Raw genomic sequence first — 57,671 nt, 5'->3', positions numbered from 1 at the left:
CGCGACTACGCGACGACCAACATCGAGTTCACCCGACACGGCAAGCACGGCCGCCAGAGCCAGGCGTGGGTGCGCATGCCCGAAGGGTGGCGTATCGTCGCGGCACACGTGAGCCACATGGACGCGTGATCCTGTTCCTTACGGTACGATTCCCGCACGTCATGAGCGTCGCCGGAAAACCCTGACATGCAGATAGACCTCCGAATCTTCGAAAACCTGCCGCAGCACGTCTACGTGTTCGCGGTCATCCTCGCGGTGCTGACCGCCGCGTTCCTGCTGTTCTTCCTCGTGCCGTCGTTCGTCGTGTCGTGGCGGCTGTCGCGCGCGACCAGGCGGGTGCGCGGCATGGACGGCAAGCCGCCGTCGGAGATCGGCCGGGCGTTCGGCGAGAAGGGCGTGCTCTCGCACCTGTGGCGTGAGTATTCGCACACGCTCCACGAGCAGGAGTCCACGCCGGGCCCGGACCCGATCATCCGCTGGCGCTCGACGGTGCCGGCCGAGGCGCTCTTCCGTCCCGAGATCGTCGTCGACACGCCGCTGCGCACCGAGTTCTTCCGCCACCTGCCGGGCATCTTCACCGGTATCGGGATCATCGGGACGTTCTTCGGCCTGCTCATCGGGCTGCGGGCGTTCCAGGTCTCCGAGAACCCGGTCATCGTCCGCGACAGCCTCAACAGCCTGCTGCACGGCGTCTACGAGGCGTTCCTCGTCTCGGCCGTGGCGATCGCGCTGGCGATGGTCGTCACGCTGATCGAGCGCCTCGTCATCGCGCGCCTGTACGCCAAGGTCGAGAAGCTGGTGCAGGCGCTCGACGCGCTGTTCGAGGCGGGCGCGGGCGAGGAATATCTCGCGCGCCTGGTGAAAGCGTCCGAGACCTCGATCGACCGCAACGCCGAGCTCTCCGCCGAGCTCAGGACGGCGCTGCGTGACATCGGCGATCGCCAGATCGCCGCGACCAATGCGATGGCCGAGCGACTCGCCGCCGGGATCGAGACCGGAATGAAGCAGCCGCTGCTCGACGTCGCCGAAGGCCTGCGCGGATTGCGTACCGAGCAGTGGGGCGCGGTGCAGGGCATGCTCGACCAGGTGATGAGCGGCCACACGCAGAAGCTCCAGGGATTGTTCGGCGAGCAGGTCACCGGCATCCACGCGCTCGAGGCGAAGACGATCGACACGCTCAATACCGCGGTCGCCAAGCTCGAGCAGATGGCGAGGAACGTCGAGTCGGCCGGCACGCGCGGCGCGTCGGCGATGTCCGACCGCCTCGAGCAATCGCTCGCCGCGGCCGAGCAGCGCCAGCGCACGATGAACGACACGATGGCGGAGTTCGTGCAGCAGATCCGCAACGTGGTCGCGCAGTCCCAGGGCGAGACGCTGGCGCGGCTCAACGGCACGCTCGACGATCTTTCCAACCGCATGCGCGAAGTCATCGAGCGCCTCGCGAACCAGGTGCAGGCGACGACCGAGACGAGCCGCCAGCACCACGAAGCGCTCGCCAACCAGACCTCGCGCATGGTCGGCGAAGTCGGGGGGCAGGTGTCGGCGATCGTCGAAGGCGTCGATCGCGCGGTCGCGGAGATGAAATCGTCGGTCGAGCAGATGGCGTCGAACCTCGAAGCCGCGGGCGCGCGCGGCGCCTCGGCGATGTCCGAGCAGCTCGGTCACGCGCTGACCGGGGCGGAATCGCGGCAGCAGGCGATGAACGATGCGACCGCCGAGTTCGTGCAGCAGATCAGGACGGCGGTCGCGGAATCGCAGGGCGAGACGCAGAAGAGGCTGCAAGCCACGCTCGAGGAGCTCGGGACGCGCATGGGCGAAGTGACCGAGAGCCTGAGCCGGCAGGTGCGCGAGACGACCGATGCCACGCGCCAGCAGAACGAGGCGCTCGCGAGCCAGACCTCGCGCATGGTCGGCGAGGTCGGCGGCCAGGTGTCCGGCATCGTCGACGGCGTCAATCGCGCGGTGAACGAGATGAAAGGCGCGGTCGACGCCATGCAGCGCTCGACCAACGACGCGCTGGTCTCGCTCAACATGGGCGCGAACACGGTGTCGAGCGCCGTCGCCGATTTTGCGAAAGCGGGCGAAGCGGTCTCCGGCGCGATCGAGAAGTCGGACGTCGTGGCCGAGCGCCTCGCGCAAGCCGCGCAATCGGTGGCCGGCGTATCGCGCGGTCTCACGTCGGTCGTGTCCGACTACGAAGGCGCACGTGCGGCGATCGCGCAGCTCGTCACATCGTTGCAGACCGTCGTCGACCAGGCGAAGCGCGAGACCGCGCTCACGCAGGAGACGGTCGCGCGCATCGAGCGCGCGGCGTCGGCGCTGGCCGATGCGCAGCGCGAAGCGGGCGGGTATCTCGAGCGCGTGTCGGAAGTGCTCGGTGAAGCGCACGGTGCGTTCAGCCAGGGCGTGCGCCAGACGCTCGAGGACGTCAACAAGGATTTCCACCGCCAGCTCTCGGAGTCGGTGAAGCTCCTGCGCTTCGGCATCCAGGAGCTGCAGGCCGCGGTGGAATCGGTGAGCCGCTGAGATGTTCGGCTCGCGCTACGTCGTCGCCCGTAAGGCCAGGGACGAAGCCGAGAAGCCGTTCTGGATCTCGTATGCCGACCTCATGTCCACGCTCACGGTGCTGTTCCTGCTCGTGATGAGCGTGGCCTTGCTGGCCGTGACCAAGAACGTCACCGAGGCCGAGCGCGCGACGGCCGAGCGCGAGAAGCAGATCGACCTCGTCGTCGACCGCCTGGTGCACGCCGCCGAGAAATATCCCGGCATCACCATCGACAAGGCGCGCAACGTGATCGATTTCGGCGACCGGGCGCGCTTCGACACCGGCAGCTCCAGGCTTTCGAAAGAGCAGGCCGAGTACCTGCGCACCTTCGTGCCGGAGGTGCTCGCGATCGCGCGCGACGACGTCGGCCGCAAGTGGTTGAAGCGCATCGTCGTAGAAGGTTTCGCCGATCAGCGCGGCGACTACCTGCTCAACCTCGATCTCTCGCTGCAGCGCAGCCAGCGCGTGCTGTGCACGCTGCTCGCGCCGTCAGGCCCCACCGAGCATTCGCTGACGCCGGAACAGAAAGAGCAGGTGCGCGATCTCTTCCTGGTCGGCGGCTATTCGTCCAACTCGGCGCGCAAATCGCTCGAGGCGAGCCGCCGCATCGAGCTCAGGCTCGAGTTCCTCGGCCTGGGCGAAGCGCGGCCGGCGGTCGATCCGTCGAGCCGCGGCGAGTTCGGGACGTGCAGGATCTAGCGATGGTCATCGCGAGGAGCGCCAGCGACGACGCGATCCCGGAGCGTCCGATCGTCCGCCACGAGATGGCTTCGTCACTTCGTCCCTCGCAATGACTTCACTGGACCGACTCCATCACGCCCTGCGCGAAGCGAACGCGGCCGCGCTGGCCGATCTCGACGTGCGCGACACGTCGATACTCGAAGCCGAGCTGCCGCAGCTTCAGCGCTGGACCGCCGGCGGCACCGGCATCGAGGAGGTTAGCGACGACGAGGTCGCGGCCGCGGTGAAGGCGTACCGCCGCGACGGCGCGCTCGACGGCGTGGGCCAGGCGCGGCTCGTGTGCTACGGCTGCACGCGCGAGATCGACGGCGCGCGCCTCATCGAAGAGCCCGAGCGTATGAAGGCGCTGCTCGAATACGTCGAGCGCTATCGCTATTTCGTGCGGCCTTTCCGGCGCTGCTATCGCGCGCTGCTGCACGCCTACTTCAGCTACGATCCCGAAGCCGAGCTGTCGGAGAAAGGCAGGCGCGGCTGGCAGGAGCTCTGGGTGTTCCTCGAGCGCCGCAAGAACCTCCTCGAGACGCCGGGCTCGGACCCGCACTGGGTCACCGCGCTGCTCGAGCACCGCAACCTGCTCACGCGCGATCCGACGTCGCGTTACGGCATGCAGGCGCTGCGCGGCAACTTCGGCGTCTTCGACACCGTGCGCGAGCGCCTCGCGATTCCGGAGGATTCGTGGCTCCAGCGGCGGCTGGCGTTCTCGATCATCGAGGCCGCGATCCAGCTTCCCGACCAGCATTTCAAGCAGGCGGTGGTGCGGCTGCTCGTGCTGCTCGCCAGGCAGCCGCTGATGCTCGATTACGGCCTTGCACGCGTGCTCGACCGCTATGCCGCGTCGAAGACGAAGGAAGTGCACGCACGCCTGCGCGAGGTCGCGGTGCTCAACTGGGGCGACCCGCGCGCCGAGTCGAACCTGCCGCACTGGAAGGGCGTGAAGCCCGAGGCGCGGGAGATGGTCGCGGGCTGGCTCGATGCCGGCGGGGGTTAAAAGCTAAAAGCAAAGCGTTAACACGAAGGGCACGGAGGAGAACCAACCGTCATTGCGAGGAGCGGCAGCGACGAAGCAATCTCGGCGCGGCCGATACGTGCGCCACGGGATCGCGTCGTCGCTTCGCTCCTCGCGATGACCTGTTCGACTTTCCTCCGTGCCCTTCGTGGACCTCCGTGTCCTCCGTGTTCAAGCTTTGCTTTTGACGTTTTCAGTCGACGCTGATCTTCGCCGCGCGGATCACCTTCGCGAACTTGTCGACTTCCTTCCTGAAGTACGCGTTCATCTCGTCGGGCGTAGTGCCCACGGGCTCGCCGCCTTCCCTCGCCATGAACTCGCGCACGTCAGGCGCCTTGAGCGCCTTCAGGATCTCGGCGTTGAGCCGCTGCTTCACTTCCGCGGGCGTGCGCGCGGGCACGAACATGCCGTACCAGTTGTCGGTGTCGAAGCCGGGATAGAACGACGCCATCGTCGGCAGCTCGGGGAGCGAGCCCCATTTCTTCGGGGTGGTGACGGCGAGACCGCGCAGCTTGCCCGATTTCATGTGAGGCATTGCGGCGAGCACGGTCGGGAAGCTGAACTCGTTCTCGCCGGAGACGAGCGCCACCGTCGCCGGACCGGCGCCCTTGTAGGGGATGTGGGTGGCGTTGGCGCCGGACATCTGCTTGAACATCTCGAGCGAAAGATGGCTCGTCGTGCCGTTGCCGTTCGAGCCGGCGTTCATGCCGCTCCTGTTCTTCTTCGACAGCGCCGCGAGCTCCCTGGGGTTCTTCACCGGGAGGCTCGGATGCACCACAAGGATCAGCGGCACCGACGACACGAGGCTCACGCCTTCGAGGTCCTTCAGCGGATCGAGCGGCAGCTTCTTGATGAGCGTGGTGTTGACCGCGAGCGCCGCGCTCATGAAAAGAATGGTGTAGCCGTCGGGCGGCGATTTCGCCGCGAGCTCCGCGCCGAGCATGCCGTTGGCGGTCGGGCGGTTGTCGACGATGAAGTTCTGGCCGGTGCTCTCCTGGAATTTCCTGGAGAGCAGCCGTGCCTGGATGTCGGTGCCGCCGCCCGGGGCGAAAGGCACGATCATGCGCACCGATTTCGACGGGTAGCTTTGCGCGTGCACGGGCGCGGCGGCCAGCGCCGCAGCGAGCGCGGCGGCGGCGAGGAACGGTCGGGTGGGGCTGCTCATGATTCTCCTGAGGCGGGTTTGTCCAGGCGGCAATTTTAAGCAGGCGGGCGCGCGGCAGGGCCGTCCAGTTCGCCGGGCAGACCGGGTCCCGGCGTACTGGTAATCTCCCGCGGCCAAAATTCACTCCCCTCCTCGAGGATCCCAGTCAATGCCGTACGTAGCCGAAACCATCGATTATCTGAAGCGCACCAGCCCCGCCCAGGACGAGTTCTACCAGGCGGCCGAGGAGGTGCTCGTGTCGCTCAAGCCGCTGCTGGACACCCGGCCGATCTACCGCAGGCACAACGTGATCGCCCGCATCATCGAGCCCGAGCGCCAGTTGATGTTCCGCGTGACGTGGGTCGACGACAAGGGCGAGGTGCAGGTCAACAAGGGCTACCGCATCCAGTTCAACTCCGCGCTCGGCCCGTACAAAGGCGGGCTGCGCTTCCACCCGAGCGTGTACGCCGGGATCATCAAGTTCCTCGGCTTCGAGCAGATCTTCAAGAACGCTCTGACGGGCCTGGGCATCGGCGGCGCGAAAGGCGGCGCCAATTTCGATCCGAAAGGCAAGTCGGACAACGAGGTGATGCGCTTCTGCCAGGCTTTCATGAACGAGCTGTACCGCCACATCGGGCCGACCGTCGACGTCCCCGCCGGCGACATCGGCGTCGGCGCGCGCGAAGTGGGGTACCTGTTCGGGCAATACAAGAAGCTCACCGGCGCGTACGAAGGCATACTCACCGGCAAGGGCCTGAAATGGGGCGGCTCGCTGGTGCGCAAGGAAGCGACCGGCTACGGCGCGGTCTACTTCGCGCAGTCGATGCTCGAAAGCCGCAAGCAGGGCCTTCAGGGCATGCGCTGCGCCGTGTCGGGCGCGGGCAACGTCGCGATCTACACCGTCGAGAAGCTCATCCAGGAAGGCGCGAAGGCGGTCACGGTCAGCGATTCGCAGGGCATGATCCATCACGAGCGCGGCATCGACCTCGACACGCTCAAAGACCTGAAGGAAGTCCGCCGCGCGCCGCTCGCCGAATACGTGAAGGCGCACAAGGACGCGAAGTACATCCCGGTCGGCGACTATCCGCAAGGCCGTAACGCGGTGTGGTCGGTCCCCTGCGATCTCGCTTTCCCGAGCGCGACCCAGAACGAGCTCAATGCCGAGGACGCCAAAGCGCTCGTGAAGAACGGCTGCATCGCCGTATCCGAAGGCGCCAACATGCCTTCCACACAAGGGGCGGTCGACGTCTTCCTCGATGCGGGGATCGCCTACGGTCCCGGCAAGGCCGCGAACGCGGGGGGCGTCGCCACGAGCCAGCTCGAGATGGCGCAGAACGCGGGCATGACGCAGTGGAGCTTCGAGGAAGTCGACCTGAAGCTGCGGCGCGTGATGAAAGGCATCTACCGCACCGTCAGCGAGACCGCCACCGAGTTCGGGCAGCCGAACAATTTCGTGCTCGGCGCCAACATCGCGGGCTTCAGGCGGGTGGCCGACGCGATGATCGAGCAGGGCGTGGTCTAGGGAGCGCCGGGCGTCGTCGCCCGGTAACGCTGTGCTATCGTCGCGGGCATGTCGACCACGCCCGCGTCTCCGCCCGCATCGCTCGAAGCGCCGCTCGAAGTCTCTCCGGGAGACTGGGCGCAGCGCGATTTCTATCACCTGATGACCTCGCTCGTGATCCCGCGGCCGATCGGCTGGATGTCGACGGTCTCGGAATCCGGCGTGCGCAACCTCGCGCCGTACTCGTATTTCAACCTGATGGGCAGCGACCCGTTCTATGTCTGCTTCGGGTCGAGCGGCGTGAAGGACACGCTCTCCAACCTGCGCGAAGTGCCGCAGTTCGTCGCGAACATCGTGACCATGCACCTGCTGGAACGGATGAACATGACGTCGGGGAACTTCCCGCGCGACGAGGACGAGTACGGCTGGGCGCGCCTGACGCCGGCGCCGTCGAAGAAGGTGAAGCCGCCGCGCGTCGCGGAGGCGAAAGCGCATCTCGAGTGCGAAGTGGTGCAGGTCGTGAGCGACCGCAACACCCACATCGTCATCGGCCGCATCGTGCACGCGCACGTCGACGCGTCGGTGTGGAAGAACGGGCGCATCGACCCGCGGCTGCTCGATCCGGTGTGCCGCCTCGGCGGCTCGGGTTACGCGTCGCTCGGCGAGCTTTTCAGCGTCGAGCGGCCGGACTGGAAGAACGTCGAAGGGAAAGAACCCGAGGCGTCGATGCCGAGGGCGGTGAAGCGCTGACGCCAAGCGTAAGGTTCGTCATTCCCGCGAAGGCGGGAATCCATTGTCGTTAAGTCACAATGGATCCGGGATCACTTCTGTTCCACCATCTGCGCGATGAGCTTCCTCGCCTGCGGCGAGTACCACTCCGCCGGTCCCCACAGCCGCGCCTGCACCACGCCCTTGCGGTCGATGAGGTAGGTGGCGGGCATGCCCCACGCGCCGTAGAGGAGACCGGCTTCGCCTTCGGGGTCGAGCAGGATGGGGTAGGTGAGCTTCATGCTCGACACGAACTTCAGGGCGTCGTCCTTCTTGTCCTTCACGTTCACCGCGACGATCTCCAGTCCTTTCGCCTTGTACTCGCGGTAGAGCTTGTCCATGTCGGGCATCTCGGTGCGGCACGAAGGACACCACGTCGCCCAGAAATTGAGGAAAACGACTTTGCCGCGGTAGTCCTTCAGCGAGACTTTCCTGCCGTCCGGCGTCGACAGCGTGAAGTCCGGCGCGGCGGGCTTGTCCTTCATCGGCTCCATCTTGGGGATGGACGTGAAGTCCGGCGCCGCGCCGCCTTTCGATTGTGCAAAGGCCGGCGCGGCGGCGAGCAACGCGATGAATGCGACGGTGAGAAGTTTTTGCATGGAGGCTTTCGGGGCGATCCCGTCATGCCGGCGTACGCCAGCATCCATTCAAAATGGATTCCCGCCTGCGCGGGAATGACGGGCCTCGATCAGGTCTTGCTGTTGATCTTCTTCAGCTCTTCGAGCAGCACTTCGTTCGGCACGAGCGGCTCTTTGGGCTGGAGCACTTTCTTGTAGCGAACGATGCCGTTCTTGTCGACGATGAAGTACGAGCGCGTCGCGAGCTTGCGCTCGGCGTTGTACACGCCCCACGCCTGCGCCGCAGCGCCGTTGGGCGCGTCGGAGAGGAGCGGGAAGTTGAGCTTGAACGCATCCGCGAATGCTTTCTGCGAGAACGTGACGTTGGTGCTGATGCCGACGATCTCGGCGTCCGCCGCGGCGAACTTGGGGTAGTCGTCCCTACTGGCCGACAGTTCCTGTATTCAGGTCGGCGTGAAATCGAGGACGTAGAACTGGACGACGACGTTCTTCTTGCCCGCCTGGTCGGAAAGCTTGAACTTGCCTTCCTTCGTGCTGGGGAGCATGAAGTCGGGGGCTTTCTCGCCGACCTCGACCGCGTGTGATATCGCCGGCAGCGCCGACAGCGACAGCGCGAGCGCCAGAGCCGGGATGAAGCGCCTTCTGTTCATAGGGACCTCTTCGTGTAGCGCAGGCGCCCTCGCCTGCAGGTTTTTGGGTGGCGGGCCGCATGTAGTTTAAAGCCCGTGCGCGCTGTGTAAACAATTCATCGCCTCCGTTATTCCGGCGTCCCGCCCGCTACAATGCGCGACCGTGGACCGCACCGAACGCTTCTACAAGATCGACCGACTCCTCCGCCAGCACAGGCACGTGCCGGTGGGACGCTTCCTCGAAGAGCTCGACGTCTCGCTCGCGACGTTCAAGCGCGACATCGAATACATGAGGAGCCGCCTGCACGCGCCCATCGTGTGGGACCGCGAGGAGAACGGCTACGCCTTCACGTCGCCATCGAAGGACGCGCCGCGCTACGAGCTCCCGGGCCTGTGGTTCAACGCGAGCGAGATCTACGCGCTGCTCATGATGGAGCAGCTCCTCGAGAACATCGATCCCGGCGTGCTCGCGCGGCGGCTCGAGCCGCTGAAAGCCCGTCTCGCGACCTTGCTCGGCAGCGCCGATCACTCGGCCGACGAAGTGCGCCGGCGCATCAAGGTGCTCACCATCGCGAACCGTGCGCTGCCTTCGGGCGCGTTCGAGACCGCGGCGAACGCGCTGCTCGGCCGCAAGCGTCTCTTCATCCGCTACCGCGGGCGCGTCAGCGACGAGGATACTGAACGCGAAGTATCGCCGCAGCGTCTCGTCCATTACCGCGACAACTGGTACCTCGACGCGTGGTGCCACATGCGCAAAGGGTTACGGAGCTTCTCGATGGACTGCGTGCGCGACGCCGAAGTTCGCGAAGGCGCGGCGATCGACGTCCCCGCGGCCGACCTCGACGCGGCGCTCGGCAGCAGCTACGGCATCTTCTCGGGCGCGGCGAAAGCCTGGGCGAAGCTCAGGTTCTCGCCCGTCGCCGCGCGCTGGGTCGCCTCGGAAGCGTGGCACGCGGACCAGAAGGCGAGCCGCGAAGCCGACGGCTCCTACGTCCTCGAAGTGCCCTACAGCGACGACCGCGAGCTCTTGCGCGACATCCTGCGCTTCGGGCCCGACGTCGAGGTCCTCGGCCCGGACGCGCTGCGCGCGCGCGTGCGCGAGGCCCTGGCCGAGGCGGCGGCCCACTACCAAACCAGGGTCTGACCCCGAAAAGGCCGGGGTCAGACCCAACCTCCGGCATTTCCGGGGTCTGATCCCGGTTTTCCGGACGGTGGTTCACCGCAGGCTCACGCCCTGAGCTACCCCCCTCCCCATACTGCCTCCCATAAGCGATTTCGCGGATGCGCAAGGAGAGCAGCGATGCAGGCAGTCGAGCAGGCGGTGAAAGCGGGGCTGGGGCGCGGTTTCACGGCGGCGAATGCGGTCCGCCCCGGTCTCGAGGACATGATCGCGGGCGTCGCGGGCGCCGACCGGCTGGTGGAGGAGGCGCGGTGGCGTCTGCTGCGCGCCGGCAAGGGCAGCGCGCGCGCCGCGGCCGATCTGCGTGCGCTCAAGGCGCCGCTGGTGTACGCCGCGGGCAAGGGCAACGCCTACGCCTGCGAGATCCTCGCGGCGATGTGCGCCAGCGCGCTGGGCACGCCGCGCGCGCCCGAGCAGGCGAAGGAATGGCTCATCCGCGCCGTCGAGCTCCTCGAAGACCACGTGCGCCGTCCGATGCCGGGCGACCACGGCTTCATGCTGCTGCCGAGCGAGGACCCCAAGCTCGCGTATCGCCCGCTCTACACCTCGTCGGGCGTGCTCATCACCGACGAGATCGGCACCGCGCGCATGGACGGCGGCGCGATGCTCTTCGATCGCTGGGGCCGGCCCGAGCTCGCCGAGAGCGTCGAGCTCTGCAGCGGCCCGACGCGCGCGACGCCCAAATCGGTGGCGGCGCGGATCGCGCGGGAGGCGACGCTGGAGGATTTCGCGTGGGCGTGCCGGCGCACGACGCCTGCCTTTCGCGAAGCGCTGCTCGACGCGCGGGTGATCGCGCACGGGCGGATGGGTTTCCAGCGCTGCCGGGTGCGGCCGGCGGCTCGTCTGGCTGAGGCGGCTTAGAAGCGAAAAGCTTTTACCGCAGAGGACGCAGAGGACGCAGAGAAAAAGGCATGTCGGTCTTGTACTCCGCCGGTCCGCTCGTCAAAATCACGTATCTGAATTTCGGACGCCAGCCATGAACGACTTCGCAAACGGCGCCATCGTCGCCCGCGCCCACAAGATCGTCCTCTCCGCGGATCAGGAAGTCGCGTGCCCGCGCTGCGAGCGCACCTTCCCGCTGCGCGAGGGCATCACGCAGAAGACGATCGAGCAATACGAATCGGACTACGAAGCTAAAGTAGAAGCCGAGCGCGCGCAGCTGCAGGAGCGGCTGGCGAAGGACGCCGCGAAGAAAGTGGCGGACGCCAGGGCCAAAGCCGAGGCCGAGCTCGACCTGCAGCGCAAGGCGCTCGAGCAGGAAGTCGCCGACAAGGACCGCCGGATCCGCGAGTTCCAGGCGCAGGAGCTCGCGCTGCGCCGGGAAAAGAAAGCGCTCGAAGAAGCCCGGCAGCAGCAGGAGCTCGATCTTCAGCGCAAGCTCGAGCACGAGCGCCGCACGATACACGAGCAGGTGCTGTCGGCCGAGGCCGAGAAGTTCAGGCTGAAGGAAGCCGAGTACCGCAAGAAGATCGAGGACGCGCAGAAAGCCAACGAGGAGCTGACGCGCAAGCTCGAGCAGGGCTCGCAGCAGCTCCAGGGCGAAGTGCTGGAGCTCGACGTCGAGCACACCCTCAGGCTCGGCTTCCCGCACGACCGCATCGACGAGGTGAAGAAAGGCGTGCGAGGCGCCGACGTGATCCAGACCGTGTGCACGCCGACCGCGCAGGTCTGCGGCAGGATCGTCTGGGAAGCGAAGCGCGCGGAGAACTGGTCCGACAAATGGCTGCAGAAGTTGAAGGACGACCAGCGCGACGCCAAGGCCGACATCGCCGTGCTGGTGACGACCGCCATGCCGCGCGGCGCCGACGAATCGTTCTGCGAGTACGGCGGAGTCTGGGTGGTCGCGCCGCACGCGGTGCGCCTCGTCGCGGAAACCCTTCGCTTCGGCCTGGTCGAGTGCCACAAGCTGCGCCTGGCGAGCTCGGGCAAGAACGAAAAGATGGAGCTGCTCTACAACTACTTATGCAGCTCGCAGTTCGCGCAGCGCGTGAGGGCCATGGTGGAGACGCACGAGTGCATGCGCCGGGACCTCGAAGCCGAGAAGGCCGCCATGAAGCGGCTCTGGGCGAAGCGCGAAACGCAGATCGACCGCGCCTCGTCCAGCATGCTCGCGGTCTGCGGCGAGCTTCAGGGCATCGCCCATGACAGCCTGCCGCAGCTCAATGAGATCGGCGTGCTGGAGCTCGGCGCGCCCGACGACGATCGCGGCGTCAGCCGCCCGCCTGCAGCCTGATGTTCGCGTCGCGGATCACCTTCGCCCACTTCGCGGTCTCTTCGCGCAGCTCGCGGGCGAAGTCCTGCGGGGTGTGCAGGACCGGGTAAGAGCCGTCCGCGGCCAGCAGCGCGACGAGATCGGGCTGCGCGAGCACCGCCGAGACCTGCTTGTGCAGGAAGGTGACGATCGCGGGTGACGTTTTCGCAGGGGCGGCGAGCCCGTACCACGAGCCCGATTCGAAGCCCGGAAACCCCGACTCGATGACTGTCGGCGTGTCGGGCAGCGCGCTGATGCGCCTGGTCGATGCGACCGCGACCGACCGCAGGCGGCCGTTGCGGATGTGCGGCAGGAACACGCTGGGGTTGGCGAACAGCACGTCCGATTCGTTCGTGAGCAGCGCCAGCATCGCCGGTCCCGCGCCCTTGTACACGACGCGCACCACTTCGATCTTCGCGTTCTGCGCGAAGAGCTCCATCGCCAGATGGCCCGCGGAGCCGATGCCCGACACCGCCCACGTGAGCTTCTTCGGGTTCGCCTTGGCGTAATCGATCAGCGCCTGCACGGTCTTCGCGGGCAGCCCCGGCCGCGCCGCGAGCATGTTGGGCGACGCCGCGAACTTGGTGATCGGCACGAAGTCGCGCAGCGGATCGAACGGCATCTTCATCAGCGTGCTGTTCACGGTCATCACCGCCACCGCCGCGACGAGCAGGGTGTAGCCGTCGGGCGCCGCGCGCGCGACGATCTCGCCCGCGATGACGCCGCCACCGCCGCCGCGGTTGTCGTAGGTGACCGGCTGGCCGACGCGCTCCGAGAAGCGCTGCGCGATCGGCCGCGCGACCATGTCGGTGCCTCCGCCGGGCGCGAACGGCACGACCCAGCGCATCGGTTTCACGGGATACGATTGCGCGTGCGCGGAAACGCACGCGAGCAGCAGTGCCACGGCCAGCGTTCTCTTCATCTCGCGCTCCTCCGGACGACCGCACTACAATGCCACAATCCCGACAAACGCAGGGTGCGTGCGAACGCACCGCAAAGGAGTCCGCATGGCTGACGGCGCCGCACCGCAATCACCGATCGAATCCGCCTATCGCGCGAAGACCCCTCGCGCGCGCGAGCTCGCCGAAAAGGCGAAAGGCATCCTGCCGAGCGGCATCGTCCACGACTCGCGCCGCACCTGGCCGTATTCGATCTACGGCGATCGTGCGGTCGGCTCGCACAAGTGGGACGTCGACGGCAACGAGTACGTCGACTACTACGGCGGCCACGGCGCGCTGCTGCTCGGTCACCAGCATCCCGATGTGGTCGCGGCGATCCAGAAGCAGCTCGGCAAGGGCATGCACCTCGCGGCGGCGAACGAGCTCGAGATCGAGTGGGCGACGATCATCAGCCAGATGATCCCGTCGGCGGAGCGCGTGCGCTTCACCTCGTCCGGCACCGAAGCGACCCAGCTCGCGATGCGGCTCGCACGCGCCGCGAGCGGCCGTTCGCGCATCGTGCGCTTCCAGAGCCATTTCCACGGCTGGCACGACCAGGTCTCGTTCGGCGTGAACGATCACCTCGACGGGACGCCGAGCGTGGGTGTGCTGCAGGACGTCGCGAACGCGACGACCCTGGTGCCGCCGAACGAAGTCAAAGCGGTGGAGCGCGTCATCGCCGAAAAAGGCGACGTCGCGGCGGTGATGCTCGAGCCCGCGGGCAGCAGCTCGGGCGCGATTCCGATGCCGCCCGAAGTGCTCGGGGCGTTACGCGAGATCACCAGGAAGCACGACGTCGTGCTCATCTTCGACGAAGTGGTGACCGGCTTTCGCGTGTCGCCGGGCGGGGCGCAGTCGCTGTACGGCGTGACGCCCGATCTCACCACGCTGGCGAAAGTGGTCGCCGGCGGCATGCCCGGCGGCGCGGTCGGCGGCCGGCGCGACATCCTCGAATGGCTCGACTTCGAAGTCGCCGCCGCGCAGAAACGCGAGCGCATCAGCCACCAGGGCACGCACAACGGTCATCCGCTGTCGGCGGCGGCGGGGATCGCGACGCTCAAGCTCATCCGCGACAGCGATGCGTGCACCCGGGCGACCGCGACCGCGACGGCCTTGCGCCGGCGCATGAACGAAGTGCTCGAGGAAGAGCGCGTGCCGTGGGCGATCTACGGCGAGCACTCGTTCTTCCACATCTATCCGAACCCGCGCGGCGACACGTTCCGTCCGACGCAGTTCGACGCCGCGACGCTGACCATCGACTCGTTCAAGGGCCGCAACGAGCGCACGCTCGACAAGATGCGGCTCGCGATGCTGGTGAACGGCGTCGATTTGAAAGGCTGGCGCGGCGGCCTGGTCTCGGCCGTGCACAGCGACGCCGACGTCGGCTTCACCGTCGATGCGTGGCGGCGGTCGCTGCGCATGCTCAAGGAGGAAGGGGACCTTCGTTAAAGCGGATGAACCGCAAAGGACGCAAAGGACGCGAAGGAAAGACAACCAAGAGCGAACGGCGCGTGACGTTAAGGGTCGTCATTCCCGCGAAGGCGGGAATCCATCTTGGCGTTGAACCTTTTGAAAATGGATTCCCGATAGCTCCCGCTGTCGCGGTTCGGGAATGACGTTTTTGCTTTTCCTTGGCGTCCTTTGCGTCCCTGGCGGTTAATCGCTTTTGAAGTCACTCAGGCTCAATGCCGGCGGCCTTGATCTTCTTCCCCCACGCCCCGAGCTGCTGCCTGACGAACCGATCGAGCTCCGCGGGGCCGGCCTGCACCGGCTGCAGGCCGTTGTCGATCAGCTTCTGGTTGATCGCTCGCTTCCCGATGGTCTTCACGATCTCGCTGCCGAGCTTCGCCACGATCGGCCCTGGCGTCTTCGCGGGTGCGAACATGCCCGCCCACGCGTTGATGTCGAAGCCGGGCACGGTCGCGCCGAGCGGCGGGAGCTCCGGCATGGTGTCCACCGGCTTGTCCGACATCACCGCCAGCGCGCGCAGGCGGCCCGCCTTGATGTGTCCCTGGCTCGCGGCGGCGTCGACGAGCATCCAGTGGATGCGCCCGCCGATGAGATCGGTCATCGCCGGCGGCGTGCTCTTGTAGGGCACCGGGATCGAATCGAGCTTCGCCGCGCTCGCCAGGAACGCGCCGTTGACCTGTCCCGTGCTGTTGCCGAAGCCGTACGACGTCTTCCCCGGATTCGCCTTCACGTACGCGATGAGCTCCGCCGGCGTCTTCACGTTGCTCGCGGGGCTCACCGCCAGCACGAACACGTAGTAGATCATCCGCGACACGCCGGCGAAATCGCGCACCGGGTCGTAGTTGATCTTCTTGAAGAGGAACGGATTCGCCGAGTGCGTGGTGTTGGTGCCGAGCAGCAGCGTGTAGCCGTCGGGATTGGCCTTGGCCGCGAGCTCCGCGGCGATCTGCCCGGAAGCGCCTGCGCGGTTGTCGATCACGAAGCTCGCGTTGAGGGTCGTGCGCAGCTCCTCGGTGACGATGCGCGCGAGGATGTCGGTGCCGGTGCCCGCGGCGAAAGGCACGATGACGCGGATCGGCTTGTCGGGATACTGCTGCGCGTGCGCGCACAGCGAGAACGCGAGTAACAGCGACGCCGGCAGCCACTTCCGCAGCATGGTGCGCTCCTCTTCCCGGGGGACGAGCGCAGTATAGCCGCGGCGGGTCAGCGCCAGTCTACGGGCGAGCCGAAGCGGTCCTGGCCGAGCAGGGTGTAGAAGATGCCGATGGTGCCGCGCGACTGGCTGCGGTCGCCGAGGTCGGGGTAGTTCGCGTCGCGATGGCTGTAGATGTAGCGCACCGACACCGCGTGCTGCTTGTGGATGCGCCACGTCAGCGCGATGTCCGCGCGGGCGATGTTGTCGTGGCCGTCGCGCCCCTGGCGGTCGGTCGCGACGTCGCTCACGAAATACTCGCGCCCGGTGATGTCGAGCGAGGCGGTGTTGCCGAAGATGAGCCGGAACGACGCCAGCGCCTGCGGCGCGATGCCGAAGTGATAGTCGTTGTCGCGCAGGCCGTTGATCGTGCTCACGCTCGCGTAGCCCGCGCCGCCGAGCACCGTGCCCTGGATCGCGACCTTGTCGGTCACGCGCCATTCGGCGGTCGTGCCCAGCGACAGCGCGGTGCTCGAGATGCGGAAGAACTGGGGCGAGATGTAGTCGAAGCTGCCGTAGAGGCCCCACACGCCCTTGTAGCGGTTGCCCGAGTCGTAGTCCTTGCCGATGAGCAGGCCGCGCGTCATCAGGTTCTCGAAGCCTTCGCCGGTGCTGGCGGTGGCCTGGAACGAGAAGTAGTCGAACGGCCGCTCGTACTTGTAACCGGGCTGGCCGGGGAGACCGTAATCGAGCGAGAAGTCGAGCACGCCTTCGTTGCGTTTCAGATCGCCCGAGGTGCCGCGGCTTTCCTGGATGGCGTGGGTCGCGCCGAGCGCGAGGCGGCTGTAGTACGCGGCGCTGCGGCTCGGCCAGATCGAGTCGAAGCGGTTGCCGAACGCGAGCCGGTTGAAGCCGGTCGCCGGCGAGATCGCCGCGGCGACGACCTCGCGCCACTTCGGCGACAGACCGCCGCCTTTCTCGAGCACGAGGTTGGCCATGCGATACAGCGATTCGCCGAGGAAGGCGCCGCCGATGCCGGTCGTGATCTGGTCGTTCTTCGACGGCGGCGTGGTCTCGCCCGCGATCTCCCAGACCGCGCTGCCGGCGAACGTATAGGCCAGCGATTCCCAGAAGTTGAGGCCCGCCGAGCGCGCGAAGGTGTGGTACATCGATCCCTGGTACGGGTGGCCCAGCTGGTTCACGGTGTACGGGTCGTTGTCGTAGACCCAGCGGCCGTTGAAGTTGCGCTGGATCGTGTTGAGCGTGACGTCGTAATCGCAGCAGCCGAAGATCGCGCGGTCGGCGAGGTTGAGCAGCGTCTGGAAGCCGATGATCTCGGCGGCGGGGATGAGATAGCTCTTCTTCGGCTGCGTGGGCGAGGTCCAGTCGCGCTGGGCGGAAGCGGAAATTGTTCCGGGCTTGTCGTTCTGCGCCATCCAGGTCGACGGGATGTCGCCATGACGTGCCGGCATCTCGAGGCCGGCGGCGAGCGTGAGGCGCTGGTCGGCGGCGAAGGACGTGTCGGGCGCGGGCTTGAGGCCGACGCGTGCGGGCTGTTCGTCGGCGGCGGGCTCGTCCGCGAGCGCCGGGGCGGCGATACACGCCGCTACCGCGAGCGTCAGGAGTCGTGCCTTCAGGCGGTGGGACGGCGCGGCGCTGCTTGCTGGCGTCATGCGGGCTCTCTCGGGACAGGTCGTCGTGGTGCAGCGACTTAAGCAACCGGCGAGCCGACAGCGCTTTCGGCAACCTCGCAATCGATGGCTTCGAGCAGCGCCTGCGCGTAAGCCCGATCGACTTTGCGCCCGATGAGCACGATGCGCGTCCGGCGATCCCCGGACGGCCAGCGGTCGAGCCACGACGGCGCGTGATAGACGTGCTGCACGCCGTGGATCACCGCGGGCGTCGCGGGCGCCTCCGCGATGCCCACGATGCCTTTGACGCGCAGCAGGTCGGCGCCGAGGTTTTCGGCGAGTGCGGCGAGATAGAGCGGCAGCGTCGCGGCGTGCAGCGGCTTGGTCCGGACGATCGCGACGCTTTCGATGTCGTGCAGGTGGCGAGGCAGGCAGCGCGGTTCCGGCGGCGCGGCGTGCGCGCTTTTACCGAGGCCGTGCAGAAGTGTCGCGGCATCGACCTCGCCGTTGGCGGCGTGCCGGATCGCGGCGCCGGGATTGAGCATGGACACCGCTTCGGTGACCGCCCGGACGTCCGCATCGGCGACGGCGTCGGTCTTGGTGACGATCACGCAGTCGGCGACCGCGGCCTGCCGGGCCGATTCGGCGTGCGTCTTCAGGGTGTCGGCGCCGGTGATCGCATCGACCGTGGCGATCACGCCTTCGACCGAGTAGCGCTCGGCGACGCCGTGGTCGGTCTGGAGCGCGTGCAGTATGGGGGCGGGATCGGCGAGGCCGGTCGTCTCGATGACGACGCGCTCGAAATGCAGCGTGCCCTCGACCCGCCTGCGGGCGAGGTCGCGCAGCGTCATCACGAGGTCGCTCCTCACCTTGCAGCAGAGGCAGCCGTTGGAGAGCTCGACGAAGCTCTCGTCGCTCGCCTCGACCAGCTCGTGATCGAGACCGATCTCGCCGAACTCGTTGATGATGACCGCCGTCCGCGCCATCGCCGGATCGCGCAGCAGGCGCGAGAGCAGCGTCGTCTTCCCGCTGCCGAGGAACCCGGTCAGCACGACGATGGGCGTAGCGCAGGCGCCCTCGCCTGCGGAAAAAGCGGGCTCCGCCTGCAGGCGAGGCGCCTGCGCCACAGGAATCGGCGAAGCGCTCGCCACCCGCACCGGCGCGCCGCCTTCGATCCCGAACGCGCTGCGCAGCGCCGTGAGCACACCTCCGACCGAGGCGCACGCGCGCGGATGGCGCTCGCGCGCGCCGGGGGCGGACTCGTGCGGCAGGCGCCAGCGCACGAGCCAGCGGAACGGCAGGCCGCCGTCGGCGGGCTCGATGCGGACGAACGCCTGCTCGCTGCGGATCGTCGTCGCGGCGCCGTCGCTTTCGACTTCGCCGTGTATGCCCCACAGCCGCAGGCTTTCGCCGATCAGCCCGCGCAGCATGGGCGACTCACACGGCGGTGCCGCGGCGCGCCTCGTCGGAAATCTTGCGATAGAGATACTCGCCGTCGCTCACCTCGGCGCTGAAGCGGCCGTCGTCCACGACGACTTTGCCGCGCAGCACCGTCATCACCGGCCAGGCATGGATTTCGTGGCCTTCCCACGGCGAGTAGTCCTGCTCGTGCAGCATCTCTTTTTTCAGGATGAAGCGCTTCGAAGGATCGAGCACGCAGATGTCCGCGTCGGCGCCGGCCGCGATCGCGCCCTTGCGCGGGTAGAGACCCATGATCTTCGCCGCGTTGGTCGAGACGAGGTCGACGAACTTGCGCAGGGTATAGCCGCGGCGCCCGACCATCTCGCTGTACATGATGCCGATGCGCGGCTCGACGCCGACGTTGCCGCCGGTGGTGTCGTCGATGCGCTTGCCGATCGTCTTGACGTTGAGCGCGCAGCACACCTCGTCGGTCGCGACGGTGTGTATGGTGTTGTCGACCGTGCCCGCCCACAGCCCGTCCTGGTCCTGCTGCGACTTGAGCGACGGATAGGTGTGGTAGATCTGGCCGTTCGGGCGCTTGTAGTCCTCCGCGGTGTACATGAGGTACTGGTGCAGCGTCTCGCCGTACACCGGCCGGCCTTGCGCGCGCGCTTCGCGGATCGCGTCGACGCCCGATTTCGCGCTCACGTGCATGAAGTAGAGGACGATGCCGGGAACGTTGCGCGCGAGCGTGAGCACGCGGCGGAACGAAAGGTCCTCGGACAGCGCGTTGTGCACTTCCGCGAGGTTCTCGAAGCCGACGCGGCCTTCGCGGATCAGCTTCTCGTACATGTGCATCACGATGTCGTTGTCCTCGCCGTGCATGACGCACATGCCGCCCGCTTCGCCGACGACCTTGAACACTTCCCAGATGTCGCCGAAGTCGACCATGCGCCCCTTGCGGCTCGGCGTGATGTCGGTGGTGAAGATCTTGACCGTCGCGTAGCCCTCGCGCACCGCTTCGCCGATCTGGTCGAAGAGCTCCGGCGGCAACGACCCTTCGATCATGATGTGGAAGCTGTAGTCGCAGTAGCACTGGCCCTTCCAGTCTTCGTGCCGGTCGGCGATCGCCTGCTTGATCGTCTTGCCGTGCGTCCAGCGCGCGAAGTCGATCAGCGTCGTGGTGCCGCCCCATAGCGCGGCGCGCGACACCACCGACGGCGGGTCGGTGTAGATCACCGTGCCGTCGGGCTGCGGCGAGTACCACTTGCAGTGCACGTGCGGGTCGATGCCGCCGGGCATGACGATCTTTCCGGTGGCGTCGACGAGGCGCTTCGCATCGTCCTTGCCGAAGGTGTTTGCCGCCGCGACTGCCGCGATCCTGCCGCCGGCGATCGCGACGTCGCACGGCGCGACGCCGGCGGGCGTCACGACCTGGTCGCTTCTGATAACGAGATCGAACATTTGGATGTCCTCCCAAATCGTCATCCCCGCGAAGGCGGGGATCCATTTTGACGTTTGAGCGTTTTCGGTGCGTTATGCCTGCCGGCTACTGTAACGCACCCTACACGGTGGCGATCCGACGTCCCATCGTAGGGTGCGTTGAGCGGTAGCGTAACGCACCGCGCTTCAGGCGCGCAGCAGCGCGCCCAGCTCCCGCACGCTCTTCCATGCCTCCGCGCGCTGCAACGCCGCTTCCACGCGCGCCACCTTGTCCTGCGGCAGCACGTGTCCCGCGAGCTCGCGGAACTTCTCGAGTATCTCGTGCTCCTCGAACGGCTGCGTGAAATCGCCGCGATGGCTCTCGCCTTCGTAGGTCTCCATGCGCCCGTCCTTGAGCGTGAGCGTGACGCGCGCGGGCCGCAGCCGCGGCGCGACCGCGCTCATCCTGGCGTCCTCGGTGACGTGCACGCGATGGCGCAGCGCCGTGACCGCCGGATCGTTTACCGCCTCGTCGTTGACGTCGGAGTGACGAGCGCGCCCTTTCACGATCATCACCGCGGCGACGTGCGGCAGCGAGTACTTCGACGCGAAGAAGTTCGGCGGATCGGGATTCTTCATCACCGACGCGAAGCGGTAGGTCGCGATATCGATGCGCTCGACGTCCTCGGGTTTCGGCTTCACGCGCCGCAACACCTCCGACAGCGCATCGAGCGCGGGATGGATCGGGTTGCAGCTCGCGTAGAGACGGAAGTAGTTCTCGGTGATGTGCCAGCGCGAGCCCAGGTCCTCGGTCACGCGCGACGGATCGAAGCCGTCGCCGACGAGCTTGCCCAGCGCCTCTTCGATCGCGTCCGGCTGCGCGATGAAGCCGGCGCGCACGAGCTCGGGCGCGAACGCGCCGACGAAGCCGCTCATGCCGCCCGCGACGTTGAGCGCGGTCGCGCCGGCGACCGCGTTGGTATAGCTCGGCGTGAGCACGAGCGTGGTCGCGACGCGCATCGCCGCGCTCACTTCAGCGGCGTTCATCCGGCACAACCTCGCACCCGCCGCCGCGGCGGCGACCAGCGACGCCTGGCCGTTCTGGTGCGCGAGCGCACGCGGTGTGAACGCATGGCCGAGACGACCCGCGGCGTCGTAGCCGAGCGCGAGCGCCGCGAGGAGATCGCGGCCGCTCGCGTCTTCGTGCTCGCCGAGCGCGAGGATGCCGGGCAGCACCTGGATGCCCGCCTGGCCGGAGACGAGCCGCATGCCTTCGCACAGCTCGATCGCGCGGCCCGCGATGCCGTTGAGCAGCGCTGCGGTGCGCGGATCGGCGGAGGCGAAGCCTTTCGCATACAGCGTCGCGCCGCTCCCGGCGGTGGGCGCGAGGCGCTCGCGCAGCGCAGCGACTTCCGGGCGCACCGAGCCCGCGAGGATGACGCCGACGGTGTCGAGGAGCACGCGCTTGGTGTTGTTCCTCACGCGCTCGGGGATGTCTTCCCACTGTGTCTCGGCGACGAAGCGCGCGAGCTGTTCGATTTGCTGACCCATGCTTTTCCTTGTTCGTTTGCGGTGCGTTACGCGACTGCCGGCGCTGACGCACCCTACTCGAGCTTGATGCCGGCCTCGCGGATGATGCGCGTCCACTTCGCAATCTCGCCCTTGAGGAAGCGGTCGAACTCCGCGGGCGTGCTGCCGATCGGGGTCGCGCCTTCCTGCATCGCGCGCTCGCGCATCGCCGGCGCGGCCATCGCTTTCGCGATGTCGCCGCTCAACTGCTCGACGATTCCCTGCGGCGTGCCGGTGGGCGCGAGGATGCCGAACCAGCCGATGGCTTCGTAGTCCCTGACCCCGGCTTCCATCGCCGTGGGCACGTCGGGCAGCGCCGGCGCGCGCTCGCGCGTCGATACCGCGAGCGCCCTCAAGCGTTTCGCCCGCAATTGTCCGATGACCGTTTCGAGGGTGTTGAATGCGGTCGTGGCTTCGCCGCCCATGACGGCGGAGACCGTCGCGGCGCCGCCTTTGTACGGCACGTGCGTGAGCTTGGTGTGCGTCACGTTGCCGAACAGCGCGCCCGCGAGATGCATCGCGCTGCCGGCGCCCGAAGACGCATACAGCACGTCGCCGGGACGCTCGCGTGCGAGCTTTACGAATTCCTGGAGGTTTCTCGCGGGAAACGACGGCAGCACGACGATGACGTGCGGCACGCGCACGATCTGCGACACCGCCACGAAGTCGCGCACCGGGTCGTAGCGCAGCTTGGGATAGAGGCCGGGATTGAACGAGTACGACGCCGACGTGATGAGCATCGTGTAACCGTCCGGCGGCGACTTCGCGACGTATTCGGTGCCGAGCGTCGAGCCGGCGCCGGGACGGTTCTCGACGATGAACTGCTGGCCGTGCATCTCCGAGAGACGCTGCGCGATCAGCCGCCCGAACACGTCGGTGCCGCCGCCGGGCGCGAACGGCGTGACGATGCGCACGGTCTTCTCCGGCCACTTCTGCGCGACCGCATCCTCCGAGAACGCGCCGATTGCGACAAGGAACGCCAATGCGGCGGCCCACGTTGTGGATCTTGTAGTCATGTGTCCTCCCCGAAGACACAGTGTCGCAACGGTCGCGCTATGCGTCAAACCTTCTCAAATGCGGTTTTAACCGCAAAGGACGCCAAGGACGCCAAGGAAAGGCAAGCAAAAGACGAGTTTTATTGTCGTCATTCCCGCGAAGGCGGGAATCCATTTCAACGCCAACGTCAAAATGGGTCCCGGATCGCGTCCGCTTATGCGGCCGCGTCCGGGACGACGCGATGATGCCGCTTCGCTTTTCCTTTGCGTGCTTTGCGTCCTTGGCGGTCGATCACGCTTTTTCACGCTTCGCGGTCACGCGTTGGCCTTTGATCGTCGCCTTCGACAGTGCGCGTATCACCTTGTCCGCGAGCGACTCCGGCACTTCGACCAGCGAGTGCCGCTCGCGGATCTCGATCGCGCCGATCGAGCTGCCTTTGATGTCGGCCTCGCCCGCGATCGCGCCGACGAGGTCTTTGGGACGGATGCCGCGCTGCTCGCCCGCGGTGATTACGAGGCGCACCATGCGGTCGTGATCGGGGCGGCGCTTGGGCGGGCGGGAGCCGTCGCGGGAATCGGCCGCGAAGCGTTCGCCCTTCGACTTCGGCGCTTCGCGCTGACGCTCAGGGCGAACGGGCGCCTGGATGTCGGAAACCTGCTCATCCTCCGCCTGTTCCCCGTGCATCGCGTCGCCCGCGAGCTTCGCCGCCGCCGCCGCGACGTCGAGCGGATCGAATTCCTCCGCGAGCGTCTGCACCGCGCCGCGATAGCCGGCGAAATCGTCCTCGACGAGCGTTTCGCGCAGGAGCGCGACGAGCGTCTCCATGCGCCGCGCGCGCACGTCCGCGACGGTCGGGATGCGCGCGGGCTCGATGCGCTGCTTGACGACCTTCTCGATCGCTTTCAGCAGGTAGTGCTCGCGCGGCTGCACCAGCGTGATCGCCACACCTTCACGCCCCGCGCGCCCGGTGCGCCCGATCCGGTGCACGTAGACCTCGGGCGATTCGGGAATGTCGTAGTTGATGACGTGGCTCACGTGCTCGATGTCGAGGCCGCGCGCTGCGACGTCGGTCGCGATCAGGATGTCCGCCACGCCTTCGCGAAAGCGCCCCATCACGCGGTCGCGCTGCGCCTGCGCGTAGCCGCCGTGCAGCGCTTCGGGGCTGTAGCCGCGGCCGGCGAGCGCTTCGGTGAGCTCGTCGACCTCGGTGCGCGTGCGGCAGAACACGATCGCCGAAGCGGGCGCCTCGATGTCGAGGATGCGTCCGAGCGCCTCGAGCTTGTGCGGCCGCGGCACGGTATAGGCGACCTGCCGCACTCGCGGCGTCTTGCGCACCTCGGCCTTGATCGCGATGCGCTCGGGCTCGCGCATGTATTTCTTCACCAGCGCGTTGATGCGCGGCGGGAAGGTCGCCGAGAAGAGCGCCGTCTGCCGCTCGGCCGGCGTCTCCTGCAGGATCGCCTCGAGCTCTTCGGCGAAACCCATGTCGAGCATCTCGTCGGCTTCGTCGAGCACCAGCCGGCGCACGCCGGCCAGATCGAGGCTGCCGCGGTTGATGTGGTCGAGGACGCGCCCCGGCGTGCCGACGACGATCTGCACGCCGCGCTTGAGCATCTCGAGCTGCCGGTAGATCGGCTGGCCGCCGTAGACCGGCAGGACCGTCGTGCGGCGCTTCGCGCCGTAGCGATGGACCGCCTCGGCGACCTGGATGGCGAGCTCGCGCGTCGGCGTGAGGATCAGCGCCTGGACGGCGCGGTGCTTCGGCTCCAGCCGTTCGACGATCGGCAGCGCGAACGCCGCGGTCTTGCCGGTACCGGTCGCGGCGCTGCCGAGCACGTCCTTACCGGAAAGGAGCAGCGGTATGGCCTGCGCCTGGATGGGCGTGGGCTGCTCGTAGCCCAGCGCGTCGAGCGCCGAGACGATGTCTTGCGACAAGCCGAGCGATGAAAAAGTGACAGGATTTTCGGACATGAATTTTATCGGGCGGCGCGCATTCGCGCGGAGGTCAGTGAGGGGTGCGGGCGTTGATGCATCGCACGTGCCGCGGTATGGTGCGGCCCATGCCAGTCGAATCGATCAAGGTCCAGTGCTGCATCGCCGGCGGCGGGCCGGCCGGGATGATGGCAGGTTTTCTGCTCGTGCGCGCGGGCGTCGACGTGGTGGTGCTGGAGAAGCACGCCGATTTCCTGCGCGATTTTCGCGGCGACACCATCCATCCTTCGACGCTGGAGGTGATGCACGAGCTCGGCCTGCTCGATCGGCTCCTGAAGCTTCCGCACAACCCCGCGCCGCGCATCAACGCGCAGTTCGGCGATATGTCGCTGGTCGTCGCCGATTTCTCGCACCTGCCGACGCACGCCAAGTTCATCGCGCTCATGCCGCAGTGGGACTTCCTCAACTTCCTGGCGGAGGCGGGGCGCCGCTACGCGCAATTCAAGTTGCGCATGAAGACCGAGGCGACCGACCTCATCGAGGAGAACGGACGCGTGACGGGCGTGCGTGCGACGGGCCCCGCGGGCGATCTCGAGATCCGCGCCGACCTCGTCGTCGCCGCGGACGGGCGCCACTCGACGCTGCGCGAGGTCTCGAAGCTGCCCGTCCAGGTCCTCGGCGCGCCGATGGACGTGCTGTGGTTCAGGCTGCCCAGCAAGCCCGACGATCCGGCGGAGACGATGGGCCGCTTCGCCGACGGCCACATCTTCGTCATGCTCAACCGCGGCGATTACTGGCAGTGCGGCTTCGTGATCCGCAAGGGCTCGATCGAGCAGGTGCACGCGCGCGGCCTGGAAGCGTTTCGTGCGGCGGTGCTGCGCTCGGCGCCGTTCGCTGCCGACCGCGTCGAGACGATCGCTTCATGGGACGACGTGAAGCTGCTGACCGTCGCGGTCGACCGCATGCCGACGTGGTATCGGCCGGGACTGCTCTTCATCGGCGACGCGGCGCACGCGATGTCGCCGATCGGCGGCGTGGGCGTGAACCTCGCGGTACAGGATGCCGTCGCCGCCGCCAACATCCTCGGCAAGCGGCTGCGCGACGGCAAGCTCACGCTCGACGATCTCGACGCGGTCCAGCGCCGCCGCGAGTTTCCGACGAGGGCGACGCAGAGATTCCAGGTCTTCATGCAGGACCGCGTCGTCACCCGGGCGCTCGACGGCGACATCGAAGCGAAGCCGCCGCTCGGGGTACGCATGATCGCGCGGATGCCGGCGTTGTCCAGAATTCCCGCGCGGTTGATCGGCTTAGGCGTACGCCCTGAGCACGTAAAAGCTTGAACCGCCAAGGACGCCAAGGACGCAAAGGAAAGCGGAAGGTCGTCATTCCCGACCGCGCGTCAGCGCGATGTGATCGGGAATCCATTTTGGCGTTGAGCCTCGAACATAGATTCCCGCCTTCGCGGGAATGAGGGCGAGGTCACTCGACCTTGATCCCGGTCTCCTTGCGGATCCGCACCCACTTCGCGTGATCCGCCTTGAGCCGCGCGACGAGGTCGTCGGGCGTGCTCTTCACCACTTCGGCGCCGAGCTTCTCGAACGCTTCGCGCACTTTCGGCTGGGCGACAGCTTTCAAGACGCCGTCGCGCAGCTTCTGTACTGCGTCTTTCGGCGTCGCCGCGGGGATCGCGAGCGTAGTGTAGGTCGACGATTCGAAGCCCTTGAGACCCGATTCGTCGATGGTCGGCGTGTCGGGCAGGAACTTGGAGCGGGTCAGCGTCGTCACCGCGATCGGCCGCAGCTTGCCGGCCCTGATGTGGTGAGCGCCCGAGCTGATCTGGTCGAACATCAGGTGCACCTGGCCGCCGACGAGATCGACGAGCGCGGCGCCGCTGCCCTTGAACGGCACGTGGGTGAACTTGATCTTCGCCATCGACTGGAAGAGCTCGCCGGTCAGATGCACGTTCGAGCCCACGCCCGCCGAGCCCATGAGCAGCGAGCCGGGCCTGGCTTTCGCGATCGCGATCACGTCCTTGACGGTCTTAGCGGGCACCGACGGATGCACGACGAGCACGCCCGGCACGATCGAGATCAGCGACGTGAAGACGAAATCGCGGAACGGCTGGTACTCGAGGTCGTCGTGGAAAGCCGGCTGCACCGCGAGCGTGCCGCTCGCGCCGAGCAGCATGGTGTAGCCGTCGGGCGGCGATTTCGCCGCGAGCGTCGAGCCGATGCGCCCGCCGGCGCCTCCGCGGTTGTCGACGATCACCGTCTGGCCGAGGAATTCGCTCAGGGACGGCGCGATCGTGCGGGCGGTGATGTCGATGTTCCCGCCCGGCGCGAAGGCGACGATGATGCGGACGGGCTTCGAGGGATAGGCGTCGCTCTGGGCGGCGTGCAGCGGAGCCGCGCCGAGCGCGGCGGTGAGTGCGAGGAGTGCGTGTTTCATACGGGTCCGGATCGTGTGAGCGCCCGATCATAACCGCGCGCGGCTCCATCCGACATCGCCGAACCCAACGCCCGCTGCGCGTCGGATCGTATCCTCCACAGGATATATTCGCGGCGGCGCGTAGAACGTTTGTGCGCTCTGCTGCGCACATATGGCGTCGATGCATCGCGAAGTGTGGACTCGAGTACGGAATCCGCGTCGATCTTCACAATTCGTCTACAGATGCGCCTGCAAACCATGGCACTATCGGCGTAAGTCGTGAGTGCGTGCAGGTGTCTTTCTGTTGAAGTGCACGGCCTTCCTGTGTAATCTCCGCGCGCATTCATTCCAGCGTCATGGCGCACGGACTGCGCATCGCCCCGTTCGATGTCCGCCCGCGGGCTGATCGATAAAAAGAAGAAGAGGAGACGATATTGCAGGCAGCAGCTCGAAGGTACCGCGCGCGCCGGCGCGCGGCCGGCGGCACAATCATTCGATACGGCGTGGCGGCGGCGATCGTCGCCCTCGCAGGGTGTTCTTCACTCGAGCCTCACGCGCTGGCCCCGCGCGACGTGCTGGCGACGGCACGTGCGGACAAGGCGCGCGCCGCCGCCGACGTGGAGCCGCTGCAAGGCCCCCTCACGCTCGAAGAGGCGATCGCGCGCACGATCAAGTACAACGCCGAGCGGCGGCTGAAAGCGATGGAGGAAGCGGTCGCGGCCGGTACGTTCGAGGCGGGCAAGTTCGACATGCTGCCGAAGCTCGTGGCCTCCGCGGGATACCGTTACCGCGACAAGGAGCTCATCACGCGCAGCGAGGATTCGGTCACCGGCGCGCCGGCGCTCGCGAATCCGTTCATCTCCACCGACCGTACGGCGATCACGACGGGGCTCGAGTTCACGTGGAGCCTGCTCGATTTCGGTCAAAGCTATTACGCGGCGCGGCAGAACGCCGATCGCGTGCTCGTGGCGGCGGAGCGCCGGCGCCGCGCGGTGAATACGCTCATCCAGGACGTGCGCACGGCGTACTGGCGCGTCGTGGCCGCGGACAAGCTCGGCGAAGAAGTGCGCCGCGTCGTCGCCGAGGCCGAGGGCGCGCTCGCCGACGCGCGCAAGGCGGAGAACGAAAGGCTGCGCCCGCCGCTCGAGCCTCTGCGCTACCAGCGGCAGCTCCTCGAGAACCTGCGCCTGCTGGAGCTCGTGCGCCAGGAGCTGTCGACCGCGCGGGTGGAGCTGGCCGCGCTCACCAACCTGCCGCTCGCTCAGCGCATCGAAGTCGTCGCGCCGGACACGAGCATCGGCACCGCGTGGCTCGAGGTTCCGGTGGAGCAGATGGAAGAGCACGCGCTCATGCTCAACCCCGAGCTGCGGGAGAGCATGTACAACGCGCGCATCGCGCGGGAGGAGACGCGGCGGGTGCTGCTGCGGCTGTTTCCGGGGCTCTCCTTCAACTATGGCGGAAAGACGAGCGACGATCGCTTCCTCATCAACGACCACTGGCGCGAGGCGGGCATCCAGACCTCGTTCAACCTGCTGAACCTCGTGGCCGCGCCGGCGCAGATGCGGCTCGCCGACGCGGGCGTCGCGCTCGCCGACCAGAAGCGCCTCGCGGCGCAGATGGCGGTGCTGGCGCAGCTGCACATCGCGCGGCTCCAGTTCTCCAACGCGGTGCGGCAGTACGAGCGCGCGAACGTCATCGCCGGGGTCGATGCGCGCATCGCCGAGCAGGTGGCGAACCAGGAGCAGGCGGCGCGCCAGACCAAGCTCGAGCGCGTGTCGCAGGACACCGCCTCCATCCTGTCGTCACTGCGGCGCTATCAGGCGCTGTCCAACGCGCAGGCCGCGGCCTCGCGGCTGCAGGCGACGCTCGGGCTGGAGCCCGCGGTGAACGGCAGCGATGCCCTGCCGTTGAAGCAGCTCACCGCCGCGGTGGCGCGATCGATGAACGACTGGAAGTCGGGCCGGCTGCCGATCGTGCCCGCATCGACCAAACCCGCGCAGCGGTAGCGCCATGGAAAGCGGTCGCCATGCGCTGCGCGCAGCCCTCCGGCGGCACGCCGCACGCGGCGCGAGCCTCGTATTCGTCAGCCTCGGCCTCGCCGCCGGTGCGGCGGTAGCGGCCGGCGATGCCGAACGTGCGGCGGGCGCGCCCGCGGCGGCTGCGCTCGACGCGCGCGAGATCCGCGCGCAGCTCACGCCGCGCCGCTACACCACGCTCGCCGCCGAGATCGGCGCCAAGGTGAATCGGATCCCGGTGCCCGAAGGCGGCCGCTTCAGCGCGGGCGACACGCTCGTCAGCTTCGATTGCACCATGCAGCAGGCGCAGCTCGACAAGGCGCGGGCCACGCTCGTCGCCGCCGAGAAGGTGTGGAGCGCGAACAAGCGCCTGCGCGAGCTCAACTCGGTCGGGGCCGTGGAGCTCGACGTGTCCGCGGCCGAAGCGGAGAAAGCGCGCGCCGAAGTCGCCAGCGGCCAGGCGGTCATGTCGAAATGTGCGGCACACGCGCCGTTCGCCGGCCGCGTGGCCGAGCAGAAGGTGCGCGAGCAGCAGTACGTGCAGCCCGGTCAGGCGCTGCTCGAGATCCTCGACGATTCGGAGCTCGAGCTGGAATTCATCGTGCCCAGCCGCTGGCTCGCGTGGGTGAAGCCGGGGCACGCCTTCAGGGTGTCGATCGACGAGACCGGCAAGACCTATCCCGCGCGCGTGCGCCGCATCGGCGCGCGCGTGGATCCGGTGAGTCAGTCGATCAAGCTCTCCGCGGTCGTCGACGGCCGTTTCAGCGAGCTCGTGGCCGGCATGAGCGGCCGGGTGCTGATGGCGCCGCCGCGCGCGGGCCGCTGACCGCGCAGGCCCGCTTGAAAACCTATCACTTCATCGCAGGCCTGCCGCGCGCCGGCTCGACGCTGCTCGGGGCGCTGCTGCTCCAGAATCCGCGCTTTCACGCCGGCATGACCAGCCCGGTCGGGTCGATCTTCTCCTCGATGCTGCAGCAGTTCAGCGCGGGCAGCGAGTTCGGCGGCGTGATCGACCGCGAGCAGCGGCGCCGCCTGCTGCACGGCGTCTTCGAGAGCTACTACGCCGACAAGGCGGGCAAGGACGTCGTCTTCGACACCAACCGCCTGTGGTGCGCGCGGATGCCGGCATTGCTCGACCTCTTTCCGCAGGCGAAGGTGATCGCGTGCGTGCGCAACGTGGCGTGGGTCATGGACAGCATCGAGCGCCTGTATCGCGCCAATCCGTACGAGAACACCAAGCTCTTCGCCGACGACAACGAGCGCAATACCGTCGCGAGCCGCGTCGACACGCTGGCGCAGCGCAACCGCCTGGTCGGATTCGCGTGGTCGGCGCTCAAGGAAGCCTATTACGGCGAGCATGCGGGCTCGATGCTCGTCGTCGAGTACGAGCTGCTCACGCAGGCGCCGGAGCGCGTCATGCGGCTCGTGTACGACTTCATCGGCGAGCCGTGGTTCGAGCACGATTTCGAGAACGTCGAGTACGACGCGCCGGAGTTCGACGAGGCGCTCGGCCTCTCCGGCCTGCATCGCGTGCGGCGCAAGGTGAGCGTGGAAGCGCGCCGCACGATCCTGCCGCCGGATCTGTTCGAGCAGTACGCCGGGCTGTCGTTCTGGAAGGACGGCGCCGGCAGCGCGGCGAACGTGATCCGCGCGCAGCCCAGGAAGAACGGGAATCCCTGACTATGAACCGCATCTATCGCTCGATCTGGAACGAAGTGAGCCGCGCATTCGTGGCGGTTGCCGAGAACGTGCGCGCGCGCGGCAAGCGGGCGAGCGCTCCGCGACGCGCAGGCGCACCGGCTCCGGCGCGGCGGATCGTGCGCTCCGCGGTGCGGCCGCTCGCGCTCGAGCAGCGGATCATGTACGACGCGGCTGCGGTGGCGACGGCGGTCGATGCGGCGGCGAGCGCAGCCGCTGCCGCCGCGGCGGAGCAGCACGCCGCGCAGGCTCCCCAGCCCGAATCCCACGCGATCGCGCCGCCCGCCGCGGACGCGGACAGCGGCGCCCGCAACGTGCTGTTCGTCGATGCGCGCGTGGAAGATGCGGCCGCGCTCACGCGCGACGCTGCGCCGGGCACCGAGATCGTGTATCTCGACGGCAAAGCGGACGGCCTGCGGCAGATCGCCGATTACCTCGCGGCGCATCCCGGCGCCTCGTCGGCGCAGATCGTCGCGCACGGCAATGCCGGCGACCTGTGGCTGGGCAATACCTATCTGTCCGCCGAGAATCTCCAGCAGCACGCCGCCGAGCTGCAGAAGATCGGCAGCGGTCTCGACCAGGGCGGTGACATCCTGCTGTACGCCTGCAACACCGCGGCAGGCGACCGGGGCATGGCTTTCGTCGATACGCTCGCCGCGTTGACCGCGCGCGACGTCGCGGCCTCGAACGATCGTACCGGCGCCGGCAGCGACTGGACCCTGGAGATCGCGACCGGGCAGATCGAGTCGGCGCCCGTACTGTCGGCGGTGTCCGAGGCGGCGTATGCGCACGACCTGGCGACGATCACCGTCACCAGCAATGCGGACAGCGGCGCGGGCACGCTGCGCAGCGCGATCACCAGCGCCACCAGCGGCGACACGATCACGTTCAATACGGGCATGACCATCTCGCTCACCTCGGGTGAGCTCGCGATCGCCAAGAACCTCACGATCGACGGGGACCTCGACAACAACGGCACTCCGGACGTCACGATCGACGCCGGTTACCTCAGCCGTGTGGTGAATATCACTGCCGGCACCGTCACTTTGGACGGCCTCACCATCCAGCACGGCTTGCTGTCCGGGGCAGGCGCAAACAAAGGCCTGGCGGGCGGGTCGTCGTTCGGCGCCGGGATCAGCAACGCCGGCACGCTGACGCTCCTGGATACGACGGTCGCCAACAACTACGCGACCGGCGGCGGCGGCTCGCTGGCCACCAGCGCCTATGGCGGCGGCGGCGGCGGGGGCGGCGGCGGCGTGGGCAGCATCGGCGGGGCGAGCGGCGGAACGACCGGCTCCGGTTCTCATACCTATACAGGCCAGGCAGGCGGCAGCGGCAGCGGCGGAAACGGGGGGTCATACAACGGCATCACCTTCGCCGGCCGCGGCGGCAGGAGTACCGGCGGCGGCGCGGGCGGCAGCGGCGGCGGTTACGCGAACGGCGGCGCGGGCGGCACCGCGACCGTGGGCGGTACCACGATCGGCGGCGGCGGCGGCGGATCGGGCTGGATATATACCGGCTCCGCGGGCGGCAACGCCGCAGGCGGCATCTACAACGCCGGCACGATGTTCGTGCTCGGCTCCTCGACCATCGCCAACAACGGTGCTGCAGCCGGCGGCGGCGGCGGTGGAACCAACGGCGGCGCCGGGGGCATCGCAGCGGGTGGCATCTGGAATACGGCATCGGGGAAGGTCCACATGACCGCGGCCGCGTATTCCGCCATGACCGGCAACGCGGCAGGAGGCGGCTATGGCGGCTCCGCCCGGGGTGGCGGAGGCGGAACGAACGGCGCAACGGGCGCCGCAAGCGCCAGGATCTACAACAACGGCGGCACGCTCAACACCGCCCTCGTTGCGCCCGCGGACGAGAACTTCACGGCTTATGCCGGCGACGGCGCCACGGTCGCCACGCCGCGCACGCTGGGCGGTTTCGTCTACGAAGGCGACGGCGGCATGAAAAGCTACATCTCCGACAAGGGGGTGTTCGGCCTGACGGTGGGCACCGGCAACCTCATCGTCATGAACCCCGACGACTCGACCACCGGCACGTATATCGAGATCCACTCATCCGCGCCGATCTACAACTTCAAGCTCGTGTCGCTGGCGGTCGAGTCATTTAGCTCCGGATGGTCGGACACCTTCACCATCACCGGCTACGACGGCGGCAGCGGCACCACCGCGGTTGCCAGCGACACGATCAATCTGGCCGCCTCGGACTCGAGCGGGTCGATCACGTACGCGAAAAACGCCGCCGCCGTGGGCGGCGTGCTGACCTTCGATACGAGCTGGCAGAACATCGACACCATCCGTTTCACCAAGAACAGCGGCTCTGGGCCGAAGCTCTCGATCGACAACATCGACATCTCCACGGCGGTCCTGCCGCCTGCCGTCACCAGCGCCACGTATGACGCAAGCACCGGCACGCTGGCGGTCACGGGCAGCGACATGACCAACGGCGGCACCATCAATGTCGGCAAGCTCACGCTGACGGGCCAGGGCGGCAGCACGTACACGCTGACCTCGAGCAACGTCACCACCAGCAGCAGCACCGCATTCTCCGTGACGCTCAACGCGGCCGACCGGCTCGCCGTCAACGGCCTGCTCAACAAGAACGGCGCGTCCTCGGTCGGCGCGACCACTTACAACGTGTCAGCCGCCTCCGGCTGGGACGTGACGGCCAATGCCCCGGCGGATACGACCGGCAACGGCATCACCGTCAGCAACGTGTCGTCGCCCGCCATCACCTCGGCCACGTACGATTCGAGCACGCACGTGCTCGCCGTGACCGGCACGAATCTCGTCGGCACGGTCGGCGCGAACAACGACATCACCGTCTCGAAACTGACGCTCACCGGTGAAGGCGGCATGACTTACACGCTGACTTCCTCGAACGTCGAGGTCACCAGCGCCACGTCGTTCTCCGTGACGCTGAACGCCGCCGACCGCGGGCAGGTCGAGACGATGTTCAACATCAACGGCAGCGAATCGGTCAACGGCACGACGTACAACCTGGCGGCGGCGGACGACTGGAACAGCGTCATCAACAACACCGATACGTCCGACGCCACGAACGGCGTAACGGTGAGCAACGTGCCCGTTCCCGCCATCACGAGCGCGACTTACGACGCCAACACCGGTGCGCTGGTCGTCACCGGCACCGGCTTCCTCCGCATAGCGGGTGACAGCGACATCGTCGCCAACAAGTTCACCTTCACCGGCGAAGGCGGCGCGACCTACACGCTGACCGATACCTCGAACGTCGAGATCACCTCCGGCACCAGCTTCACGCTGACACTGAGCGCCACCGACAAGGCGGGCATCAGCGCGCTCGTCAACAAGAACGGCACCAGCTCGACCGGCGGCACCACGTACAACGTCGCTGCGGCGGAAGATTGGGCGGCGGGGGCCGATGCCGCCGTAGTTGTCGCGGACACCACCGGCAACGGCATCACAGTGAGCAACGTGGCCGTGCCTGCAATCACCAGCGCCACCTACAACGCCAGCACCGGCGCACTGGTCGTCAGCGGCACCGGCTTCCTGTCGGCGAGCGGTGCGACCAATGACATCGTCGCCAACAAGTTCACGCTGACCGGCGAAGGTGGCAGCACCTACACGCTGACGGATACGTCCAACGTCGAGATCACCTCCGGCACCAGCTTCACGCTGAGCCTGAGCGCGACCGACAAGGCCGGCGTCAACGCGATCGTCAACAAGAACGGCACGAGCTCCACCGGCGGCACCACCTACAACGTGGCTGCGGCGGAAGACTGGGCCGCGGGTGCGGACGCCGCCGTGGTCGTCGCGGATACGACGGGCAACGGCGTCACCGTCAGCAACGTTGCGGTACCGACGATCTTCAGCGCTACGTACAACGCGAGCACCGGCGCAGTGGTCGTCACCGGCACCGGCTTCCTGTCGCTGAACGGCGCGACCAACGACATCGTCGCCAACAAGTTCACGCTGACCGGCGAAGGCGGCAGCACCTACACGCTGACGGATACGTCGAACGTCGAGATCACCTCCGGCACCGCCTTCACGCTGAGCCTGAGCGCGACCGACAAGGCGGGCGTCAACGCGCTCGTCAACAAGAACGGCACGAGCTCGACCAGCGGCACCACTTACAACCTGGCTGCAGCAGAGGACTGGGCGGCGGGCGCCGATGCGGCCGTGGTGGTTGCGGACACGACCGGCAACGGCATCACCGTCAGCAACGTTGCGGTGCCGAGCATCACCAGCGCCACCTACAACGCGAACACCGGTGCGCTGGTCGTCGCCGGCACCGGCTTCCTGCGGTTGAACGGTGCCACCAACGACATCGTCGCCAACAAGTTCACGCTGACCGGCGAAGGCGGCAGCACCTACACGCTGACGGATACGTCCAACGTCGAGATCACCTCCGGCACCAGCTTCACGCTGACCCTGAGCGCGACCGACAAGGCGGGCATCAATTCGATCGTCAACAAGAACGGCACGAGCTCCACCGGCGGCACCACCTACAACGTGGCTGCGGCGGAAGACTGGGCGGCCGGCGCCGATGCCGCCGTCGCGGTGGTCGACACCACCGGCAACGGCATCACGGTGAGCAATGTGGCCGTACCGGCGATCACCAGCGCCACCTACGACGCCGTCACGGGCGCGCTGAGCGTCACCGGCACCGGCTTCCTGCGATTGAACGGTGCCACGAACGACATCGTCGCCAACAAGTTCACGCTCACTGGCGAAGGGGGCGCAACCTACACGCTGACCGACACGTCCAACGTCGAGATCACGTCGGGTGGCAGCTTCACGCTCGTGTTGAGCGCGACCGACAAGGCCGGCATCAACGCGATCGTCAACAAGAACGGCACGAGCTCGACCGGCGGCACGACGTACAACGTAGCCGCAGCCGAAGACTGGGCCGCGGGCGCCGATGCGGCTGTGGTCGTCGCGGACACCACAGGCAACGGCATCACCGTCAGCAATGTCGCGGTGCCCGCGATCACCAGCGCAGCTTACGACGCCAATGCCGGCGCGCTGATCGTCACCGGTACCGGCTTCCTCTCGTTGAGCGGCGCGACCAACGATGTCGTCGCCAACAAGTTCACGCTGACCGGAGAGGGCGGTGTCACGTACACGCTGACGGACACGTCGAACGTCGAGATCACGTCGGGGACGAGCTTCACGCTCACGCTGAGCGCCACGGATAAGGCGGGCATCAACCAGATCGTCAACAAGAACGGCACGAGCTCGACCGGCGGCACCACGTATAACCTGGCCGCCGCCGAAGACTGGGCGGCCGGCGCGAACGCTGCGGTGATCGTCGCCGACACGACCGGCAACGGCATCACGGTGAGCAACGTGGCCGTGCCTGCGATCACCAGCGCCACCTACGATGTCGTCACGGGAGCGCTGACCGTCACGGGGACCGGTTTCCTGTCGTCGAGCGGCGCGACCAACGATGTCGTCGCGAACAAGTTCACGCTCACCGGCGAAGGCGGCGCGACGTATACGCTGACCGACACGGCCAACATCGAGATCACCTCCGGCACGAGCTTCACGCTGACGCTGAGCGGGACCGACAAGGCCGGCGTCAGCGCGATCGTCAACAAGAACGGCACGAGCTCCACCGGCGGCACCACTTACAACGTGGCCGCTGCGGAAGATTGGGCCGCCGGCGCCGATGCGGCGGTGATCGTCGCGGACACCACCGGCAACGGCATCACCGTGAGCAACGTGGCCGTGCCCGCGATCACCAGCGCCACCTACGACGCGAACACGGGTGCGCTGGCGGTCACCGGTACTGGCTTCCTGCGATTGAACGGTGCGACGAACGACATCGTCGCGAACAAGTTCACCCTCACCGGCGAAGGCGGCGCGACGTATACGCTGACCGACACCGCCAACGTCGAGATCACGTCGGGCACGAGCTTTACGCTGACGCTGAGCGCGACCGACAAGGCCGGCATCGACGGAATCGTCAACAAGAACGGCACGAGCTCCACCGGCGGCACGACCTACAACCTGGCCGCCGGCGAGGACTGGGCTGCCGGCGCCGACGCCGCCGTGGTCGTCGCGGACACCACCGGCAACGGCATCACCGTCAGCAATGTCGCCGTGCCGGCGATCACCAGCGCCACCTACGACGCCAACACGGGCGCTCTGGTCGTCACCGGCACCGGCTTCCTGTCGTTGAGCGGTGCGACCAACGACATCGTCGCCAACAAGTTCACCCTGACGGGCGAGGGCGGCGCGACCTATACGCTGACCGATACCGCCAACGTGGAGCTCACCTCCGGCACTGCGTTCACGCTGACGTTGAGTGCCGCGGACAAAGCGGGCGTCAACGCGTTCGTCAACAAGAACGGCACCAGCTCGACGAGCGGCACGACTTACAACGTGGCGGCTGCCGAAGACTGGGCGGCCGGCGCCAATGCCGCCGTCGTGGTGGCCGACACCACCGGCAACGGCATCACCGTCAGCAATGTCGCGGTGCCCGCCATTACCAATGCGACGTACGACGCCAACACAGGCGCGCTGGCCGTCACAGGCACCGGCTTCCTCGCACTGAACGGAGCGACGAACGACATCGTCGCCAACAAAGTCACCCTTACCGGCGAGGGCGGGGCGACGTATACGCTGACCGACACCGCCAACGTCGAGATCACCTCGGGCACGAGCTTCACGCTGAACCTGAGCGCGACCGACCAGGCCGGCATTCGCGCGATCGTCAACAAGAACGGCACGAGCTCCACCAGCGGCACGACCTACAACCTGGCGGCTGCCGAAGACTGGGCGGCCGGCGCCGACGCCGCGGTGGTCGTCGCGGATACGACCGGCAACGGCATCACCGTCAGCAACGTTGCGGTGCCGAGCATCACCAGCGCCACTTACGACGCCAACACCGGTGCGTTGCTCGTCACCGGCACCGGCTTCCTTTCGCTGAACGGCGCCACCAACGACGTCGTCGCCAACAAGTTCACGCTCACCGGCGAAGGCGGCGCGACCTATACGCTCACCGATACCGCCGACGTCGAGATCACCTCGGGCACGAGCTTCACGCTGAACCTGAGCGCGACCGACCAGGCCGGCATTCACGCGATCGTCAACAAGAACGGCACGAGCTCCACCGGCGGTACCACGTACAACCTCGCCGCCGCAGAAGACTGGGCAGCCGGCGCCGACGCCGCGGTGGTCGTCGCGGATACGACCGGCAACGGCATCACCGTCAGCAATGTCGCGGTGCCAGGCATCACGAGCGCGACCTACGACTCCGGCACCGGCGCGCTGACCGTCACCGGCACCGGCTTCCTGTCGCTGAACGGCGCCACCAACGACGTCGTCGCCAACAAGTTCACCCTCACCGGCGAGGGCGGCGCCACGTATACGCTCACCGATACCGCCAACGTGGAGATCACTTCCGGCACCCGCTTCACACTGATCCTGAGCGCGACCGACAAGGCCGGCATCGACGCGCTCGTCAACAAGAACGGCATCAGTTCGACCGGAGGCACCACTTACAACCTGTCCGCCGCCGAGGACTGGGCGGCCGGCGCCGATGCGGCCGTCGTCGTGGCCGACACGACCGGCAACGGCATCACGGTGAGCAACGTCGCGGTGCCGAGCATCACCAGCGCTGCTTACGACGCGAACACCGGCGCGGTGGTCGTCACCGGCACAGGCTTCCTCTCGCTCAGCGGTGCGACCAACGACATCGTCGCGAGCAAGTTCACCCTCACCGGCGAAGGCGGCGCGACGTATACGCTCACCGACACCGCCGACGTCGAGATCACCTCGGGCACGAGCTTTACGCTGGCCCTGAGCGCGGCCGACCGCGCCGCGATCAACACGATCGTCAACAGGAACGGCGCGAGCTCCACCGGCGGCACGACCTACAACCTCGCTGCAGCCGAAGACTGGGCGGCCGGCGCCGATGCCGCCGTGGTCGTCGCGGATACGAGCGGCAACGGCGTCACCGCGAGCAACGTCGCGGTGCCGACGCTCGCGAGCGCCACGTACGACGCGGTCACCGGCGCGGTGGTCGTCACCGGCGCAGGCTTCCTCTCGCTCAGCGGCGCGACCAACGACATCGTCGCCAACCGATTCACCTTCACGGGCGAAGGCGGCGCCACCTATACGCTCACCGACACGGCGAACGTCGAGATCACGTCGGGCACGAGCTTTACGCTGACGTTGAGCGCGACGGACCGCGCATCGGTGAACCAGATCGTCAACAAGGGCGGCACGAGCTCGACCGGCGGCACGACCTACAACCTCGCTGCAGCCGAGGATTGGGCTGCCGGCGCCGATGCCGCGGTCGTGGTGGCGGATACCACCGGCAACGGTGTCACCGCGAACAACGTAAACCTGCCGCCGACGATCGACGCCAACGGCGCGACCGGCGGGACCGACAACGCCACGACGTTCGTCGAGGACGGCGGCGCAGTGCGCATCGCGACCAGCGATGCGACGTTGACCGACGACGGCAACATTGCGGGCATGACCGTCGTTCTCGGCGCCACGCCCGACGGCGCCTCGGAGAGCATCGCCTACAGCGACGCCCTGAACGGCGGTGCGTCGCTCGCCTCGCTCGGGCTGACGGGGAGCTACGACAGCGCCACCCGCACCTACACGCTGAGCGGTACGGCCAGTCCCGGCGTGTATCAAGGCGTGCTGCGATCGATGGTGTATCTCGACACCAGCCAGGCGCCCGTTACGACGCCTCGCACGGTCGCGATCACCGTGACGGACGCCGGCGGCATCACCGACCAGGCGACCTCGACCGTCAACGTCACCGCGGTGAACGATGCGCCGACGGCGACGAATCTCACGCAGACGGTGACGTATGCCGAAGATCCGGTCGGCAGCGTCGCGCTCGGTGACATCGTCGCGAGCGACGTCGACGCGGGCGAGACGATCACCGCCACGCTGACATTGAGCAATCCGGCCGCAGGAAGCCTGAGCACCGGCACGTTCGGTGCGGCGACGTCCGCCTACGACGCCGGGACCGGAGTATGGACGGTGACGGGCTCGACGAGCGACGTCAACGCGGCGCTTGCAGCGGTGTCTTTCACGCCGGCCACGAACCTGGACCAGGACGTCACGATCGCGACGCGCATCCGCGACGCGGCGAACAGCGGTCCGGCCGACGGTGTCATCACCCTCGACGTCACGGCGGTGAACGACGCACCGACGGCGACGAACCTCACGCAGACGGTGACGTATACCGAAGACGCGGCGAGCGTCGCGCTCGGCGACATCGTGGTGAGCGACGTCGATACCGGAGAGACGATCACTGCGACGCTGACGCTGAGCAGCCCAACCGCGGGAACGTTGAGCACCGGCACGTTCGGTTCGGCGACGTCCGTCTACGACGCCGGGACCGCGGTATGGACGGTGACGGGTTCGGTGAGCGACGTCAACGCGGCGCTGGCTGCGGTGAGCTTTACTCCGACGGCGAATGGAGACCAGGACGTCACGATCGCGACGCGCATCCGCGACGCGGCGAACAGCGGTCCGGCCGACGGTGTCATCGCGCTCGACGTCACGCCGGTGAACGACGCGCCGTCCGCGACGAACCTCACGCAGACGGCGACCTATACCGAGGACGCGGGCAGCGTCGCGCTCGGCGACATCGTCGTGAGCGATGTCGACACCGGCGACACGATCACCGCGACGCTGACCCTGAGCAGCGCGGCTGCGGGGGCGCTCACCACGGGCACCTTCGGCGCTGCCACGTCGACCTACGACGCGGGAACCGGCGTGTGGAGCGTCTCGGGCTCGACGACCGATGTGAACGCCGCGCTCGCCGCGGTGGCCTTCACGCCGGCGGCGAACTGGGCGCAGAACGTCACCGTCACGACGCGCGTTCGCGATGCGTCCGGCGCAGGGCCTGCCGACGGCGCGATCGCGCTGGACGTCACGGCGGTGAACGACGCACCGGCGGCGACGAACCTCACGCAGACGGTGACGTATACCGAAGACGCGGCGAGCGTCGCGCTGGGCGACATCGTCGTGGGCGACGTCGATGCCGGCGAGACGATCACCGCGGCGCTCGCGCTGAGCAAGCCTGTGGCCGGCGCGCTGAGCACCGGTACTTTCGGTGCGGCCGCTTCGGGCTACGACGCGGCCACCGGCCTGTGGACGGTGAGCGGCTCGGTCGCGGACGTGAACGCAGCGCTGGCCGCGGTCGCTTTCGTTCCGGCGGCGAACCTGGATCGGAACGTCACGATCGCGACGCGCATCCGCGATGCGGCGGGCACCGGCCCAGCCGACGGCACGATCGCGCTGAACGTGACGGCGATGAACGACGCGCCGACGCTCGCCAACGCGACCGCCGACCAGAGGGCCGCCGAAGACGCAGCCTTCGGTTTCACCGTGCCTGCGAACACGTTCGCGGACGTGGACACGGGCGAGGTCCTCACCTGGACGGCTGCGCTCGCCGACGGGTCGCCGTTACCCGCGTGGCTTGCCTTCGACGGCGCGACGGGCACTTTCTCGGGCACGCCCGCCAACGGCGATGTCGGCCGCTACTCGGTCAGAGTGACGGTGACCGACACGGGCGGCGCACAGGCGAGCACGACCTTCGACGTGACGGTCGCCAACACCAACGACGCGCCGACGGGTGAAGTGACGATCGCGGGCGAGACGCTGGTGGGCAACACGCTCACGGCGAGCCACACCCTCGCCGACGACGACGGCCTCGGCGCGGTGTCGTTCCAGTGGCAGTCGACGCTCGGCAGCAGTTGGACGAACATCGCCGGCGCCACGGCGTCGACGCTGCTGGTCGACCAGACGCTGATCGGCAAGACGCTGCGCGTCGTCGCGTCGTACACCGATGCGCGCGGCACCGCTGAAAGCGTGGCGAGTGCGCCCACCGGCGCCACGCTCTTCGTGCCGCCGCCGGTGCTGCCGGTGGAAACGCCGCCGCCGCCCGCACCGCCGGCCGCTCCGCCGCCGGTGCCTGAGCCGCCGCCCGTGACCGCGCCGGCCCCGACCGCCTTCCTCCCGCGCACGGCGGAGGTCGGCCTGCCGACGTTCGGGCTCGAGACCGCGCTGATACACACCGAGACGCCCCCGCCGCCTGCGCCCGACGCATTTCGCGTGGCGACGGTGACTCCGGGCAGCGCGCAGGGCGAAGGACTCGTGGTGGCGCGCGGTATGCCGGATGTGGATATCACCGCGCGCGGAGAGAGCACCTTCCGCGTTCCCGCGGACGCCTTCGCGAGCACGAATCCGAACGCAGCCGTACAACTCAGCGCGACGCTCGCCGACGGCCGGCCGCTGCCGGCGTGGATCGTGTTCGATCCGGCGACGGGCACCTTCAAGGTGACGCCGCCGGCGGGGATGGACCAGGTGCTGAACGTGCGCGTGGTCGCTCGCGACAGCGAAGGACACGAAGCGGTGCTGCGCTTCAAGGTCGACGTGGACGAGCGGCAGGGCCCGCAACAGCAGCGCGGCCCGCAATCGGGCCTCGAAGGTCGCAAGGGCTTCACCGAGCAGTTGCAGATGGCCGCGCGCCCTCTCGGGCTCTCGGAGCGGCTGATGGCGCTCTCGCGCGCCGCACAGGCCGCGCAGCGTAACGACGCATGAGCGAGGGGCAGGGCGCCGCAGCGGCGACCACGGTCGTGCCGCCCGTCCCTACGCCGTTCGTCGTCCTTCTCGAGCTCGCCAAGCGTGCGCGCGCCGCGGGCAGCACCGAAGAGCTCGCGTTCCTCGCGGTCAACGACACGCGCCTGCTCGTTCCCTATCGCCAGGCGGCGCTCTGGATGGACGGCGGCGGGGTCAAGGCGCTTTCCGGCGTCGTGCAGCCGGAGAGCAACGCGCCGTACGCCCAGTGGCTGAACAAGGTCTGCAAGGCCTTGTCCGCGCGCGCCGCCGGCGAAGCGCATCGCGTGGGCGCCGCCGACCTGCCGGACGAGCTCGCCGCCGAATGGAAGGAATGGCTGCCGGGCGAAGCCGTCTGGGTGCCGCTGCCGGCGAGCGAAAAACATCCGGCGTCGCGCGCGGGCGGTCTGCTGCTCGCAGGCGACGCGCGCTTCGGCCGTGAAGCGCTCGCGCTGCTCGACGAATGGATGCATGCCTGGCGGCACGCATGGCTCGCGCTGTGCAAGCCGAGGGCCTGGTTTGCAGGGCGGCGCGACGCGCAGCGCAGATGGTGGCGGCGCCGCGCGGTCTACGCGGCGCTCGTCGCGCTCGCGCTCCTCGCCGTGCCCGTGCATCTCACGGTGCTCGCTTCGGGCGAGCTCGTGCCCGCCCATCCCGCGGTGATCCGTGCGCCGCTCGACGGCGTGATCGGCGAGTTCCACGTGCGGCCGAACGACACGGTGAAGACCGGACAGCCGCTCTTCAGCTTCGACACCGCGCCGATCGCGAGCCGTCTCGACGTCGTGCGTCAGGAGCTCGCGACCGCGCAGACCGAGTATCGACAGGCCGAGCAGCTCGCGCTCACCGACGGACGCGCGAAGCGCCAGCTTGCGACGCTCGTCGGCAGGATCGCGGAAAAGCGCGCGGAGGCCGACTTCGCGGCGGGCCAGCTCAAGCGCACGCAGGTCGTCGCGCCGCAGGACGGGGTCGTGATCTTCGACGATCCCACCGAATGGGTGGGCCGCCCGGTGCGCACCGGCGAGCGGATCATGCGCGTCGCGTATCCGCACGACGTCGAGATCGAGGCGTGGATCCCGGTCGGCGACGCGATTCCGGTCGCCGCCGGCGCCGAAGTGAATCTCTATCTCGCCGCGAGCCCGTTCTCGCCGGTCACCGGAAAGCTGCGCTACCTGAGCTACGACGCGACCCCGCGGCCGGACGGCACGTATGCGTACCGGCTGCGCGCCGCGCTCGACGACGCGACGCAGCGCCGCGTCGGCCTGAAAGGCACCGCGCGGCTGAGCGGCGAGCGCGTGCCGCTGATCTACTGGATCCTGCGGCGGCCCCTGGCCAGCATCCGGCAGTTCCTCGCCTGGTGATCGCCGCCGCCCTGCTGCCCGCGCTGCGCGAGGAGCTCGACCTCATGCCCGGCCCTCGCCAGGCCGACGGTCAGCCGACCTGGACGCTGCACGATCCGGTGCGCAACGCGTTCTTCCAGCTCGACTGGGCGAGCTTCGAAATCCTGCAGCGCTGGTCGCTCCAGGATCCGGCGGCGATCGCCGCGGACGTCGCGGCGGAAACCACGCTCGCGGTCGGCGCCGAAGACGTACAGGCATTCGCCGGATTCCTTCAGCAGAACCAGTTGCTCGAAGTGCCGCCCGGCACGGCGGCGCATCTGGCGCAACGCGTGGCCGTGAGCCGCGGGGGCTATCTCACGTGGCTGCTGCACAACTATCTGTTCTTCCGGATTCCGCTCGCGCGGCCCGACGCGTTTCTCGCCCGCTGGGCGCCGCGGCTCGGCTTCCTCTTCAGCAGGCGCTTCCTACAGCTCACCGTGCTCGCCGGCGTGCTGGGGATCGCGGGCGTGTACCGCTCGCTGGAGCAGTTCTCGACGACCCTCGTCGATCTGCTGAGCTGGCAGGGGGCCGTCGCGTACGGCGCGACGCTGATCGCAGTCAAGACGCTGCACGAGCTCGGGCACGGCTTTACCGCGAAGCGCTACGGTTGCCGCGTGCCGACGATGGGCGTCGCTTTCCTCGTGATGTGGCCGGTCGCGTACACCGACACGAACGACGTGTGGAAGCTCACGCGCCGCAGCCAGCGCCTCGAGGTCGCCGCGGCCGGCATCCTCACCGAGCTCGGGATCGCGGTGTGGGCGACGTTCGCGTGGGTCTGGCTGCCCGACGGCCTGCCGCGCACCATCGCCTTCCTGCTCTCGACGACGACGTGGGTGTCCACGGTGCTCATCAACGCGAGTCCGTTCATGCGCTTCGACGGATACTTCCTGCTCGCCGACGCGCTGCAGGTCCCGAACCTGCACGCCCGCGCGTTCGCGCTCGCGCGATGGCATCTGCGCGAGGCGCTCTTCGGCCTCGGCGAGCCGCCGCCCGAGCACTTTGCTCGCCGCAAGGCCGCGGGACTCATCCTGTTCGCGTGGGTGACGTGGATCTACCGGCTCGTGCTCTTCCTGGGCATCGCGGTGCTGGTCTATCACTTCTTCATCAAGGCGGTGGGCATCGTGCTCTTCGCCGTGGAGATCGCCTGGTTCATCGTGCTTCCGGTCTGGCGCGAGCTGAAAGCGTGGGCCGGACGTTGGACGCGGCTTCGCGGCAATTCGCGCACGCGACGCACCGTCCTCATCGGCGCGCTTGCGGTCGGCGCGTTCATCGTGCCCTGGCCGGCGCGGGTGAGCACTTCGGGACTGCTGGAGCCGGCGGATCAGTGGGCGATCTACGCGCCGCCGCACGCGCGTGTGCGCGCGCTGCCCTATGCGGACGGTGCGACCGTACCGGAGGGCGCCGTGGTGATCGCGCTCGATTCACCCGCGCTGCGCACGCGCACCGAGCAGAACGACGCGCGGCGCAGCCGCCTCGCCTGGGAGTCGGCATCGGCCGGGTTCGACGCGGAGACGCGCAAGGACTGGCGCGTGCTCCACGAAGAGCTCACGACTGCGCGCGCGGAAAAGGCGACCATCGCCGCGGACGCCGCGCGTTACCGACCGCGGGCGCCGTTCGCCGGCGTGCTGCGCGACCTCGAGCCCGATTTGCGGCCCGGAGACTGGGTGGGCGAAGGCGAGATGCTGGGGCGGCTCGTGCGCGAGGGCCCGATGCACGTGGTGACGTACGTGGAAGAGCGCGACATCCACCGCATCAAGGCGGGCGACCACGCGCTCTTCTCGGCCGAGGGGCTCGACGGTCCGGTGCTCGAGCTGGAAGTGGCCGAGATCGAGAAAGACGCCGCGCGCACGCTCGACGAACCCGAGCTCGCCACCCTCTTCGGCGGGCACGTGCTGGTGCGCGAGAAGGCCGGCGTGCTCTATCCGGAACGGGCGGTGTACCGCGTCGTGCTCACGGCGGCGCCGGGCGCGTTGCGGGAACAGCACCGCTGGCGCGGCCACGTGACGATCGCGGGCCGATGGGAAGCGCCCTTTGAGCGTTTCGTGCGATCGGGGTTGAGCGTGCTGTGGCGCGAGCTCGGGTTCTGAGGCCGGGTCAAATGGATCCCGGCTATCCCGGATCGCGTGCGCTGCCGCGACGCGTCCGGGATGACGCGACGCTACGTCGCGTCAGCTGTTCTGCAGCGGCAGCTTCGCTTCCTTCACGAGCCGCTTCCACTTCGCGATCTCGCTCTTGATGTGCGCGTTGAACTGCTCGGGCGTGGTGGCCACGGGCGTCGAGCCGTCGTGCGCGAGACGCTGCGCGACCTCGGGCTGCTTGAGCGCTTCGGCGATGCCCTGGTAGAGCTTGCGGATGATGGGCTGCGGAACCTTGGACGAAGCGATCACGCCGTACCACTGGTCGACCTCGTAGCCCTTGAGGCCCGATTCGGCGATCGTCGGCAGGTCGATCGAAGGCGAGCGTTTGCCCGCGGTGATCGCGATGCCGCGCAATTTGCCCTGGTCCATCATCGAGCGCGTGCCGATGAGCGAGCCGAAGCCGAGCTGCACTTCGCCGGCGAGCATCGCGGGGATGACCGCGGCGGTGCCTTTGTACGGCACGTGCGTGATCTTCACGCCGGCCATGTGGTTGAAGAGCTCGCCCGAGAAATGCTGGAGCGTGTAGTTGCCCGACGAGCCGAAGTTGAGCTTGCCCGGGTTCGCCTTGGCGTACGCGATCAGGTCCTTGACGCTCTTCACCGGCACCGACGGGTGCGTGTACATCACGTAGAACAGCGACGTGGCCTGCGAGATGCCCTGCAGATCGCGCTCCATGTTGTACGGCAGGCCCGGATTGGTCGCGGCGCCGACCGAATTGGACGCGGAGATGAGACCGATCGTGTAGCCGTCCGGCACCGCCTTGGCGACGGTGTCGACGCCGATCGCGCCGCCCGCGCCGGTGCGGTTGTCGACGACGAACTGCTGGCCGAACTTGTCGCCGAGCTTCTGCGCGATGGTGCGCGCGGTCATGTCGGTGCCTGCGCCGGGGGCGAAGGGAACGATGAAGCGGACGGGCTTGGTGGGATAGTTGGGGGCGGCGTCGCTGGCGGCGCCGGCGGTTGCTGAGAACGCGGCGGCAAAGCTCGCCGCGATGAGCTTGATTTTGTGTGTCATGAATTTCCTCACTCGGGGGGCAGAAGTATACTGCACGCCCCTATGAACGCACCGGACCGCCCTCTCGCCGACATCGCGCGCTACGTTCACAGCCACGAAGTCGCAGAAGATTCGATCGCCGCAGCGCGCCTGTGTCTCGCCGACGCGCTCGCGTGCGCGCTCGAAGCGCTCGACCAGCCGGACTGCACCAGGCTCCTCGGTCCTCTCGTGCCCGGCACCGTCGTGCCGAACGGCTCGCGCGTGCCGGGCACCTCGTACGTGCTCGAGCCCGACAAGGCCGCTTTCGATCTGGCGGCCACGATCCGCTGGCTCGATTACAACGATGCGACTTCGGGCGCGCTGACGACCCATCCCTCCGATACCGTCGGCGCCATTCTCACGCTCGCAGACCACCTGTCACGCTCGCGTCGGCCGGCCTCGACGATGCGCGATGTCTTCGATGCGATGGTGCGTGCGTACGAGATCCAGGGCACGCTCGGCCTCCTCAACGATTTCCGCAAGCACGGCATCGATCAGCCGCTGCTCGCGCGCGTGGCGACCGCGGCGGTGTGCACGCGCCTGCTCGGCGGCAGCGAGCGCCAGATCCTCAACGCGACGTCCAACGCGTTCATCGAGACCACGCTGTCGGTCGTGCGCAACGCGCCCAACATCGGCACGCGCAAGAACTGGGCGACCGCGGCGGCGATCGCGGACTCGGTGCGCATGGCGTACCTCGCGATGAAGGGCGAGGACGGCTATCCGTGGGTGCTCTCCGCGCCCGAGCTCGGCTTTCATGCCGCGCGCTTCGGCGGCGAAGAACTTCAGTTGCCGGCGCTCGGCGACGACGTGATACGCCGCGTGATGTTCAAGCTCGTGCCGGCCGGCATGCACGGGCAGACCGCGGCGGAGTGCGCGTTCCGGCTGCACCCGCAGGTGGACGGCCGGCTCGACGCCATCGAGCGCATCACGCTGCGCTGCCATCGCACGCTGATGCGCATCATGGACAAGCGCGGCGAGCTGCGTAACGCCGCCGACCGCGATCACTGCGTGCAGTACATCGTCGCGGTCGGGCTCATCTTTGGTGCGATCGGTCCGAACGATTTCTCGGACGCGTTCGCCGCCGATCCGCGCATCGACGCGCTGCGCGCGAAGATGGAGCTCGCAGAGGACGAACGCTACACGCGCGACTTCTCCGATCCCGCCAAGCGCTCGAGCGCGAACTCGGTCGAAGTGCAATTCCGCGACGGCACGAGCAGCGGCCGGATCGAGGTCGAGTATCCCGCAGGGCATCCGCGGCGGCGCGCCGAAGCGCTGCCGCTGCTCGAAGCGAAGCTCGACGCGGCGCTCGCGCGGCGTTACACGCCGGCGCGTTGCGAGCAGATCGCGGCAGTCTTCGCCGATCCCGAAAAGCTCGATCGGACGGCGGTGCACCAATTCGTCGATCTCCTTGCGCCGTGAATCGTCCGATCGCAAGTCTCGTAACACCCTGTTACACACGCTAGCGATTCGTTGCGACTTCGCGCGCGCGATTGCGTTCTAATCATCAACAACGCAATTCGTTCGGGAGAGTCGCCATGAAACGCATCCTTGCAGCCGCCATTGCCGCCACGTTCGCCGCCGCGACGCCGGTGTGGGCGGGGCACGACCACGATTTCGACAAGCGCTACTGGAAAGAGCAGAAGCATCGCGAGAAGGAATGGCGCAAGGCCCAGAAGCACGCCTGGAAGCACGGCCACCGCGAGGTGATCGTCCAGCGTGCGGGTCCCGTGGTCGTCGAGCGCCACGTGACGTACGTGCAGCCGCAACCGGTGTATTACGCGCCTCCGGTCGTGTCGGCCCCGGCAGCGATCAACATCCACATTCCGCTGCGTTAGTCTCGCGGGTACAGCGCCTGCTGGGGTACATGATTCGTTGCCCGAGAGAGGTGCCCCATGCAAGGTAGCCAGAATTCCGGCGAGGACTTCGCCCGCCTGCGCGAGCTGATCGAGGACATCCGCATCGCGATGATGACCACGCAGGACGCCGACGGCACGCTGCGCAGCCGTCCGATCCAGACCCTGCGTTGCGCCGACGACGGCATGCTGTGGTTCTTCACCTCCGCCTCGTCGCCGAAGGTCGCCGAAGCGCAGGCCGGCGGGTGGCAGGTGAACCTGAGCTACGCCAATCCCGGCAAGCAGGACTACGTTTCGATCTCGGGTCGGGCGTCGCTGTCCCGCGACAGAGCGCTCATGGAAGCGCTGTGGAACAACTGGGTCGAGGTGTTCTTCCCCAAAGGGCTCGACGACCCGGACCTCGCGCTGCTGCGCGTCGACATCGAGAAAGCCGAGTACTGGGATTCGCCGGGGACCGCCGTGGGTCGCGCGTACGCGATCGCCAAGGCGCGCCTGACCGGCGACAAGGACGCCATCGGCGACAACGTGAAGATCGATACCTGACGCGCGGCCGCGCTTACAAGTCGTTACAAACGCTCGCGTTTTGCCGCGGCTGCGGGCATGACGCTCGCCTCTTTTCCGTCATGGAGCTCAAGACTGACGGGAGAGTTGTCATGAAACGGTTCATCACAGGCATTTTTGCAGCAACGCTGCTTGCCACGTCGCCTGCATGGGCGCACGGCGGCGGCCGCGGCCACGGCGACCACGACGAGCGGCACGGCGGCAAGCACCTCAAGCACAAGCACAAGCACCGCCATCACCACCACGACGACGTCGTCGTGATACAGGAGCGGCAGTTCGTCGAGCCTCGCGTCGTCGAGCGTGTGACGGTGCTCGAGCCGCAGCCGGTGGTCGTGCAGGACCCGTCGGTGAATATCGTAATTCCTTTGCGATAGCACCGCGTTATCATGAGCCCTCCTTGGAGGAGGAGGCTCATGAGAAAAACTGTCGGCGCGCTCACCTGCGCGCTGCTGGCGCTGCCGATCGCAGCGCCGGCGCAACAGCAGAGACCCGTACGAGTGCTCGTCGCGTCCGCGCCGGCAGGGCCGTCGGACGTGCAGGCGCGCCTGCTCGTGCCGAAGATGAGCGAGACGCTGTCCCAGACGCTCATCGTCGACAACCGTCCGAGCAGCAACGGCGTTGTCGCGAGCGAGCTCTGCGCTCAAGCCGCGGCCGACGGCTATACGATCTGTGTCGGCAACAGCGGCACTCACGCGGTCAACGCCACGCTCTACAAGCAGCTTCCCTACGACGTCATCCGCGACTTCGCGCCGATCAGCGAATCCGCGACGACCGGCATGGTCGTAGCCGCCAATGCGAAGGCGCTTCCCGGCAGCGGCTTGCAGGACCTCGCCGCCTACGCGAAGAAGAACCCGGGCAGGATCAATATCGCGATCGCCGGCGCGACCGGCCAGCTCGCGGGCGACGCGCTGTGGGCGCGCCTCGGCGTCGAGATGAACAACGTGCACTACAAAGGCAGCGCGCCGTCCGAGCTGTCGGTCGTCGCGGGCGAGTCGCACATCTCGCTGCTGACGCCGCTCGCATCGATGACCCACATCAACGCGGGCCGCATGAAGGCTTACGGCATCACGAGCGCGCAGCGCCATCCGCTGCTGCCCAATGTTCCCACCGTCGCCGAGCAGGGCGTGCCCGGCTATGATTTCCAGTACTGGAACGGTTTCTTCGCGCCGAAGAAGGTTCCGGAGCGCGTGTTGAGGCGTCTGCACCAGGCGGTGCTGTCCGCGCTCCAGACGCCCGAAGTCAGGGAGCGTTTCGCACAGCTCGGCCTCGTCACCGTGGGCAACACGCCCGAGGAATTCTCGCGAGTCGTCAAGACCGATGTAGAGAAGTTCAGGAAGGTCATACTGGAGTCGGGAATACCGAGGCTCTGACGTCACCTCATCACTTCATCACCTTTCAAAGGGGGCAACCGTGGCAAAAGCCTACTGGATCTGTTTCTACCGCTCGATCTCCAACCCCGATGCGCTCGCGGCGTACGCGAAGCTCGCCGGACCCGCGATCCAGGCCGCGGGCGGCAAGTTCCTCGCGCGCGGCGGCGTCGCCAAGACGTACGAAGCGGGACTGAACCAGCGCACGGTGATGATCGAGTTTCCGAGCGTAGACGCCGCGATCAAGGCGCACGACAGCCCCGGCTACCAGGAAGCGTTGCGCGCTTTCAACAACGGCGCCGAGCGCGACATGCGCATCGTTGAAGGGATCGAGTGATGGCCAGCCCCAAGAACGCCAGGACCGGCCGGCCGCACCTCAAGCGCGACGAGCAGCAGTGGTTCTTCGACTGGATGGTGAAGGAGACCGGCAAGGTCTTCCACTTCCAGCCCGACGGCCGCGGCCGCCTGCCGCGCACGGTGCGCAGCCACGAGATGATCTCCAAGCACGTCGGACGCGACGCGGCGAAGATGGAGCGCCTCGCACAGACCGAGGCCGAAGCGGGCCATCGCGAGACCGCGATGGAGCTCTACTACCAGGCCGCGCTCGGCTACGCCGACGCGCAGCACGTGGTGTTCGAGACCGGCGACGAGAAGCGCTTCCTGCACGGCGGCGTCATCCGCTGCTTCGACAAGGTGCGCGAGTGCGCGCCCTACCGCATCGAGCATGTCGACGTGCCGTGGAAGGACACGGTCGTCTCGGGGAACCTCCACTTAGCAAAGGGCGACGGCCCGAAGCCGCTCGTGTTCTACATCCCCGGCTGCGACCAGACCAAGGAAGCGTGGCCGAACCCGTACTACAACCAGGCGCTCCAGCGCGGCATGCACGCGTTCTCGTTCGACGGCCCGGGCCAGGGCGAGAGCAACCTGCGCGGCATCCGTCTCACCGCGGACAACTACGAGGACGCGGTGACGGCGGTCGTCGACTACCTCCTCACGCGCAAGGAAGTCGATCCGAAGAAGCTCGGCCTCTACGGCCTGTCGTTCGGCTCGCACTGGGCGGTGCGCACCGCGGCGAAGGAGCATCGCTTCGCGGCGATCGCGGCGCCGTGGGCCTCGTTCGTCGACAAGTACTACATCACGACCGAGGAATCGCCGCGCTACAAGCAGCTCTTCGCGTATCTCACTCAGTCGTCCAGCGAAGAAGAGCTCGACCGCGTGCTCGCGGCGATGAGCGTCGAAGACCTGATGGAGAAGATCGTCGCGCCGACGCTGCTCGTGGCGGGCGAGTACGATCCGCGCGCGCCGATCGCCGAGGTGTACCGCCTGTTCGACAAGATGAAGGCGCCGGCGGAGCTGTGGCTGCTGCCCGACCAGTTCCACAACGGCTCGGTCACCCAGAAAGCGCGCAGCTCGGTGTGGGAGGCCGACATCCACGCCTTCGTCTGCGACTGGCTGCGCGACCGCTTCGAAGGCAAGCCGGTGAAGCATCCGGGCAAGACGCTGTGGCTGGAGCCGACGGGGAACGGACCCAACGCTTCGCAGGTCAGCTATAAGCGCCGCTGGTTCGATTAACGCCGTAGGGTGCGTGCTAACGCACCGCTGAGGGCGCGGTGCGCTTGCGCGCACCCTACGAGCAGACGGAGGGGAGGATCGAATGGAAATCCAATCGACGTTGAAAGTCATCGACGCCGCCGACGTCGCCGCCGGCAAAGGCGTGATTCCCGAGCAGCGCTTCAAGCGCCTGGTCGGTTGTCCAGAGGTGCCGACCGACCGGCTGCGCATCGGCGTCGCGAGCTATCTGCCCGGCGCGATCGAGGCGCTGCACTGGCACCCGATCGAAGCGTTCTACTTCGTGCTGTCGGGTCACGCGACGGTGCGCGATTATGAAGGCAAGGAGTACGAGGTGCACGCCGGCTGCGCGATCTACGCGCCGCCGGGCATCGCGGGCGCGCACGAGTGGGAGGTGAAGGAAGGACTCACCCTGCTCGCGGTGCGCGGCACGCCGGAATCGGATCGCAAGCTCCAGTTCACCGTCGACAAGGAAACCAAGCGCTCTTACATCGACCTCGACGATCTCGTTAAGCGCGGCGGCGTCAGCTTCAAGTCGCACTACTGAGCGGAGGGTCATGTTGTCCGCCAAAACCCTACGGTCGGCTCGAATTCGTTTGACATCGCATTAGCGCAAGCAGAGACTTTTTTGCGTAGGCGACCTGCGTAGCACGCAAGGTAGCCCGGCGCGCAGATCGCCTCCCAGGAATCCACAACGAATGGAGGCCGTCATGCAAAGCGCTTCCAGGTGGTTGGCGATGGCGTTCCTGCCATTGCTGCTCTCGATTCCCCGTATGGCCGCAGCCAACGGCGAGCTCGAAAAGCTCATCTCCGATCCGAAGAACTGGGCGATGCAGGCTGGTGACATGTACAACCAGCGCTACAGCAAGCTCGGCCAGATCAACAGGCAGAACGTCGGCAGGATGCAGGTCGCGTGGATGTTCTCCACCGGCGTGCTGCGCGGTCACGAAGGCTCGCCGCTCGTCGTGAACGGCATGATGTACGTCCATACGCCGTTCCCCAACAAGATCTTCGCGATCGACCTCGACACGCGCAAGATCGTCTGGCGCTACGAGCCCAGGCAGGACACCGCGGTGATCCCGCAGATGTGCTGCGACACCGTGTATCGCGGGCTCGCCTACGCCGAGAACAAGATCTTCCTCCAGCAGGCCGACAGCACGCTCGTCGCGCTCGACGCGAAGAGCGGCAACGTCCTCTGGTCGGTGAAGAACGGCGACCCGAAAGTCGGCGCGGTGAACACCAACGCGCCGCACGTCTTCAAGGACAAGGTGATCACCGGCATCTCCGGCGGCGAGTGGGGCGTGCGCGGCTTCGTCGCGGCGTACGACATCAACACCGGCAACCAGGTGTGGAAGGCGTACAGCACCGGGCCCGACGCCGAGATGCTGATCGACCCGCAGAAGACGATGACCTGGACCGACGGCACGCTGCAGCCGGTCGGCGAGAACTCGTCGCTGTCGACGTGGCAGGGCGACCAGTGGAAGAACGGCGGCGGCACGACGTGGGGCTGGTACAGCTACGACAAGGCGCTGAACCTCATGTACTACGGCACCGGCAACCCGTCGACGTGGAACCCGGCGCAGCGCCCGGGCGACAACCGCTGGTCGATGACGATCATGGCGCGCGACGTCGACACCGGCATGGCGAAGTGGGTCTACCAGATGACGCCGTACGACGAGTGGGATTTCGACGGCGTCAACGAGATGATCCTCGCCGACCTCAACGTCAAGGGCAAGCCGACCAGGGCGCTGGTTCACTTCGACCGCAACGGCTTCGGCTACACGCTCGACCGCGCCACCGGCGCGCTGCTCGTCGCCGCCAAGTTCGATCCGAAAGTGAACTGGGCGACCCACGTTGACATGAAGACCGGCCGCCCGCAGGTGGTGAAGGCGTACTCGACCGCGCAGAACGGGCCCGAGGTCAACACCAAGGGGATCTGTCCCGCCGCGCTCGGCTCGAAGGACCAGCAGCCCGCCGCGTACAACCCGAAGAACCGGCTGTTCTACGTGCCGACGAATCATGTCTGCATGGATTACGAGCCGTTCAAGGTCGATTACGTCGCGGGCCAGCCGTACGTCGGCGCAACGCTCTCGATGTATCCCACGCCCGGCAGCCACGGCGGCATGGGCAACTTCATCGTGTGGGACGCGAGCCAGGGCCGCATCGTGCAGAGCAAGGCCGAGAAGTTCTCGGTGTGGAGCGGCGCGCTGGTCACCGCGGGCGGGCTCGCGTGCTACGGGACGCTCGAGGGCTATCTGAAGTGCGTCGACGCGAACAACATCAACAAGGAGCTCTTCAGGTTCAAGACGCCGTCGGGGATCATCGGCAACGTCTTCACCTACCAGCACAAGGGCAAGCAGTACATCGGCGTGTACTCGGGTATCGGCGGCTGGGCAGGCATCGGCATGGCGGCGGGGCTCGAGAAGGACACCGACGGGCTCGGCGCGGTCGGCGGCTACAAGGAGCTGCGCGATTACACCGACCTCGGCGGATCGCTGACGGTCTTCGCGCTGCCCGACCAGGTCGTCGCGACCAAATGATCCACCGGGCGCTCGCGCCCGCGCTGTTCGCAGGGTGCGTGTCCGCCGCGGTGCAGGCTGCCGCGGCGGACGGGGCTGACGACAAGCCGTACATCGTCGTCGACGGCTTCAAGGTCGACGCGAAGACGATGAACGGCTTTCGCGCATGGCGCGCGGCCGCGTGCGACCGCTGTCACGGCGCGAACCAGCAGGGACTCGTCGGTCCGTCGCTGCTGGTGAGCATGAAGACGCTCAGCAAGCAGGAGTTCGTCAAGGTCGTCACCGAAGGCCGGCTGGAGAAGGGCATGCCGAGCTTCACGACGAGCAGGATGGTGATGGACAACACGGACGGCCTGTACGCCTACCTCAAGGGCCGCGCCGAAGGCGCGATCACGCAGGCCCGCGTCCAGGAGATGCCGCAGTGAGGCGGGCGCTGCTCGCTCCCGTGCTGCTGGCCGGCGCGACGCTGTGCCAGGGCGCGGAGATGCCGGCCGCATTCCGGCCGTGCATCGATCCGTCCAACCTCCCGTTCTCGAATACGCGCGGGGAAGGGCTCGAGAACCGCATCGCCGAGCTCTTCGCGGCGAGGCTCGGCCTGCCGGTGAAAAGCTACGCGTTTCCCCAGCGCATGAACTTCATCCGCAACACGCTGCGCTATCGCCTGCCCGGCGAGGACTACCGCTGCGACGTCGTGATGGGCATCCCCGCCGGCTACGAGCAGGCGTCCGCGACCGCGCCGTACTACCGCTCGACGTACATGCTGGTCTATCCCAAGGGCAACGGGCTCGATGGGGTGAAACGCGGCGCGGATCTCCTCGCGTTGCCGGCCGAAGCGGCGCGGAAGCTCACCATCGGCGTCTACGACCGGTCGCCCGGCGCGACGTGGCTCGCCAGGCACGGTTGGGAAGCGCAGGCGAAGATCTATCCGATCCTGTCGCCCGATCCCGAGCAGTATCCGGGTGAGATCGTCGAGAAGGACCTCGTCCTCGGGGCCATCGACGCGGCGATCGTCTGGGGTCCCATCGCGGGTTACTTCGCGAAGCGCGTGCGCGGCGCCGACCTCAAGCTCGTCGCGCTCGAGTCCGAGCCCGGCGTCCGGTTCGACTACGCGATCGCGATGGGGGTGCGCTACGGCGAGCCCGAGTGGAAGCGCATCCTCGAGAAGCTCATCGCGGACAACCGCGCGGACATCGCGAAGATCCTGCGCGAGTACAACGTGCCGCTCGTCGACGAGCGCGGCGAGCTGCTGCCGTGAGACCGTTCTTCGCCATCGCGTGCCTCGCGTGGCCAGCGCTCGCGGGCGCGAACGACTTCCCGACGCAGGCACGCGTCGAGTTCGTGCTCGAGTGCATGCGCACGAGCAAGGCGCTCCCGCAGGAAGCGCTCTACAAGTGCTCGTGCACTATCGATGCCATCGCGTCCAAGGTCGATTACGCGCGCTGGGTCGATCTGTGGACGGTTACGAACGCGGCGACCATCGCCGGCGAGCGTGGCGGAGCGCTGCGCGACATGAAGGACGGGCGCAAGCGCATCGCGACGTTCCGCGAGCTGCAGGCCGACGCGAAGAAGCGCTGTTTTCTGGAGGACTGACTCGACACGAGGCTTCACTCACCGAAGGAGGGCATCATGGCGCTGGCGATACATCCGGCAGTCGACCAGGGGCTGGAGCCCGCCGCCGCGAACTTCGCGGGCGGGACGCTCTATTGCAGGTGCGGCGACGGTAAAGTGGCGGTGCGGGTCAACGCACAGGTTGCGCACAATCACGTGTGCGGCTGTACCAGGTGCTGGAAACCCGCAGGCGCGCTCTTTGCCCAGGTGGCCGTGATCCCGCGTGACAAGCTCGAAGTGACCGAGAATGCGGGTAAGCTCGAGATCGTCGATCCGCAGGCGACGATCCAGCGCTACGCGTGCAGGGACTGCGGTGTGCACATGTACGGCCGGATCGAGAACCAGGGACATCCTTTTTACGGCCTCGACTTCGTGCACACCGAGCTTTCGGCCGAGCCGGGCTTCGCACCGCCGGAGTTTGCCGCGTTCGTGTCGTCGATCATCGAGTCGGGGGCGGATCCGGCGAACATGGGCGCGGTGCGCGCGCGGCTGAAGGCGCTCGGGTTGGAGCCGTACGATTGCCTGTCGCCGCCGCTGATGGACGCGATCGCAACGCACACCGCAAAGAAAGCGAAAGAGAAAGGTGCAGCAGCTTGAGCCTGGAAACCGTTTCGGAAAATCGTTGTTTCGGCGGTACGCAGGGCGTTTACCGCCATCGTTCGGAAGAAACGCGCTGCGATATGCGCGTCGCGGTGTTCCTCCCGCCGCTGGCGCGCTTCCAGCGCGTGCCGGTGCTCTACTGGCTCTCGGGCCTCACGTGCACCGAGGAAAACTTCACCGTGAAAGCCGGTGCGCAGCGCGTCGCGGCGGAGCTCGGCGTCGCGCTGGTGGTGCCGGATACGAGCCCGCGAGGGCTCGGTATTCCCGGCGAGGCGGACAGCTACGACTTCGGCCTCGGCGCGGGCTTCTACGTCGACGCTACCCAAGCGCCGTGGTCGGCGGGCTATCGCATGTACTCGTACGTGACGCTCGAGCTGCCGAGCTTGATGGCCGATGCGTTCCCGATCGAGACCGAGCGCGCCGCGATCTTCGGGCACTCGATGGGCGGCCATGGCGCGCTCACGATCGCGCTGAAGCACCCTGATGCATACC

Annotated in this window: 44 protein-coding genes (1 of these 44 running past the window's edge); 31 read left to right on the top strand and 13 right to left on the bottom strand. The window is 67.6% G+C overall.

The window, feature by feature from the left end:
- The 4 genes from hpxZ to VHP37_25475 all read left to right on the top strand — a co-directional run.
- Window positions 1–129, top strand: partial view of an oxalurate catabolism protein HpxZ gene (gene hpxZ, locus VHP37_25490; GenBank protein ID HEX2829725.1) — the 3' portion only. Its footprint begins 243 nt before the window's first position; only the last 129 of its 372 coding nucleotides appear in the window; the start codon falls outside the window, past its left edge; the stop codon is at window positions 127–129.
- Between the two features lie 57 nt (window positions 130–186).
- Entirely contained in the window at window positions 187–2,526 is a 2,340-nt protein-coding gene (locus VHP37_25485) for a hypothetical protein (GenBank protein ID HEX2829724.1), read from the top strand.
- 1 nt (window position 2,527) lies between these two features.
- Window positions 2,528–3,244: a flagellar motor protein MotB gene (locus VHP37_25480; protein HEX2829723.1), complete on the top strand. Its 717-nt coding sequence runs from the start codon at window positions 2,528–2,530 to the stop codon at window positions 3,242–3,244.
- A 91-nt stretch (window positions 3,245–3,335) separates the two neighbouring features.
- Window positions 3,336–4,274 (top strand): EH signature domain-containing protein, encoded by a 939-nt coding sequence (locus VHP37_25475; GenBank protein ID HEX2829722.1) that lies wholly within the window; start codon window positions 3,336–3,338, stop codon window positions 4,272–4,274.
- Between the two features lie 211 nt (window positions 4,275–4,485).
- Here VHP37_25475 and VHP37_25470 read toward each other — a convergent pair whose 3' ends face one another.
- The gene (locus VHP37_25470; protein HEX2829721.1) at window positions 4,486–5,457 is read right to left on the bottom strand and encodes a tripartite tricarboxylate transporter substrate binding protein; all 972 of its coding nucleotides are present in this window, start codon (window positions 5,455–5,457) and stop codon (window positions 4,486–4,488) included.
- Between the two features lie 148 nt (window positions 5,458–5,605).
- Between VHP37_25470 and gdhA the strand changes: the two genes are divergently transcribed.
- Both gdhA and VHP37_25460 read left to right on the top strand, forming a co-directional pair.
- Complete coding sequence (gene gdhA, locus VHP37_25465; protein HEX2829720.1) at window positions 5,606–6,958, top strand: NADP-specific glutamate dehydrogenase; 1,353 nt, start codon at window positions 5,606–5,608, stop codon at window positions 6,956–6,958.
- 48 nt (window positions 6,959–7,006) lie between these two features.
- The gene (locus VHP37_25460) at window positions 7,007–7,687 is read left to right on the top strand and encodes a flavin reductase family protein (GenBank protein HEX2829719.1); all 681 of its coding nucleotides are present in this window, start codon (window positions 7,007–7,009) and stop codon (window positions 7,685–7,687) included.
- Between the two features lie 71 nt (window positions 7,688–7,758).
- Here the strand turns inward: VHP37_25460 and VHP37_25455 are convergent, their stop codons facing one another.
- Together VHP37_25455 and VHP37_25450 are read right to left on the bottom strand one after the other, a co-directional pair.
- Window positions 7,759–8,304, bottom strand: coding sequence for a TlpA disulfide reductase family protein (locus VHP37_25455; GenBank protein HEX2829718.1), 546 nt, complete (start codon window positions 8,302–8,304; stop codon window positions 7,759–7,761).
- A gap of 89 nt (window positions 8,305–8,393) precedes the next feature.
- Window positions 8,394–8,933 carry a redoxin domain-containing protein gene (locus VHP37_25450; GenBank protein HEX2829717.1) on the bottom strand — a complete coding sequence of 180 codons (540 nt, stop codon included), beginning with the start codon at window positions 8,931–8,933 and terminating at the stop codon, window positions 8,394–8,396.
- Between the two features lie 142 nt (window positions 8,934–9,075).
- Between VHP37_25450 and VHP37_25445 the strand changes: the two genes are divergently transcribed.
- From VHP37_25445 to VHP37_25435, 3 genes are all read left to right on the top strand, one after another.
- Window positions 9,076–10,056 (top strand): YafY family protein, encoded by a 981-nt coding sequence (locus VHP37_25445; GenBank protein HEX2829716.1) that lies wholly within the window; start codon window positions 9,076–9,078, stop codon window positions 10,054–10,056.
- Window positions 10,057–10,212: 156 nt separating this feature from the next.
- Window positions 10,213–10,953, top strand: coding sequence for a hypothetical protein (locus VHP37_25440; GenBank protein ID HEX2829715.1), 741 nt, complete (start codon window positions 10,213–10,215; stop codon window positions 10,951–10,953).
- 115 nt (window positions 10,954–11,068) lie between these two features.
- A complete protein-coding gene (locus VHP37_25435) occupies window positions 11,069–12,325 on the top strand; it encodes a DUF2130 domain-containing protein (protein ID HEX2829714.1) in 1,257 nt (418 codons plus the stop codon).
- Here VHP37_25435 and VHP37_25430 read toward each other — a convergent pair.
- Complete coding sequence (locus VHP37_25430; GenBank protein HEX2829713.1) at window positions 12,303–13,265, bottom strand: tripartite tricarboxylate transporter substrate binding protein; 963 nt, start codon at window positions 13,263–13,265, stop codon at window positions 12,303–12,305. The genes VHP37_25435 and VHP37_25430 overlap by 23 nt on opposite strands.
- An 85-nt stretch (window positions 13,266–13,350) precedes the next feature.
- Here VHP37_25430 and VHP37_25425 point away from each other — a divergent pair, with 85 nt between their 5' ends.
- Window positions 13,351–14,730, top strand: coding sequence for an aminotransferase class III-fold pyridoxal phosphate-dependent enzyme (locus tag VHP37_25425; GenBank protein HEX2829712.1), 1,380 nt, complete (start codon window positions 13,351–13,353; stop codon window positions 14,728–14,730).
- A 223-nt stretch (window positions 14,731–14,953) separates the two neighbouring features.
- On the opposite strand, the gene VHP37_25420 is transcribed toward VHP37_25425, so the two are convergent.
- From VHP37_25420 to VHP37_25390, 7 genes are all read right to left on the bottom strand, one after another.
- A complete protein-coding gene (locus tag VHP37_25420) occupies window positions 14,954–15,907 on the bottom strand; it encodes a tripartite tricarboxylate transporter substrate-binding protein (protein HEX2829711.1) in 954 nt (317 codons plus the stop codon).
- Window positions 15,908–15,954: 47 nt separating this feature from the next.
- Window positions 15,955–17,556, bottom strand: a complete 1,602-nt coding sequence (locus VHP37_25415) for a DUF3943 domain-containing protein (GenBank protein HEX2829710.1) — start codon at window positions 17,554–17,556, stop codon at window positions 15,955–15,957.
- Between the two features lie 38 nt (window positions 17,557–17,594).
- Complete coding sequence (locus VHP37_25410) at window positions 17,595–18,944, bottom strand: GTP-binding protein (protein ID HEX2829709.1); 1,350 nt, start codon at window positions 18,942–18,944, stop codon at window positions 17,595–17,597.
- Window positions 18,945–18,951: 7 nt separating this feature from the next.
- The gene (locus VHP37_25405) at window positions 18,952–20,379 is read right to left on the bottom strand and encodes an amidohydrolase family protein (GenBank protein HEX2829708.1); all 1,428 of its coding nucleotides are present in this window, start codon (window positions 20,377–20,379) and stop codon (window positions 18,952–18,954) included.
- A gap of 165 nt (window positions 20,380–20,544) precedes the next feature.
- Window positions 20,545–21,888, bottom strand: a complete 1,344-nt coding sequence (locus VHP37_25400) for an MmgE/PrpD family protein (protein ID HEX2829707.1) — start codon at window positions 21,886–21,888, stop codon at window positions 20,545–20,547.
- A gap of 53 nt (window positions 21,889–21,941) precedes the next feature.
- On the bottom strand, window positions 21,942–22,922 hold the full coding sequence (locus VHP37_25395; protein ID HEX2829706.1) for a tripartite tricarboxylate transporter substrate binding protein: 981 nt from the start codon (window positions 22,920–22,922) through the stop codon (window positions 21,942–21,944).
- A gap of 271 nt (window positions 22,923–23,193) precedes the next feature.
- Window positions 23,194–24,873, bottom strand: coding sequence for a DEAD/DEAH box helicase (locus tag VHP37_25390; protein HEX2829705.1), 1,680 nt, complete (start codon window positions 24,871–24,873; stop codon window positions 23,194–23,196).
- 89 nt (window positions 24,874–24,962) lie between these two features.
- Here VHP37_25390 and VHP37_25385 point away from each other — a divergent pair, with 89 nt between their 5' ends.
- The gene (locus VHP37_25385) at window positions 24,963–26,174 is read left to right on the top strand and encodes an FAD-dependent oxidoreductase (GenBank protein HEX2829704.1); all 1,212 of its coding nucleotides are present in this window, start codon (window positions 24,963–24,965) and stop codon (window positions 26,172–26,174) included.
- Window positions 26,175–26,313: 139 nt separating this feature from the next.
- Here the strand turns inward: VHP37_25385 and VHP37_25380 are convergent, their stop codons facing one another.
- Window positions 26,314–27,282 carry a tripartite tricarboxylate transporter substrate binding protein gene (locus tag VHP37_25380; protein ID HEX2829703.1) on the bottom strand — a complete coding sequence of 323 codons (969 nt, stop codon included), beginning with the start codon at window positions 27,280–27,282 and terminating at the stop codon, window positions 26,314–26,316.
- A gap of 482 nt (window positions 27,283–27,764) precedes the next feature.
- Here VHP37_25380 and VHP37_25375 point away from each other — a divergent pair, with 482 nt between their 5' ends.
- From VHP37_25375 to VHP37_25350, 6 genes are read left to right on the top strand one after another with little or no spacing between them, the layout of a single operon-like run.
- Window positions 27,765–29,267 (top strand): TolC family protein, encoded by a 1,503-nt coding sequence (locus VHP37_25375; GenBank protein HEX2829702.1) that lies wholly within the window; start codon window positions 27,765–27,767, stop codon window positions 29,265–29,267.
- Window positions 29,268–29,271: 4 nt separating this feature from the next.
- Window positions 29,272–30,102, top strand: a complete 831-nt coding sequence (locus VHP37_25370) for an efflux RND transporter periplasmic adaptor subunit (GenBank protein HEX2829701.1) — start codon at window positions 29,272–29,274, stop codon at window positions 30,100–30,102.
- Window positions 30,103–30,116: 14 nt separating this feature from the next.
- Complete coding sequence (locus VHP37_25365) at window positions 30,117–30,956, top strand: sulfotransferase (protein HEX2829700.1); 840 nt, start codon at window positions 30,117–30,119, stop codon at window positions 30,954–30,956.
- A gap of 2 nt (window positions 30,957–30,958) precedes the next feature.
- Window positions 30,959–42,541, top strand: a complete 11,583-nt coding sequence (locus VHP37_25360; GenBank protein HEX2829699.1) for a DUF4347 domain-containing protein — start codon at window positions 30,959–30,961, stop codon at window positions 42,539–42,541.
- Complete coding sequence (locus tag VHP37_25355; protein ID HEX2829698.1) at window positions 42,538–43,914, top strand: HlyD family efflux transporter periplasmic adaptor subunit; 1,377 nt, start codon at window positions 42,538–42,540, stop codon at window positions 43,912–43,914. Before VHP37_25360 ends, VHP37_25355 begins: the two co-directional genes overlap by 4 nt.
- Window positions 43,911–46,019, top strand: coding sequence for a site-2 protease family protein (locus tag VHP37_25350; protein ID HEX2829697.1), 2,109 nt, complete (start codon window positions 43,911–43,913; stop codon window positions 46,017–46,019). The genes VHP37_25355 and VHP37_25350 overlap by 4 nt, the downstream gene beginning before the upstream one ends.
- 81 nt (window positions 46,020–46,100) lie before the next feature.
- Here the strand turns inward: VHP37_25350 and VHP37_25345 are convergent, their stop codons facing one another.
- On the bottom strand, window positions 46,101–47,084 hold the full coding sequence (locus tag VHP37_25345) for a tripartite tricarboxylate transporter substrate binding protein (GenBank protein ID HEX2829696.1): 984 nt from the start codon (window positions 47,082–47,084) through the stop codon (window positions 46,101–46,103).
- 42 nt (window positions 47,085–47,126) lie between these two features.
- On the opposite strand from VHP37_25345, the gene prpD reads away from it, so the two are divergent.
- The 14 genes from prpD to VHP37_25275 all read left to right on the top strand — a co-directional run.
- A complete protein-coding gene (gene prpD / locus VHP37_25340; protein HEX2829695.1) occupies window positions 47,127–48,521 on the top strand; it encodes a 2-methylcitrate dehydratase in 1,395 nt (464 codons plus the stop codon).
- Between the two features lie 116 nt (window positions 48,522–48,637).
- The gene (locus tag VHP37_25335; GenBank protein ID HEX2829694.1) at window positions 48,638–48,937 is read left to right on the top strand and encodes a hypothetical protein; all 300 of its coding nucleotides are present in this window, start codon (window positions 48,638–48,640) and stop codon (window positions 48,935–48,937) included.
- A gap of 57 nt (window positions 48,938–48,994) precedes the next feature.
- A complete protein-coding gene (locus tag VHP37_25330) occupies window positions 48,995–49,498 on the top strand; it encodes a pyridoxamine 5'-phosphate oxidase family protein (GenBank protein ID HEX2829693.1) in 504 nt (167 codons plus the stop codon).
- A gap of 110 nt (window positions 49,499–49,608) precedes the next feature.
- Complete coding sequence (locus VHP37_25325) at window positions 49,609–49,890, top strand: hypothetical protein (protein HEX2829692.1); 282 nt, start codon at window positions 49,609–49,611, stop codon at window positions 49,888–49,890.
- 39 nt (window positions 49,891–49,929) lie between these two features.
- Complete coding sequence (locus VHP37_25320; GenBank protein ID HEX2829691.1) at window positions 49,930–50,886, top strand: tripartite tricarboxylate transporter substrate binding protein; 957 nt, start codon at window positions 49,930–49,932, stop codon at window positions 50,884–50,886.
- A gap of 40 nt (window positions 50,887–50,926) precedes the next feature.
- Entirely contained in the window at window positions 50,927–51,220 is a 294-nt protein-coding gene (locus tag VHP37_25315; GenBank protein HEX2829690.1) for a DUF1330 domain-containing protein, read from the top strand.
- On the top strand, window positions 51,220–52,455 hold the full coding sequence (locus VHP37_25310; protein HEX2829689.1) for a prolyl oligopeptidase family serine peptidase: 1,236 nt from the start codon (window positions 51,220–51,222) through the stop codon (window positions 52,453–52,455). Before VHP37_25315 ends, VHP37_25310 begins: the two co-directional genes overlap by 1 nt.
- Before the next feature lie 82 nt (window positions 52,456–52,537).
- The gene (locus VHP37_25305; GenBank protein ID HEX2829688.1) at window positions 52,538–52,999 is read left to right on the top strand and encodes a cupin domain-containing protein; all 462 of its coding nucleotides are present in this window, start codon (window positions 52,538–52,540) and stop codon (window positions 52,997–52,999) included.
- A gap of 190 nt (window positions 53,000–53,189) precedes the next feature.
- Window positions 53,190–54,992 (top strand): methanol/ethanol family PQQ-dependent dehydrogenase, encoded by a 1,803-nt coding sequence (locus VHP37_25300; protein ID HEX2829687.1) that lies wholly within the window; start codon window positions 53,190–53,192, stop codon window positions 54,990–54,992.
- Window positions 54,989–55,396: a cytochrome c gene (locus tag VHP37_25295; protein ID HEX2829686.1), complete on the top strand. Its 408-nt coding sequence runs from the start codon at window positions 54,989–54,991 to the stop codon at window positions 55,394–55,396. The genes VHP37_25300 and VHP37_25295 overlap by 4 nt, the downstream gene beginning before the upstream one ends.
- Window positions 55,393–56,226, top strand: coding sequence for a quinoprotein dehydrogenase-associated putative ABC transporter substrate-binding protein (locus tag VHP37_25290; protein ID HEX2829685.1), 834 nt, complete (start codon window positions 55,393–55,395; stop codon window positions 56,224–56,226). The genes VHP37_25295 and VHP37_25290 overlap by 4 nt, the downstream gene beginning before the upstream one ends.
- Entirely contained in the window at window positions 56,223–56,561 is a 339-nt protein-coding gene (locus tag VHP37_25285) for a hypothetical protein (GenBank protein ID HEX2829684.1), read from the top strand. Before VHP37_25290 ends, VHP37_25285 begins: the two co-directional genes overlap by 4 nt.
- 36 nt (window positions 56,562–56,597) lie before the next feature.
- On the top strand, window positions 56,598–57,176 hold the full coding sequence (gene gfa, locus VHP37_25280; GenBank protein HEX2829683.1) for an S-(hydroxymethyl)glutathione synthase: 579 nt from the start codon (window positions 56,598–56,600) through the stop codon (window positions 57,174–57,176).
- Window positions 57,173–57,671 (top strand): alpha/beta hydrolase-fold protein (locus VHP37_25275; GenBank protein ID HEX2829682.1); only part of this gene is annotated, 499 nt, incomplete at its 3' end. The genes gfa and VHP37_25275, both read left to right, overlap by 4 nt.

The sequence above is a fragment of the Burkholderiales bacterium genome, assembly GCA_036262035.1.
Classification (GTDB): Bacteria; Pseudomonadota; Gammaproteobacteria; order Burkholderiales; family SG8-41; genus JAQGMV01.
This window is presented reverse-complemented; position numbering and strand designations above follow the sequence as displayed.

What these genes read in the sequence shown, in the direction of transcription:
- VHP37_25410 (HEX2829709.1), bottom strand. Translation starts at nt 18,944, where the DNA reads ATGCTGCGCGGGCTGATCGGCGAAAGCCTGCGGCTGTGGGGCATACAC.
- gdhA (HEX2829720.1), top strand. Translation starts at nt 5,606, where the DNA reads ATGCCGTACGTAGCCGAAACCATCGATTATCTGAAGCGCACCAGCCCC.
- VHP37_25475 (HEX2829722.1), top strand. Translation starts at nt 3,336, where the DNA reads ATGACTTCACTGGACCGACTCCATCACGCCCTGCGCGAAGCGAACGCG.
- VHP37_25400 (HEX2829707.1), bottom strand. Translation starts at nt 21,888, where the DNA reads ATGGGTCAGCAAATCGAACAGCTCGCGCGCTTCGTCGCCGAGACACAG.
- VHP37_25390 (HEX2829705.1), bottom strand. Translation starts at nt 24,873, where the DNA reads ATGTCCGAAAATCCTGTCACTTTTTCATCGCTCGGCTTGTCGCAAGAC.
- VHP37_25300 (HEX2829687.1), top strand. Translation starts at nt 53,190, where the DNA reads ATGGCGTTCCTGCCATTGCTGCTCTCGATTCCCCGTATGGCCGCAGCC.
- VHP37_25480 (HEX2829723.1), top strand. Translation starts at nt 2,528, where the DNA reads ATGTTCGGCTCGCGCTACGTCGTCGCCCGTAAGGCCAGGGACGAAGCC.
- VHP37_25295 (HEX2829686.1), top strand. Translation starts at nt 54,989, where the DNA reads ATGATCCACCGGGCGCTCGCGCCCGCGCTGTTCGCAGGGTGCGTGTCC.
- VHP37_25415 (HEX2829710.1), bottom strand. Translation starts at nt 17,556, where the DNA reads ATGACGCCAGCAAGCAGCGCCGCGCCGTCCCACCGCCTGAAGGCACGA.
- VHP37_25455 (HEX2829718.1), bottom strand. Translation starts at nt 8,304, where the DNA reads ATGCAAAAACTTCTCACCGTCGCATTCATCGCGTTGCTCGCCGCCGCG.
- VHP37_25345 (HEX2829696.1), bottom strand. Translation starts at nt 47,084, where the DNA reads ATGACACACAAAATCAAGCTCATCGCGGCGAGCTTTGCCGCCGCGTTC.
- VHP37_25425 (HEX2829712.1), top strand. Translation starts at nt 13,351, where the DNA reads ATGGCTGACGGCGCCGCACCGCAATCACCGATCGAATCCGCCTATCGC.
- VHP37_25460 (HEX2829719.1), top strand. Translation starts at nt 7,007, where the DNA reads ATGTCGACCACGCCCGCGTCTCCGCCCGCATCGCTCGAAGCGCCGCTC.
- VHP37_25470 (HEX2829721.1), bottom strand. Translation starts at nt 5,457, where the DNA reads ATGAGCAGCCCCACCCGACCGTTCCTCGCCGCCGCCGCGCTCGCTGCG.
- VHP37_25360 (HEX2829699.1), top strand. Translation starts at nt 30,959, where the DNA reads ATGAACCGCATCTATCGCTCGATCTGGAACGAAGTGAGCCGCGCATTC.
- VHP37_25440 (HEX2829715.1), top strand. Translation starts at nt 10,213, where the DNA reads ATGCAGGCAGTCGAGCAGGCGGTGAAAGCGGGGCTGGGGCGCGGTTTC.
- VHP37_25380 (HEX2829703.1), bottom strand. Translation starts at nt 27,282, where the DNA reads ATGAAACACGCACTCCTCGCACTCACCGCCGCGCTCGGCGCGGCTCCG.
- VHP37_25385 (HEX2829704.1), top strand. Translation starts at nt 24,963, where the DNA reads ATGCCAGTCGAATCGATCAAGGTCCAGTGCTGCATCGCCGGCGGCGGG.
- VHP37_25370 (HEX2829701.1), top strand. Translation starts at nt 29,272, where the DNA reads ATGGAAAGCGGTCGCCATGCGCTGCGCGCAGCCCTCCGGCGGCACGCC.
- VHP37_25320 (HEX2829691.1), top strand. Translation starts at nt 49,930, where the DNA reads ATGAGAAAAACTGTCGGCGCGCTCACCTGCGCGCTGCTGGCGCTGCCG.
- gfa (HEX2829683.1), top strand. Translation starts at nt 56,598, where the DNA reads ATGGCGCTGGCGATACATCCGGCAGTCGACCAGGGGCTGGAGCCCGCC.
- prpD (HEX2829695.1), top strand. Translation starts at nt 47,127, where the DNA reads ATGAACGCACCGGACCGCCCTCTCGCCGACATCGCGCGCTACGTTCAC.
- VHP37_25325 (HEX2829692.1), top strand. Translation starts at nt 49,609, where the DNA reads ATGAAACGGTTCATCACAGGCATTTTTGCAGCAACGCTGCTTGCCACG.
- VHP37_25330 (HEX2829693.1), top strand. Translation starts at nt 48,995, where the DNA reads ATGCAAGGTAGCCAGAATTCCGGCGAGGACTTCGCCCGCCTGCGCGAG.
- VHP37_25435 (HEX2829714.1), top strand. Translation starts at nt 11,069, where the DNA reads ATGAACGACTTCGCAAACGGCGCCATCGTCGCCCGCGCCCACAAGATC.
- VHP37_25395 (HEX2829706.1), bottom strand. Translation starts at nt 22,922, where the DNA reads ATGACTACAAGATCCACAACGTGGGCCGCCGCATTGGCGTTCCTTGTC.
- VHP37_25310 (HEX2829689.1), top strand. Translation starts at nt 51,220, where the DNA reads ATGGCCAGCCCCAAGAACGCCAGGACCGGCCGGCCGCACCTCAAGCGC.
- VHP37_25430 (HEX2829713.1), bottom strand. Translation starts at nt 13,265, where the DNA reads ATGAAGAGAACGCTGGCCGTGGCACTGCTGCTCGCGTGCGTTTCCGCG.
- VHP37_25405 (HEX2829708.1), bottom strand. Translation starts at nt 20,379, where the DNA reads ATGTTCGATCTCGTTATCAGAAGCGACCAGGTCGTGACGCCCGCCGGC.
- VHP37_25420 (HEX2829711.1), bottom strand. Translation starts at nt 15,907, where the DNA reads ATGCTGCGGAAGTGGCTGCCGGCGTCGCTGTTACTCGCGTTCTCGCTG.
- VHP37_25485 (HEX2829724.1), top strand. Translation starts at nt 187, where the DNA reads ATGCAGATAGACCTCCGAATCTTCGAAAACCTGCCGCAGCACGTCTAC.
- VHP37_25305 (HEX2829688.1), top strand. Translation starts at nt 52,538, where the DNA reads ATGGAAATCCAATCGACGTTGAAAGTCATCGACGCCGCCGACGTCGCC.
- VHP37_25355 (HEX2829698.1), top strand. Translation starts at nt 42,538, where the DNA reads ATGAGCGAGGGGCAGGGCGCCGCAGCGGCGACCACGGTCGTGCCGCCC.
- VHP37_25335 (HEX2829694.1), top strand. Translation starts at nt 48,638, where the DNA reads ATGAAACGCATCCTTGCAGCCGCCATTGCCGCCACGTTCGCCGCCGCG.